Origin of the sequence: Ehrlichia chaffeensis str. Arkansas (genome assembly GCF_000013145.1) — a bacterium.
GTDB classification, from domain to species: Bacteria; Pseudomonadota; Alphaproteobacteria; order Rickettsiales; family Anaplasmataceae; genus Ehrlichia; species Ehrlichia chaffeensis.
This window is the reverse complement of record NC_007799.1, coordinates 634388-692058: the sequence shown is the minus strand read 5'-3', so window position 1 is coordinate 692058 and position 57671 is coordinate 634388. Positions and strand designations below refer to the sequence as shown.

48 protein-coding genes and 3 tRNA genes (2 of these 51 running past the window's edge) are annotated in these 57671 nt (G+C 30.1%); 27 read left to right on the top strand and 24 right to left on the bottom strand.

What is annotated here, in order from left to right; all coding sequences use genetic code 11:
- Nucleotides 1-72: the end of a hypothetical protein gene (locus ECH_RS04695; RefSeq protein ID WP_052281500.1), read on the top strand. It extends 120 nt beyond the left edge of the window; only the last 72 of its 192 coding nucleotides appear in the window; its start codon lies beyond the left edge, outside the window; it ends in the stop codon at nucleotides 70-72.
- Nucleotides 73-108: 36 nt separating this feature from the next.
- Nucleotides 109-774 (top strand): hypothetical protein, encoded by a 666-nt coding sequence (locus tag ECH_RS02860; RefSeq protein WP_011452757.1) that lies wholly within the window; start codon nucleotides 109-111, stop codon nucleotides 772-774.
- A 319-nt stretch (nucleotides 775-1093) separates the two neighbouring features.
- Here the strand turns inward: ECH_RS02860 and ECH_RS02855 are convergent, their stop codons facing one another.
- Nucleotides 1094-2275, bottom strand: a complete 1182-nt coding sequence (locus ECH_RS02855) for an argininosuccinate synthase (protein WP_011452756.1) — start codon at nucleotides 2273-2275, stop codon at nucleotides 1094-1096.
- 266 nt (nucleotides 2276-2541) lie between these two features.
- Between ECH_RS02855 and ECH_RS02850 the strand changes: the two genes are divergently transcribed.
- The 4 genes from ECH_RS02850 (at nucleotide 2542) to xth (ending at nucleotide 6574) form a co-directional block, all read left to right on the top strand.
- On the top strand, nucleotides 2542-3165 hold the full coding sequence (locus ECH_RS02850; protein ID WP_230577177.1) for an outer membrane beta-barrel protein: 624 nt from the start codon (nucleotides 2542-2544) through the stop codon (nucleotides 3163-3165).
- A gap of 373 nt (nucleotides 3166-3538) precedes the next feature.
- Nucleotides 3539-4231 carry a hypothetical protein gene (locus ECH_RS02845; protein WP_006011521.1) on the top strand — a complete coding sequence of 231 codons (693 nt, stop codon included), beginning with the start codon at nucleotides 3539-3541 and terminating at the stop codon, nucleotides 4229-4231.
- A gap of 204 nt (nucleotides 4232-4435) precedes the next feature.
- Nucleotides 4436-5701 (top strand): bifunctional glutamate N-acetyltransferase/amino-acid acetyltransferase ArgJ, encoded by a 1266-nt coding sequence (argJ, locus tag ECH_RS02840; protein WP_006011519.1) that lies wholly within the window; start codon nucleotides 4436-4438, stop codon nucleotides 5699-5701.
- A gap of 27 nt (nucleotides 5702-5728) precedes the next feature.
- Nucleotides 5729-6574, top strand: a complete 846-nt coding sequence (xth, locus tag ECH_RS02835) for an exodeoxyribonuclease III (RefSeq protein WP_011452753.1) — start codon at nucleotides 5729-5731, stop codon at nucleotides 6572-6574.
- A 206-nt stretch (nucleotides 6575-6780) separates the two neighbouring features.
- On the opposite strand, the gene ECH_RS02830 is transcribed toward xth, so the two are convergent.
- The gene (locus ECH_RS02830; protein WP_011452751.1) at nucleotides 6781-7551 is read right to left on the bottom strand and encodes a hypothetical protein; all 771 of its coding nucleotides are present in this window, start codon (nucleotides 7549-7551) and stop codon (nucleotides 6781-6783) included.
- Between the two features lie 332 nt (nucleotides 7552-7883).
- Between ECH_RS02830 and ECH_RS02825 the strand changes: the two genes are divergently transcribed.
- Nucleotides 7884-7955, top strand: a tRNA-Met gene (locus ECH_RS02825).
- Here the strand turns inward: ECH_RS02825 and ECH_RS04690 are convergent.
- Nucleotides 7949-8590, bottom strand: a complete 642-nt coding sequence (locus ECH_RS04690; protein ID WP_226988389.1) for a hypothetical protein — start codon at nucleotides 8588-8590, stop codon at nucleotides 7949-7951. The two genes, ECH_RS02825 and ECH_RS04690, sit on opposite strands and share 7 nt — an antisense overlap.
- Before the next feature lie 196 nt (nucleotides 8591-8786).
- A complete protein-coding gene (gene fabG / locus ECH_RS02820) occupies nucleotides 8787-9530 on the bottom strand; it encodes a 3-oxoacyl-[acyl-carrier-protein] reductase (RefSeq protein ID WP_006011569.1) in 744 nt (247 codons plus the stop codon).
- Between the two features lie 756 nt (nucleotides 9531-10286).
- Here fabG and putA point away from each other — a divergent pair.
- On the top strand, nucleotides 10287-13421 hold the full coding sequence (putA, locus tag ECH_RS02815) for a bifunctional proline dehydrogenase/L-glutamate gamma-semialdehyde dehydrogenase PutA (RefSeq protein WP_011452748.1): 3135 nt from the start codon (nucleotides 10287-10289) through the stop codon (nucleotides 13419-13421).
- A gap of 583 nt (nucleotides 13422-14004) precedes the next feature.
- Nucleotides 14005-15285, top strand: a complete 1281-nt coding sequence (locus tag ECH_RS02810; RefSeq protein ID WP_006011156.1) for an adenosylmethionine--8-amino-7-oxononanoate transaminase — start codon at nucleotides 14005-14007, stop codon at nucleotides 15283-15285.
- Nucleotides 15286-15464: 179 nt separating this feature from the next.
- Here the strand turns inward: ECH_RS02810 and terL are convergent, their stop codons facing one another.
- From terL to ECH_RS02775, 7 genes are all read right to left on the bottom strand, one after another.
- Nucleotides 15465-16874, bottom strand: coding sequence for a phage terminase large subunit (gene terL / locus ECH_RS02805; RefSeq protein WP_011452747.1), 1410 nt, complete (start codon nucleotides 16872-16874; stop codon nucleotides 15465-15467).
- 112 nt (nucleotides 16875-16986) lie between these two features.
- The gene (locus tag ECH_RS02800) at nucleotides 16987-17583 is read right to left on the bottom strand and encodes a hypothetical protein (RefSeq protein ID WP_006011159.1); all 597 of its coding nucleotides are present in this window, start codon (nucleotides 17581-17583) and stop codon (nucleotides 16987-16989) included.
- 141 nt (nucleotides 17584-17724) lie between these two features.
- Entirely contained in the window at nucleotides 17725-18333 is a 609-nt protein-coding gene (locus ECH_RS02795; protein ID WP_011452746.1) for a hypothetical protein, read from the bottom strand.
- 49 nt (nucleotides 18334-18382) lie between these two features.
- Nucleotides 18383-18772 carry a phage tail tube protein gene (locus ECH_RS02790; RefSeq protein ID WP_011452745.1) on the bottom strand — a complete coding sequence of 130 codons (390 nt, stop codon included), beginning with the start codon at nucleotides 18770-18772 and terminating at the stop codon, nucleotides 18383-18385.
- The gene (locus tag ECH_RS02785) at nucleotides 18750-19160 is read right to left on the bottom strand and encodes a hypothetical protein (protein WP_011452744.1); all 411 of its coding nucleotides are present in this window, start codon (nucleotides 19158-19160) and stop codon (nucleotides 18750-18752) included. The genes ECH_RS02790 and ECH_RS02785 overlap by 23 nt, the downstream gene beginning before the upstream one ends.
- The gene (locus ECH_RS02780) at nucleotides 19157-19711 is read right to left on the bottom strand and encodes a head-tail connector protein (protein WP_006011730.1); all 555 of its coding nucleotides are present in this window, start codon (nucleotides 19709-19711) and stop codon (nucleotides 19157-19159) included. The genes ECH_RS02785 and ECH_RS02780 overlap by 4 nt, the downstream gene beginning before the upstream one ends.
- A gap of 47 nt (nucleotides 19712-19758) precedes the next feature.
- Nucleotides 19759-20109 carry an ECH_0659 family protein gene (locus ECH_RS02775; RefSeq protein WP_006011733.1) on the bottom strand — a complete coding sequence of 117 codons (351 nt, stop codon included), beginning with the start codon at nucleotides 20107-20109 and terminating at the stop codon, nucleotides 19759-19761.
- 248 nt (nucleotides 20110-20357) lie between these two features.
- Between ECH_RS02775 and ECH_RS02770 the strand changes: the two genes are divergently transcribed.
- Nucleotides 20358-20450, top strand: a tRNA-Ser gene (locus tag ECH_RS02770).
- Between the two features lie 38 nt (nucleotides 20451-20488).
- Nucleotides 20489-20617, top strand: coding sequence for a type B 50S ribosomal protein L36 (gene ykgO, locus ECH_RS02765; RefSeq protein ID WP_006011728.1), 129 nt, complete (start codon nucleotides 20489-20491; stop codon nucleotides 20615-20617).
- A 317-nt stretch (nucleotides 20618-20934) separates the two neighbouring features.
- Here ykgO and ECH_RS02760 read toward each other — a convergent pair whose 3' ends face one another.
- Complete coding sequence (locus tag ECH_RS02760) at nucleotides 20935-21828, bottom strand: RNA polymerase factor sigma-32 (protein ID WP_011452741.1); 894 nt, start codon at nucleotides 21826-21828, stop codon at nucleotides 20935-20937.
- A 116-nt stretch (nucleotides 21829-21944) separates the two neighbouring features.
- Here ECH_RS02760 and hpf point away from each other — a divergent pair, with 116 nt between their 5' ends.
- From hpf to ECH_RS02730, 6 genes are all read left to right on the top strand, one after another.
- On the top strand, nucleotides 21945-22538 hold the full coding sequence (gene hpf / locus ECH_RS02755) for a ribosome hibernation-promoting factor, HPF/YfiA family (protein ID WP_011452740.1): 594 nt from the start codon (nucleotides 21945-21947) through the stop codon (nucleotides 22536-22538).
- Between the two features lie 200 nt (nucleotides 22539-22738).
- Entirely contained in the window at nucleotides 22739-35680 is a 12942-nt protein-coding gene (locus tag ECH_RS02750) for an ankyrin repeat domain-containing protein (protein ID WP_011452739.1), read from the top strand.
- 85 nt (nucleotides 35681-35765) lie between these two features.
- A complete protein-coding gene (gene atpG / locus ECH_RS02745; RefSeq protein WP_006010713.1) occupies nucleotides 35766-36611 on the top strand; it encodes an ATP synthase F1 subunit gamma in 846 nt (281 codons plus the stop codon).
- Nucleotides 36612-36624: 13 nt separating this feature from the next.
- On the top strand, nucleotides 36625-37197 hold the full coding sequence (gene folE, locus ECH_RS02740) for a GTP cyclohydrolase I (protein WP_011452738.1): 573 nt from the start codon (nucleotides 36625-36627) through the stop codon (nucleotides 37195-37197).
- Nucleotides 37197-38543: a TldD/PmbA family protein gene (locus ECH_RS02735; RefSeq protein ID WP_011452737.1), complete on the top strand. Its 1347-nt coding sequence runs from the start codon at nucleotides 37197-37199 to the stop codon at nucleotides 38541-38543. Before folE ends, ECH_RS02735 begins: the two co-directional genes overlap by 1 nt.
- Nucleotides 38544-38983: 440 nt before the next feature.
- Entirely contained in the window at nucleotides 38984-40000 is a 1017-nt protein-coding gene (locus ECH_RS02730; RefSeq protein ID WP_006011494.1) for an NAD(P)/FAD-dependent oxidoreductase, read from the top strand.
- An 85-nt stretch (nucleotides 40001-40085) separates the two neighbouring features.
- Here the strand turns inward: ECH_RS02730 and rsmA are convergent, their stop codons facing one another.
- Entirely contained in the window at nucleotides 40086-40877 is a 792-nt protein-coding gene (gene rsmA, locus ECH_RS02725) for a 16S rRNA (adenine(1518)-N(6)/adenine(1519)-N(6))-dimethyltransferase RsmA (RefSeq protein WP_193327828.1), read from the bottom strand.
- Between the two features lie 123 nt (nucleotides 40878-41000).
- Between rsmA and ECH_RS02720 the strand changes: the two genes are divergently transcribed.
- From ECH_RS02720 to tsaD, 4 genes are all read left to right on the top strand, one after another.
- Nucleotides 41001-41073: transfer RNA gene (locus ECH_RS02720), tRNA-Thr, on the top strand.
- A gap of 21 nt (nucleotides 41074-41094) precedes the next feature.
- Nucleotides 41095-41817: a triosephosphate isomerase gene (locus tag ECH_RS02715; protein WP_011452736.1), complete on the top strand. Its 723-nt coding sequence runs from the start codon at nucleotides 41095-41097 to the stop codon at nucleotides 41815-41817.
- Nucleotides 41817-42794: a TAXI family TRAP transporter solute-binding subunit gene (locus ECH_RS02710; protein ID WP_011452735.1), complete on the top strand. Its 978-nt coding sequence runs from the start codon at nucleotides 41817-41819 to the stop codon at nucleotides 42792-42794. The genes ECH_RS02715 and ECH_RS02710 overlap by 1 nt, the downstream gene beginning before the upstream one ends.
- A gap of 6 nt (nucleotides 42795-42800) precedes the next feature.
- Entirely contained in the window at nucleotides 42801-43850 is a 1050-nt protein-coding gene (tsaD, locus tag ECH_RS02705; RefSeq protein ID WP_011452734.1) for a tRNA (adenosine(37)-N6)-threonylcarbamoyltransferase complex transferase subunit TsaD, read from the top strand.
- Between the two features lie 107 nt (nucleotides 43851-43957).
- Here tsaD and ECH_RS02700 read toward each other — a convergent pair whose 3' ends face one another.
- On the bottom strand, nucleotides 43958-44545 hold the full coding sequence (locus tag ECH_RS02700; protein ID WP_011452733.1) for an RDD family protein: 588 nt from the start codon (nucleotides 44543-44545) through the stop codon (nucleotides 43958-43960).
- A 191-nt stretch (nucleotides 44546-44736) separates the two neighbouring features.
- On the opposite strand from ECH_RS02700, the gene ECH_RS02695 reads away from it, so the two are divergent.
- The 3 genes from ECH_RS02695 to ECH_RS02685 all read left to right on the top strand — a co-directional run bounded on the left by ECH_RS02695 (nucleotide 44737) and on the right by ECH_RS02685 (nucleotide 47236).
- The gene (locus ECH_RS02695; RefSeq protein ID WP_011452732.1) at nucleotides 44737-45087 is read left to right on the top strand and encodes a dihydroneopterin aldolase; all 351 of its coding nucleotides are present in this window, start codon (nucleotides 44737-44739) and stop codon (nucleotides 45085-45087) included.
- Nucleotides 45088-45164: 77 nt separating this feature from the next.
- On the top strand, nucleotides 45165-46106 hold the full coding sequence (mdh, locus tag ECH_RS02690; protein ID WP_011452731.1) for a malate dehydrogenase: 942 nt from the start codon (nucleotides 45165-45167) through the stop codon (nucleotides 46104-46106).
- 245 nt (nucleotides 46107-46351) lie between these two features.
- Entirely contained in the window at nucleotides 46352-47236 is an 885-nt protein-coding gene (locus ECH_RS02685; RefSeq protein ID WP_143485403.1) for a hypothetical protein, read from the top strand.
- A 253-nt stretch (nucleotides 47237-47489) separates the two neighbouring features.
- On the opposite strand, the gene ECH_RS02680 is transcribed toward ECH_RS02685, so the two are convergent.
- Complete coding sequence (locus ECH_RS02680) at nucleotides 47490-47729, bottom strand: hypothetical protein (protein WP_011452729.1); 240 nt, start codon at nucleotides 47727-47729, stop codon at nucleotides 47490-47492.
- 148 nt (nucleotides 47730-47877) lie between these two features.
- Here ECH_RS02680 and rpiB point away from each other — a divergent pair, with 148 nt between their 5' ends.
- Together rpiB and ubiG are read left to right on the top strand one after the other, a co-directional pair.
- A complete protein-coding gene (gene rpiB / locus ECH_RS02675) occupies nucleotides 47878-48324 on the top strand; it encodes a ribose 5-phosphate isomerase B (protein ID WP_011452728.1) in 447 nt (148 codons plus the stop codon).
- Nucleotides 48321-49046: a bifunctional 2-polyprenyl-6-hydroxyphenol methylase/3-demethylubiquinol 3-O-methyltransferase UbiG gene (ubiG, locus tag ECH_RS02670; protein WP_011452727.1), complete on the top strand. Its 726-nt coding sequence runs from the start codon at nucleotides 48321-48323 to the stop codon at nucleotides 49044-49046. Before rpiB ends, ubiG begins: the two co-directional genes overlap by 4 nt.
- Before the next feature lie 114 nt (nucleotides 49047-49160).
- Here ubiG and ECH_RS02665 read toward each other — a convergent pair whose 3' ends face one another.
- Genes ECH_RS02665 through ECH_RS02625 form a run of 9 tightly spaced genes read right to left on the bottom strand, consistent with a single transcriptional unit; the run spans nucleotide 49161 to nucleotide 57066 of the window.
- Nucleotides 49161-49565, bottom strand: coding sequence for a cytochrome c-type biogenesis protein (locus ECH_RS02665; protein ID WP_011452726.1), 405 nt, complete (start codon nucleotides 49563-49565; stop codon nucleotides 49161-49163).
- Nucleotides 49549-50622 carry a hypothetical protein gene (locus ECH_RS02660; protein ID WP_006011526.1) on the bottom strand — a complete coding sequence of 358 codons (1074 nt, stop codon included), beginning with the start codon at nucleotides 50620-50622 and terminating at the stop codon, nucleotides 49549-49551. Before ECH_RS02660 ends, ECH_RS02665 begins: the two co-directional genes overlap by 17 nt.
- 14 nt (nucleotides 50623-50636) lie before the next feature.
- On the bottom strand, nucleotides 50637-50987 hold the full coding sequence (locus tag ECH_RS02655; RefSeq protein WP_006011527.1) for a ferredoxin family 2Fe-2S iron-sulfur cluster binding protein: 351 nt from the start codon (nucleotides 50985-50987) through the stop codon (nucleotides 50637-50639).
- Nucleotides 50988-51003: 16 nt separating this feature from the next.
- Complete coding sequence (gene hscA / locus ECH_RS02650) at nucleotides 51004-52857, bottom strand: Fe-S protein assembly chaperone HscA (RefSeq protein WP_006011529.1); 1854 nt, start codon at nucleotides 52855-52857, stop codon at nucleotides 51004-51006.
- Nucleotides 52848-53327 carry a Fe-S protein assembly co-chaperone HscB gene (hscB, locus tag ECH_RS02645; RefSeq protein WP_226988388.1) on the bottom strand — a complete coding sequence of 160 codons (480 nt, stop codon included), beginning with the start codon at nucleotides 53325-53327 and terminating at the stop codon, nucleotides 52848-52850. Before hscB ends, hscA begins: the two co-directional genes overlap by 10 nt.
- Nucleotides 53284-53727, bottom strand: coding sequence for a HesB/IscA family protein (locus tag ECH_RS02640; RefSeq protein ID WP_011452725.1), 444 nt, complete (start codon nucleotides 53725-53727; stop codon nucleotides 53284-53286). The genes hscB and ECH_RS02640 overlap by 44 nt, the downstream gene beginning before the upstream one ends.
- Nucleotides 53728-53752: 25 nt before the next feature.
- Nucleotides 53753-54166, bottom strand: coding sequence for a Fe-S cluster assembly scaffold IscU (iscU, locus tag ECH_RS02635; protein WP_006011186.1), 414 nt, complete (start codon nucleotides 54164-54166; stop codon nucleotides 53753-53755).
- A 37-nt stretch (nucleotides 54167-54203) separates the two neighbouring features.
- Complete coding sequence (locus ECH_RS02630; RefSeq protein ID WP_006011182.1) at nucleotides 54204-55436, bottom strand: IscS subfamily cysteine desulfurase; 1233 nt, start codon at nucleotides 55434-55436, stop codon at nucleotides 54204-54206.
- A gap of 55 nt (nucleotides 55437-55491) precedes the next feature.
- Nucleotides 55492-57066: an aminotransferase class V-fold PLP-dependent enzyme gene (locus ECH_RS02625; protein WP_006011180.1), complete on the bottom strand. Its 1575-nt coding sequence runs from the start codon at nucleotides 57064-57066 to the stop codon at nucleotides 55492-55494.
- Between the two features lie 324 nt (nucleotides 57067-57390).
- Here ECH_RS02625 and ECH_RS02620 point away from each other — a divergent pair, with 324 nt between their 5' ends.
- Nucleotides 57391-57671: the beginning of an alpha/beta hydrolase gene (locus ECH_RS02620; protein ID WP_006011178.1), read on the top strand. The gene runs 442 nt beyond the window's last position; 281 of the gene's 723 nt are visible here — the first part of the coding sequence; its start codon is at nucleotides 57391-57393; its stop codon lies off the right edge, out of view.

The following is a 57671-nucleotide window of genomic DNA, read 5'->3' as shown; positions in this document are numbered from 1 at the left end:
ATCATGTTGTATGGATCTAATAATATACAATTTTTAGCAAGTTACCTTTTGCTAATAGTTGCAGCTATGTGATTTATCTCACAATTTATTAATATTACATGTAATATATTGAATATTATTAATGTAAGGCGAGAGCTGTCGGAACAATCAAAGAAGGACAATAGTGCATTAAGTGATGCTAGGAAACAAATAGCTGTAGCATGTGGTTTTATTGGTGAGTCTACGGGATTTTTAGGTATAGCTTCTATATTACTAATTTTAGGAAGTCACTTATTACCTTTTAGTTCTATAGCTCTTCCTCTTCGTCTTTTTAATATTGTAGCATCACTATTTTCTGTAACATATGGGTCTATACTTTTGATGAAAAGTATTGAAGGCAATGCTAGATCAAAACAGTGCAATAGTGTTAGAATAAGGTTGCATGCTGTGTGGTCATTATTGAATAGTGTAATCTTTGTTTCGTTGGGAATTTATAATCTTTTATATGAAACGTTATTACATGAGGTTTTAGACTTTTCTGCTAATCATGATCTTGCTATGCTTTTGAAAGCTGCTCTCTTTATTGGGTATGCAGTTATTTTAACCTCTATTTTCCTATCACAAGTTTTTGTACCAAGTCATGATCCTGTAGCGAATAAATCCAGTAATACACTAGAGTCAGAAACAGCAACATTACTTGGTCAAGAAGGATGTGAAGAATTGTGTGCAACATTATTAGAAGTAGATCCTATTAATGTGAATAGGGGAGAATTAGATAATAATAGGTGTTGTTAATTATAATTTTCCTATTTTCATTATTTAGCAAGCAGGTAAATGTTATTTAGCGGTACTTTTACTAATTGTGAAAGGTTGATTTGAGTTAGTGATATTAATTAAATTTAAATAACAGTTTTATTAGTATAGCAATTTTTCTATTGTAATTAATTTGCAGTAGTGAAATGTGTGACATTGCTAATAGTGCAAATTTCATTTCGTATTATAAGAATAAGTCCAAATCTTAGGGTAAATATATTAGTGATAATACTTTGATTTGGACTTAATGCTACTTAAGATGAATATTGTTATTTTAAAGGTACAATATTAAAGTAAAATGTTAGCTATTTCTTAATCTTAGAGAATTTATTTTAATAAATCCTTCTGCGTCTGTATGATTATAATTTCCTGATGAGTCAAAGCTTGCTAGGTTATGTGAATATAAGCTATTTTCTGATGTTCGTCCTACAACCATAACAGATCCTTTGTATAATTTTAAGCGTACTACTCCATTTACTTTGTCTTGTGATTTATCAATAAGTGCTTGTAACATCTTTCTTTCAGTAGTCCACCAATATCCATTATATATTAGTTTAGCATATCTTGGCATTATTTCATCCTTAAGGTGTGCTGCTTCTCTGTCTAAAGTTATACTTTCTATAGCACGGTGTGCGTGTAAAAGAATTGTTCCTCCAGGAGTTTCGTATACTCCTCTTGATTTTATGCCTATATAGCGATTTTCTACTATGTCAATAATTCCTATACCATGTCTACCACCTATTATATTCAATTGTTGTAATAGATTTGCAGGTGAAAGGGGTACATTATTTATTGCATGTGGATCTCCGTTTTTAAAGGAAATTTCTATATATTCTGGAGTATCACTAGCTAATTCTGGAATTACTGATTTGGAGAGCATTGTATAATCAGGTTCAATATATGGATCTTCTAAAGATTTGCCTTCGTATGAGGTATGTAATAGGTTTGCATCTATAGAATATGGTGGTTCACTTGCTTTATCTAAAGGAACATCAATACCATGCTTTTTTGCATATTCTATTAAACTATTTCTTGAAGTCAATTCCCACTGACGCCAAGGTGCTATTACCTTTATATTTGGATCGCATGAATAATATCCAAATTCAAATCTAATCTGGTCATTTCCTTTTCCAGTTGCTCCATGTGCTACAGCATCTGCTCCTGTAAGGTGAGCTATTTCAATTTGTCGTTTAGCTATTAATGGCCTTGCTATAGATGTTCCCAATAAGTAATATCCTTCATATACAGTATTTGCTCTAAACATGGGGAATACGAAATCTTTTACAAATTCTTCTTTTAAGTCTTCTATAAAAATTTCTTTTACATTTGATGCAGCTGCCTTTTGTCTTATTGCAGACATATCATCATTTTGACCTAAATCTGCAGTAAATACTACTACTTCACAATTATAATTTTCTTGGAGCCATTTTAATATAACTGAGGTATCTAATCCCCCTGAATAAGCTAATACTATTTTTTTCATAGATAATGGAAATATTAATTAAAGACTAGATTTTATTGTATTTTGATTGGGGTGACAACTTAATTACTGATTGATTAGTAATAGTGCAATAATATAAGATTTGATCTCTTATTAAATGTTGATTAAATTACAATGCAAATAATATTTTATATTATACATAATTTATTGGTAAGAATGTAGTTATATTAATGAAAGCTATCTTGTATCTACAGATTATACTCTTAGTATTAATTTGTTTAACACACAGTAAAGTATTTGCAAAAAGTATGGTAAGTGATTCTGTTAGCAAGTTTTATGTTGGTGGATCTTATGGGTATGATAAAAAAATACTGGAATTTAAAACTGGAGATGGATATTTAGATTTTGATTTTAATGTAAATAATGTGACTGGTTATAATGCAGGGTTGACATTAGGTTATATATGTCCTAGTGCCTCTTTAAATAATTTTAGAACTGATCTAGAGTTTATGTATATAACTAAGAAAAAAATAGATAATAATAAAGAAGTAGTTGATGAAGATAGGGAAAAGGTCTTACAAAAAAAGATGTTGTATTGGAATAATAATAAATACAAAGTTTTCTTTAATTTGTACTATGATGTTGGTAATTTTTTTAGTATAAGAGACTTTACATTTTTTTTTGGAGCAGGTGTTGATCTCCATAATTTCATTGGTAAACTTTTGAAAAATACTGAAACTTTAGATCTTAAAAGTAATTTAATGATGCAAAGCATTGTTGGAATAAAGTATCAGTTATTAAATAATATTATTATGTATGGTGGATATAGATATTTTATTGGTTATATGAAACCTAAAGATAATATTAACTTTAAACGTTGCTATATTTTAGGATCTTACGGTCTTATGTTTGGTTTAGAGTTTGTTTTTTAGTATTATTCATTTGTACTAAGTATTGTTTATAATATATTGAACTTCTTTATTATTATATTTTATCAATTCACTAGAATATTTTTATTTATTATTATGGAATTTTTAGCGTTGTATATTTTTATGTTTAAAATGGGAACACATAAATAATACGTAAGTATATATTAAATCTAATTCTTAAGAAAGTTATTTATCTTATTGATAATATGTCTAATATATAGGTAGCATGCAGTTACAAGTGATGTATATAGTAAGGGAATAATGGTATAGTTGTTTATATGTTTATCGATAATGTTTAAATTATCATAATGATTTTTATGTTGACTTGATAATAGAGAATTATATATCAAATATATAGTTAATATTTTTACTCTTTATGAAAAATTATATATGTGTTATTGTATATTTTGCAGTTGTTACATTTAATTTTGATGCTTTAGCAAATCATTTTTATCTCAAAGGAGGCTATAATCTTGTTGGAAATTATTCTGATAGCTTTAAGTCAGAATATATGGGTTATAAACGATTTAACATAGATATTAATACTGCAGCTGGATATCAATTAAGTAATAATTTTTTCTATGAAGTTAAAGTAAGATATGCAAATATAAAACCTGCTATACAAAAGTTAGAGTATTTTGAAAAAATAGATTTAATTGATATATTACAGAGAATTATTGATAAGAAGGTTTATATATCGAAAATAGAAGATATATTTAAAATCAATAGTGTTACTACTCTTATTAATTGTGGATATGATTATGTTATTAATAATAAGTTGATAGTATACTTAAGTTATGGAGTTGGTATTGCTGGTTTATTGAATTATCAGGGATTTAGAAGTAATGTTGCGACTCATTATGGTATGAGCATCCAAAGCGAAGTTGGGTTATGTTATCTTTATAGTAAAAAAATGAATTTATGTATCGGATATGACTATCTGAAAAATTATTGGAAATATGACACAAATAAGATCTATGATGAAGATGGTAATACTGTGGTATATCATTTTCAGGATTTTCAGTTGAATTCTCATACTGTATTTGTTGATTTTAAGGTCATACTGTAATTTAGATCTTACTGTGCTTGAAATACATGTTATTGAGATTAGTTTTTGATACAAAAAACGCAATGATAATGTTGAAGTTGATTTTAGAAGTTGCTTATTTAAAGTTTAATATTACAAGCAAGTTTTAGTAATTTTTTTCAATAACTTTCTTGCATTATATGCATATACTTTATATAACTTAAGAAGCATTAATTGGTAGTAGTAATGGTCAAAAATTTTTCAAATAATCCAATTAGATTTCTTATTTCTCCTCTTGCTCCAACTAATTTTCCTGTTATGCCTGAAGTTGATGGAGTTGAGTTGTATTCTTTTGCTTGTGGTATTAAAAACATTGTAGATGAACTTGATCTCCTAATAGTTAAGATGCCAGATAACACTAGTGTAGGTGGGGTATTTACAACATCTTATACAGCGAGTAGCAATGTTGAACATTGTAGGAAGATACTTCCTCATGGTAAGGCAAGGGTTTTAATTGTAAATTCTGGTAACTCCAATGTTGCTGTAGGTGTTGGAGGGTATAAAGCCGTTGAAGAAATTACAAGGTTGTGTGCAGAAAGGTTTGATTGTTCTACTGAAGAAGTTTATTTTTGTTCTACAGGAATTATAGGTATTCCTTTGCCGGTTGAAAAAATTAAATCTGTAATACTAGATCCTATGTTGGGTAGTATTAAAAGCTCTTGGGAAGATGCTGCTGATAGTATTACTACAACTGATACCTTTGTAAAGATGGTCACAAAGGAGGTATCAATTTGTGGTGAAAAAGTTACCATAAATGGGATATGTAAAGGTTCAGGTATGGTTGCTCCAAATATGGCAACAATGTTAGCGTATGTTTTTACCAATGCTAACATTAAGTCAGATGTATTACAGAAATTGTTGAAAGAGTATGTTAATGTATCTTTTAATAATATTACTGTTGATGGTGATACATCTACTAGTGATTCAGTTTTAATATTTGCGACAAATCTTGCTAAACATAAGCAAGTATGTTCCGTTGATGATCAAGCTCTTGATGACTTTAAAGTTGCTTTAAAAGATATGCTAGTGGAAATGGCACATTTAATTGTAAAAGATGGAGAAGGGGTCACGAAATTTATTGCAATTAATATTAAAAATGCTACGTCAGTAGATGCTGCTAGAAAATTAGGTTTTTCAGTAGCAAATTCTTTGCTTGTCAAAACTGCTATAGCAGGTGGAGATGCTAATTGGGGTAGAATAATGATGGCTATAGGTAAAGCTGGGGAACCCTTTAATAAAAATGAAGTATCATTAAAAATAGGAACCCATGTAATATTAGTAAATGGTGAAATTAGTTCTACTTATGATAAAGCTTCTGTTAATCAATACGTAAAAAGTGAGCAAAATATTTATATCGAAGTTGATATTAATGCTGGTAATTTCGATGCAACTGTGTGGACCTGTGATTTAACTCATAGATTTGTTGATATTAATGGTAAGTATTTAACTTAATTTGATAAGTAGTTTTTAGAGATCACAATGACTTTAAAAATAGCTACATGGAATGTCAACTCTATTAGGAAAAGGTTGGATCATTTATGTAATTGGCTAATTAATAGTGCTATTGATATAGCGTTGTTGCAAGAAATAAAGTGTACAGATGAACAGTTTCCTTTTTTTGATGTGGAATCATTAGGATATAAGTGCTATGTACATGGGCAGAAGGCTAGGAATGGAGTAGCCATTATAACAAGGTATCCTATAGTTGGGGAATTGGTTACAAGTATTTTTTCATCTGATTACAAATCTAAGTTATGTTACGAATTAAGTTCAGAGAATTTTATTTATAATTGTGATGAGTCTCGTTATTTGGAGTGTGTAGTTCTACATCATAATATTAAAATTCGTATTGCTAGTATATATGTTCCTAATGGACAAAGTATTGATTCTGATGCTTTTCAATATAAACTTGGGTTTTTTGATCAATTAAGAGAACATGCATTATCTTTACTTAAAAAAGAAGAAATTTTAATATTAGGTGGCGATTATAATGTAGCACCTTATCCTATAGATGTCTATGATCCTGAAGTTATGGATGGTAAATTATGTTTTCATAAGTCTGAAAGAGAAAAGTTTCGATCTATTTTGAATTTAGGGTTTACAGATTCTTTTCGTGTATTGAATGACTATGAAAAGAAATTTAGTTGGTGGAATTATAAAGCAGGTGCATGGCAGCAAAATAGGGGTTTAAGAATAGATAACTTGTTATTATCACCACAAGCTACAGATAAGCTATTGTCTTGTGTTATTCATGATAAACTTAGAGGATTGGATACACCTTCTGACCATGCTCCAGTTGTATGTGAACTTGATTTAAGTTCTTAATGATTAATTAAAGATTATAAATATTTTAGCATTATAATATAAGTATACTGCTTATCAATATTGAGCATTTATATTTTACAACATTAATATATATTTTGTTTATCAGTAATTAATAATACATACAGTAATTTTGCTAGAAAGGTAAGGATATGCATATGCATTGTGATTGCAAACATAAATATTTACTGTGTAGATCTGATATGAGTTTACCTACTGTAGTGTGAGATTCCTTCTTCATGTTTCAGAAGATGTTCCCTTTCTTCATCTGTGTTAAATCTTGTAGGTTCTACCTGTGCATTTAGTAATATTGAGGGATCATTTTCTCGCATATTTCTCATAAAGATTAGAGAAGTAATAATTGATATGTATACTGTAAATAATATAATTTTAAAAATATCATTGGCATTGTGTTTTATAAAATAACCAGTAAATGTAAAACTTACATTTGCTATTGATATGATTAATGCTGCAGACCAGTTTATTATTGACCATGTTGTATATTTTGTGGACTTATTTGTATTTTTTAACTGTTTGTGGTTTTTAATGTCTGTATTTAAAAAAATGGAGGCATATTCTATAACGAAAAGTGAAGATAGTATATTAAATATAGAGGCAGCTATGATCATGGGTTTATTCATTGGCAAAATTAAAATAGCAATGGTTGATATGATGTTAAGTGCCAGTAAACTTGTTGCTTCTCCTATGACTCCTAAATAAGAGAATAGAGATTTTTTTTGCAGCTCTATTTTTCCTTGATGGTATTTTAACATAATATTTAAATTGTATATTATATTAATACCATAGAGTAATAATGAAGATATGGATAATATTGCAGTGTATGGAAATATAAGATTTTTGATATGTTGTGGAATACTTGATATTAACTTTATTATAAAAAAGACATTCCATAATGATAAAATTATTGCTATTGCTATAAGATGGATTTTTGTATAACGTGAAGCCTTGATTTTTATCATGTTATATCTTTCTATTATGTGAGTTAGGATTTGTGTCTTGATTTAAAGTAGTAAAAATTTGAGTATACAATATATTTTTTACTATGTAAATATATTTACTTGGATGTAGAAGAATTTTGCATGCTATCATTAAAGCTTTTTATTTATATGAGTTGTAATAGAAATAAGGTATTTTTACTGTAAATATGTATAACCAGGTAGTGTTGAGTTATTTTAATATTTATAAATTTTGATATTTTTTATATTTTAGTTATAAAGCATTATTTTACTAATTAATTACTATATAAATTATGTTGAAATTATGTAGATCGTGTGTTATATGATTACCTAGGGGCTAAGTAGCTCAGTGGTAGAGTAGGAGAATCATAATCTCTCGGTCGCGGGTTCGAATCCCTCCTTAGCCACTCAATTCATTAGCATTAGAGAGTCCTTGGTATTCTATTGTGGTATCTGACATTTTAGAGCTAATGGATGATTCTATACTGAGTATTACTGTCAATATGATTATGCTAGCTGCAATACATGATATTCTAATTATTGGGCCAAGAGGGAAGTTAGTAGGTCCATTATTGCTGTGATTTTCTGTATTGAAGAGTGCAAAGGATTGTGTTTGTTCTAAAACATTAATGATTTTTCCGATGAATGCTATAAAACTTATAACTAGTGATGTTATAGAAAGATAAAATAAAATTTCTGCATCTTTTTTGTATGCTGCACATTTATCATCTTTCATTCTACGATAATTAAAATATACTAGCAGTGGTGATGCTATTAATAACTTGATTAATATACAAGCAAAGTCTACAGCTCCTTTGGTATGAATCGTTGTTTTTTTACTTGATACTATCTCTAAATTACCTGCTGCTACTTGAGATACTGCAATAACTTGTATTATTATTGCGATTATAGTACTAATTACTTCAGCTGCGTATGCTGCTTTTTTATAATATAATAAGGAATCGTTATCATTTGTGTAATGTGTGCATGTTAATTCATAGGATGATAATAAACATAGCATAATACGTGCTGATAAAACCATTAGCACATTAATTAACAGTAGGTCTTTATTGCTAAGCTTTGAAGGAAATCTGATTAATTGTATAAAAATTGCGAATAAGAACACCCCAAAGTATATAGTATTAGCACAAAGTGCTATATAATATTTGGTTTTATATGTTGCTTTTTTAAAAAGAAACATGTGTCTTTATAAATTAGTGTATTAGCATTGTACCACATTAATACATTAACATTCCACCATTTATGTGTAAAGTTTGGCCTGTAATATATTTACTTTCATCGCTGGCTAAAAATAAAACTGCAGCAGCTACTTCTTCTGGTGTACCTATCCTCTTCATTGGGATATGTGTTATAATGTTGTTACGTTGTTCTTCTGATAATGCATCTGTCATTGGTGTTTCAATAAACCCTGGAGCTATACAATTTACAGTTATATTGCGGTTTGCAAACTCTTTTGCTATGGATTTACTCATAGCTATCATACCAGCTTTGGATGCTGAGTAACTTGCTTGTCCAGGATTGCCGGTAAATGCTATAATTGAAGATATGTTAATTATCCTTCCTTGATTGTTTTTTAACATTGCACGACATGCATTGCGGTTTAGTTTAAAGGTTGTGGTTAAGTTTGTGTTGATAACTTTGTGCCAGTCTTCATCAGAGGTACGTAATGTGAGTTTATCTAAGGTAATGCCGGCATTGCATATTATGCCATCAATACCAGACATAGCCTTGCATGCATTGTCAATTAAGCTATTAATCTGTTCATCGTTTGTTAAATCACAAGGTAAAGTATATATGTTACCTGCACTTGAGTATTGTTCTGCAATTTCCTGCAATACAGGTGCTTTAGTACCTGAAATACACAGGATAGCTCCTGCATTTGATAAAGTTTTAGTTATAGCTTTTCCAATACCACCAGATGCTCCAGTAATCAGAAATCTTTTTTGTGACAAATTGAACATGTAAACCCTAACGTTAACTCAAATATGGGCATGCTACTTTATTTATAATGGAAAGTAAAGGGTTGTATTCTTAAACTGAAATTAAATATGATAAAGGATAAATTATAGGTAGTTATCTAAATAAACATTAAAATTTTTACATTATAGACGGATATTATAGTATGTTATATTTTAGTAAAACTATAAAGTAAAGGACTAAATAAGTTTGAATAATCTATATAATATCCAATAAGTGCTAGACATTAATTTTAGTGTTCTTAAAATGAAATAAAGTGTATTATAGAGTATATTTATACATGAATTTTTAGAATTAAAAGTATAGCAGGTATATTTTTAGTTGTATTACTTTGTAAGTTATGTGTATTTAAATTGAATAAATGTTATTATACATATAACCATTACTTAAATAAGGTTAGTGTAATATTATTATTATGAAAGATATGCAAAAGTTTGTGTTTTTTTATAGTAGTAATGTGTTTAAAGTATGGTATATAGTGTTTATATTGATGTCTTATTGTGTGTGTTACTTGTTTATATATTCTGTTAGAATAGTTGGTTTAGAAATTCATGTGACTCTTTGAAAAATAATAAAGTAGTGAATTTTTATAGAATATTATTAATATTTATGATAAACAAAATATTTGATTTTTATTAGTGTGTTTAATTATTAACTTCATAATGAATTTGATTAAATGTTCTAATGTTAACTAATATGCTGATGTTGCAAATATTAGGTATTAATGGGAGATATGAGAAATGATAAGTGCATTACAAACGCCGAATGAAATACGTAGACGTATGCAAATGTTGTATCGTATAGAAGAAAATAGTTGTACAAGATATTTGACAGAAAAAACAGAAATATCACAAGATTCTAAAATTAGGATTTACAGTGTTGCAAAACAAATAATCGAAAGAATAAGAGTAGATAGAAATTTAGGTATAATAGATGCTTTTATGCAAGAGTATGGTTTGTCAAATGAAGAAGGCATAGCTCTTATGTGTTTAGCAGAATCTTTGTTAAGAATACCAGATGATTGTACAATAAATGATTTAATAAAAGATAAAATAGGGAACAGTATGTGGAGTAATCACATAGGAAGTTCTTCATCGATGTTTGTAAATGCAGCAACTTGGGGTTTGTTTATAGGTGGAAAGGTATTAAAGGATAGTAATGATAGTACTAGATGGTTTGGTACCATAAATAATTTATTGAAAACAATGGGTGAGCCTATCATTAGAAAGGCAGTGCAACAAGCAATGTGTATTTTAGGAAAGCATTTTATAAAAGGAAGAGATATCACAGAAGCACTTAACAATAGAAGAGAAGGGGAACTGTATTCATTTGACATATTAGGGGAAGCTGCAAAAACAAGAAAAGATGCAGAAAGGTATTTTACTGAATATATGGCAGCAGTGGATAGCATAGGAAAGTCTAAAGTTAATAATGAGATAGGAAATTTGATAGATTATGATGAGATATCAGTAAAAATATCTGCATTGCATAGTAGATATGAGTTTTCACAGATAGATAAAGTATTAGATGAGATAGTAGACAAATTACTTCAAATATGTAAATTGGCAAAAGAACATAATATTCGTGTGTGTGTTGATGCAGAAGAAGCAAGTAGGCTAGAAATATCGTTAATGATACTTGAGAAGTTACGGTTTGACAGCAGTTTGAATGGATGGGAAGGTTTAGGATTGGCTGTACAGGCATATCAGAAGAGAGCATTTTCAGTATTGGATTTTGTGGAAGATATATCAGTAAGATCCCATCATAAAATGATGGTAAGGCTTGTAAAAGGTGCATATTGGGATTATGAAATAAAGAATGCTCAAGAATTGGGGTTAAGCAGCTATCCAGTGTTTACAAGAAAAGTATATACTGATGTTTCATATTTAGCGTGTGCAAACAAAATTTTAAGTAAGCCAAATACTTTTTCTCCATGTTTTGCTACACATAATGCTTACACATTAGCTGCGATATTAGAGATGGCAAATAAGGATCATCCAGGATTTGAATTTCAAAGATTGCATGGCATGGGGGCTAATTTGTATGAGTATGTAACACAAGAATTAGCAGCAAATGTTAAATGTAGGGTTTATGCTCCTGTTGGAAGTTATCAAGATTTACTTCCGTACTTAATTAGGAGGTTATTGGAAAATGGGGCAAATAGTTCGTTTATTAATCAGTTAAATGATAGTAATGTATCATTGGAACAGTTGATAGAGGATCCATTAGAAAAAGCAAGAGAATTAGAATATTTACCTCATCCTAGTATACCATTGCCGAAGGATATATTTGGTCCTGAGAGGCTTAATTCTATGGGTATTGATATTACTGATTCTGTTACTTTAACAAATTTTAATGAAGAAATGAAAAATTATCAAACTTGTAAATTCAAAGCAGCTCCAATTATAGGTGGAAAAGAATTAGATGGTAATTTTATAGAGGTATTTTCTCCAACAAATTCTGAGGATATTATTGGGGAAGTATTATTTACGGATACTGCACAAGCATTATCAGCTTTAGATATGGCTTATAATGCATTTAAAGATTGGTCTAATATTCCAGTTTCCACTCGTGCTGCTATATTAGAAAAAGCAGCTAATTTAATAGAAGAGAATAAGGCAAAATTAATAATGTTACTCATTAGAGAGGGAGGTAAGGTTATTTCTGATGCTATTGCAGAGATAAGGGAAGCTGTTGACTTTTTACGTTATTATGCAGTTCTTGGAAGACAAGAGTTAGAACAATCAAGAAAGTTGCCTGGTCCTGTAGGGGAAGATAATTACCTTTACTTTAGGAGCAGAGGTGTATTTGTGTGTATATCTCCTTGGAATTTCCCATTAGCGATATTTGTTGGTCCTATTGCTGCAGCATTGGTTACTGGAAATACTGTACTTGCAAAACCTGCTGAACAAACTTCTATTATTGCTTATGAAACAGTGAAACTATTGCATGATGCTGGAGTACCAAAAGAAGTTCTACACTTGTTATTAGGTAGTGGTAAAGAATTAGGGGAAGCATTGTTAAGGAATGAAAAAATAGGTGGTGTAGCATTTACTGGTTCAACAGAGACAGCTAGAATAATTAATCAATCTATTGCAGAAAAAGAAGGTGGTATTATTCCATTCATAGCTGAAACTGGTGGTTTAAATACTATGATAACTGATACTTCTGCGTTGATAGAACAAGTTACGAATGATGTAATAACATCAGCGTTTAAGAGTGCTGGACAAAGATGTTCTGCATTAAGAGTGTTGTTTGTACAAGAGGAAGTAGCAGATAAACAAATTGAAATGATTTGTGGGGCTATGGAAGATTTAGTTGTAGGTGATCCTATGTTGTTAAAAACAGATATAGGTCCAGTGATAGATAAAGCGTCACAAGAAATGTTGATAGCTCATGAAGATAGGATGTCACGAGAAGCAAAATTGTTATATAAAGTTAAGTTAGGGGAAGATTGCGAAAAAGGTTATTTTTTTGCTCCATGTGTATATGAAATACAAAGTATATCTCAGTTAAAGAGGGAAGTATTTGGTCCAATATTACATATAATCCGCTATAAAAAAGGAGACTTGCACAGAATTTTAGATGAAATTAATAGTACAGGATATGGTTTAACATTTGCTGTACAGAGTAGAGTACAAAGTAATATTGATGTTATTATTGATAGTGTCAATGTTGGAAATGTTTATGTAAATAGGAATCAAGTCGGAGCAGTAGTAGGAGTACAACCTTTTGGAGGGCAAGGGTTATCAGGTACTGGCCCTAAAGCAGGTGGACCATACTATTTACATAGATTCCTAACAGAAAAGGTAGTGAGTATTAATACTACAGCTTTAGGTGGAAATACTACATTAATGTGTTTAACTGATCAGTAAAAATTTTGTAAGTGAGACATTCACAAATGTTCTATTTATGTTTTCATAAATACTTGTATAGGTCATAATCAAGGTTGAAGTAATAATAGGCCTACGCTTTTATGAAAGCTAGTCTCACTCTGAGTAGGTTATAATGTTTGTGTAGATTGTTGGCAGAAAATGTAATAAATATTGATACTACATTTGGATACTAATACTTGTATGGATCGTAATCAAAGTTAAAGTGATATAGGTCTACGTTTTTATGAAAGCTAGTTGACTCTAAGCAGGTTATAATGTTTGTGTAGATTATTTGGCAGAAAATGTAATAAATGTTAATACTACATTTGGATACTAATACTTTCAGTATAAGTGTGAAGATTTATATAGTACGTATATGTTACCCTATTTATGTTTTTATAATATTATATAGAGTAAATCTAGAGTTTTATGGTCAATGATATTGACTGTATTCCTGTAAGTTTATCTTTATTGTAATGAATAATTAGTGTATGTTTAATAATGGTGTTGACATATGTATGATTGTAGGTTGTATTTTTTTATAATATAATTTTTGTAGTGTAATCCTTTGTTATAAATAGTTATGTATGCGGATTTTTGTACATGGTTTGATGAAGGGTATCAAAATATATGGATGCCTTATGCGCAAATGAAAAACTCGCCTTTACCATTAAGGGTAAAATCTGCTAGTGGATGTTATATAACGTTAGAGGATAATACAAAATTACTTGATGGTATATCTAGCTGGTGGAGTGTATGTCATGGATATTCTCACCCGCATATTGTTCAAAAAGTTCAGAATCAAGTTGCTAAGTTATCGCATGTTATGTTTTCTGGATTAGCACATGAACAAAGTTATGTTTTGGCATCTCGACTTGTTAAAATTTCGCCAAAGCAGAAAATGAGTAGAGTTTTCTTTTCAGATTCTGGATCCACTGCTGTTGAAGTAGCTATGAAAATGGCAGTTCAATATTACCAAAATTTGGGGGATACAAATAAGTGTAGTTTTATATCTTTTGTTAATGGATATCATGGAGATACAATGGGGTGTATGTCAATATCTGATCCTGAGAAAATTCATGGTACCAAGTTCAAAAAATATCACCCTTTACAATTCATTTTACGCTTACCGCAGACAGAAGAAGAATTTAAGGATTTTACAGATATAGTATATTCTATAAAGGACCGTGTTGCTGCTATAATTTTAGAGCCAATCTTGCAAGCAGCAGGTGGAATGTTAATTCATTCTGCAAGTACTGTAAAAAAGATTTGTGAGATTGCACGAGATAATAATATGTTATTTATAGCAGATGAAGTGGCAACAGGTTTTGGTAGACTTGGAACTATGTTTGGATGTAATCAAGCAGATATTGTGCCAGATATTATGGTAATAGGAAAAGCATTAACAGGTGGATTTTGTACATTGGCTGCAACTTTAACTACAGAAGAGGTTTATAATGCATTTTTATCAGATAATATAGATGATGCTTTTATGCATGGTCCAACTTTTATGGCAAATGCTTTAGCTTGTGCTGCAGCAAATGCTTCACTAGATCTTTTTGAAAATCAAGATTTAATACAAAATGTGAGTTTAATTGAAAATCAATTAATATCAGAATTAGAGATATTTAGACAGTTAAGTTATGTTACTGATATTAGGGTAAAAGGTGCAACTGGGATAATAGAGTTAGAGAGTGGATTAATTAATAAGAATGATATTATAAGTAAAGGGGTTGAATTGAATATATGGATACGTCCTATTAATAATGTGATATATATTATGCCACCTTTTGTGATCAATCGTAATGAACTTACTAAATTAATAACATCAATATATATTATCCTTAAAAACAACTATAGTTAATAGGTATAGTATAATGTCAGCATGGTGTGTATTTTTAATGCTATATTCTCTCCTTAGTGTGCTTACTATATAAGCATTTATCATGTTATTATTTTAGTCATATTTTTTTTCTGTATATATAGAGATGTTGATAATTATAACGATTAATCATAAGAGGTTATATTGTGAAAATTGTGAACTTATATTTCTCTGATGATGACATTGTTTGTAATGTTATTGTTAATCCAATGTAAGTATTGTGTCATACTATCGATTTGATCATCATTTTGTGTATTTGGAAATGATAGCAATTCTTGTTCAAAATCACTAAGCCATGGAGAATCATATGGTAAAAATATTTTTCGAGATTCAAATATGGGAATAATCTTATAAAACCTGGTCGTTTTATTAGTTGTTGGAATAATACCTATAATAGGTATTGTACTAATATTACTTAATTCTTGAATAATTTGTAATCCACTTGCTTTTTTTTCTATAAGTATTGCATTAGGTTTCCAGTGATTTGCTAAATTTATTATTTCTTGTTTTAATGATTGATATTCTAGTTTTGCTTTGTATATTTCTAACAAGAAGAAGCAGTTGTTTGTATAAGACCATGTTGTGCATACACTGTAATCACTTTTGTTATTAGAAGAAGATGCGGTATCCCAACTTTGAGTTATATTGCTATCTTCATTATCATAAGAAGTATATCTTTGAATCCATTTATATTTTATTATGCCACTTGATAAAAGAATAGGATTTTGTTGATATTGGGCTGCAAATGTGTATGACCCGAGTTCTGATTTTAATTCTTCTATATATTTCCTTCCATATTTTTTATATAGAGGATCTCCTTCTTTTCTTATATGTAAAATATTTCTTGTTTTTTTCCCATATTTAAATTTCCATGGTGAAGTAACAGAGTAAAAAATATTATTTTTTTCTGCTACCATTGGGAGTGATAGTATATGCCATTTGTTATGAGTTTTTTTTGATAATAAATACCCAGTTAAATCATCTGTATGTAATCTGTGCATTACTATTATAACACTGCTGTTTTTGCGATCATTTAGTCTAGTCATAAATGATTGTTCAAACCAATGGCATACACGTTGTCTATAAGTTTTACTTAGTGCTTGCATAGGATTCATTGGATCATCAATAATTAAAATATCTCCACCTTCTCCTGTAATACTTCCTCCTATTGATGTTGCAAACCTATAACCTCTTTGTATTGTTTGAAATTTTTGTTTAGTATTTTGGTCTTTTGATAATATTACATGTGGGAATAGTTTTTGATACCATTCAGATTGTAGTATATATCGGTTGTCTAAAGATAATTTTTCACTGAGTATTTGAGAATAACTTGCAACTATAATTCTGGTTTGAGGTTTTAATCCAAGGACCCATGATGGCCATGCTATGCTAACACATATGGATTTGATAAATCTTGGAGGCATGTTGATGATTAAACGATTGATTTTTCCATTGAGGGTAGCTTCCAGTCTGTCTGTTATGATTTTGAGATGCCAATTATTTATTATTTGATTATTTGGTGATACTGTTTTAAAGCATAATTTGAGGAAATCTAGGAAATTATAAGACATTTTATAAAGATGATTATTTTAACATATAAAATTCTCCAATATTATAATGACTATAATATTGTGTATTATTATTAAGTGTAAGTATACTATACTTATAAAGTATATTCTTAAGTTAAAGTTGTAACTGAAGTTTATTGGTTACGCATTGTTCTGTGTGTTTTTGTATTTTATAAGCAGTTTTAAATTTTTTGTAATTATTATTGTGTGTTATATATTGTGAACTATTTGTTATGGAGTTTTGTATAACGAGATTAGCATTTAATATGCACGAAGGCATTGGCACGATAAGGTGAAATAAAAAGTTAAGTAATTTTAAAAACATGCTTTTTGATTTGTGTGTATGGCTAGTTTTTTTTCTAGCTTTATTATCTCTGCCAAACTTTTTTGCGCCTCTAATGTTTGAAGTTATGGTTTGTCCAGCTCGTTGTGTTGGGTCCATTTCATGAGCTATGGTTGACATTAATAGAGTCTTTATTTCTTTCTTAATTTCTTTTTTTATACAGATTACTGAATTATTTTTTTTAGATTCTTGATATAAATTTTTTTTTATATTAAATACATTAATATTTTGAGATATTTTTTTTGTCTTATTTAGATATTTTTTTATTTTAATTAATTTTTTGTGTGCATATAATAATTCATTAATATTATCAGATATATCAATATGATGGTATATTGCTTTAATTTTTAATTTATGTGGGAAAAGCATATTCTATATTGGTGATATATGAGGTATTATAATATTAATATGTCTATATAAACCTTTTATTAATTCAGATGTTATATTTATATTTTTATATATTTTTTAAATATTTTAATTATATTAGTAATTATATGACATTAATACGTTTTATCTGTTTCTACCTTGTTGATTCTCTTTCTGGATTAGATTAGGTAGATGTAATTTTTGTTCTGTATCCATATCTTTTTGATTTTCAATTTTCTGATTTTCATCTTTACTATTTGTAGTAGCGACTTCTAATATAAGTTTTACTTGATTTAAAATCATTTTAAGTAGTACTATTGCTAAACTTGAGGAATCTTTTGTTGATCTTCCAAATTTTTTTGCATCTTTTCTGTTTGATGCAGCAGTTTCTCCTGCACGTCGTACTGGATCCATTTCATGTGCAATAACTGACATAAGGATATTGAGTTTTAACTTGATGAGATTTTTAATATTTTCAATCTCTTCATTATTCTCATTATTGTCTGATATATTTATTCTATAACTAATATTATTCTCTAGTTCTGCATTTTCTTCCTGTATTTCTTCTTGTTTACCTTCCTTTTTTAAGTATTCTTTCGAAGATACTTGTTTTATTGTGGAAAAGCTATTCAATAAAGATTTATCCTGTGTTATTTTTAATAGAGCAGATATTTCTTTTTCTATTCTACAAAGTTTTTGATAGTTATTACATCTATCTATTATCTTATATATTAATTTTTGTTGTTGTAACACTATTATTGTTTTAGTAATTATTAATGTTTTTAAATATATATTAATTATATTAATAATTATTAAAAATTACTTTTTTATAGCTTATTAAAACCATATTGAAATTGTCAAAATTACTTGACTCATAGTATCTTTCATACAATTCAATAATGCATTTTGCTGATATTACTTCTTTTTTATTGATGATTATTTTAAGATCTATAATATCGTTGTTAAAAGAATATTGTTGTAAAAGTTGATTTGCAGAGGAATAATCTATTATACCTTGAACCTTGAATATTACGTATCTATTTCCTGAGTTTTCCAAAGCAGTTTTCCATCCTGATAACGAAATATTTTTAATGTATTCGTTTTTGTTATGTAAGCTAATTCGTAAGCTTTTTATATTGTTTAAAGATGAAAAAGAGTTGTTGGAGTCCTTAATCTGTAATTCTATTGACATAAATTTTTTTTGCTAAAATAGTAAAATTTAATAGTGCATATGCAATTTCATTGTGCTGATTTGTACTGTAGCTGTATTCTGGAGTAACTTCATATTCAAAATAAGATACATTAGATTTGTGATTCACTAATGAATTGGTGATTAAATTTAATATTTCATATAGTGTATTGGGTTGGTAGCAGTAGATTTTACATGATAATTGTATTTTTAACATGTTACTGTTAAATGTATTTAATGTTTTTAAGTTACTTATATATACATATATATATGGTAATGATACTTTATTAGGTATGATGTCGTATATATCAGTTACAGTATTAGTTAAATTGTTATTTGATTGAAGTAATTTTATAACTGAATTGAATATTTCCTTAGTTATATCTGTCATAAAACTAACTTCAGTTCACGGAAGGGGGAATATATATTTTTTATAAAAGTTAAATTATTAATATTTTCTGATTCTCTATTTTTATATGATATAGCGACGTGATGTAATATGCCATATCTAATTTGTGCTGGTATTAACGCATTGTCTGTATATCCTGCTTCATATAGAATTTCTATTCTATCTCCATGGATATGCTTATTAAATGAAATGTATGATAGTACTGTGTTAACGTGATAGTATTTTTGATCTATCAATTCTTCACTTCCATTTGTGTGTATTATTTTTACATGATTCACTTTTATTATTGGATTAAATAACAATTGTATTTTTCCAGGTATATATCTACTACAGGAAATTTCCCATGTTTGTTTCATTAATGATTTTTCTATATACCATTGTGCATATTCAGATGCCATAGTAATTAAGTTATTAATTAATGTATCATCTTGATTATTGTTAATGCGTAGGAAGGATTTTACTTCTGATAAGGTGATAGGTGAGGATACAGGTACAATTTTACGTGTAATACACAGCATAGAACTTTCTAGCATATAACTCCATGTTATATTGATAACGTTTTTTTATGTTAAGGTTTTTGTTAAAAAACTAAGTTTTCTAATACACTAAAAGAAATTTTGTTAAATATTTTAGTGATGATGTCTTTCTCATATTTATTTAAGCTTTGTAAGCTGTTAGAATTTAATAACTGTTCAACAAGGTATTTATTGAGTTCTTGAAAGTTATGAGAATATATTTTTTTAATTAATGATATTAATTCCTCTTCTAGAGAGTGTTGAAAATGAGTTAAAAAATTGGATGTAATATCTTCCATTTTATTTTCAAATTTTATTTGATATTTTGTAATAATATCATCAATTGTATAGTCAAATTCATCTAGTTTTTTTTGTTGCATAAAAGTTTGTTTGCTGTGGTGAGAAGTTTTTGTCATAGTAATATTAATATTGTATTTGATGTATTATATATACCTGATCTGGTATTGAGGAAGCAGTTTATTTATGTTTTCATTGGAAGGTTTTGTATTACTATTTAAAAAAGTATTAGAAGGTTTGAAAAAATATGTTGGTTGAACGTTGATAGTAAATAGAATTTTATTGAAATTTGCTTAGCAAGTTTTATAATACGTGTTACATTCTGCATTTTTATAAATAAATTTTGTAAAAATATGAAGTGTTAAGGGGAGAGATGGCCGAGAGGCTGAAGGCGACGGTTTGCTAAACCGTTATACGGCTTTAACCCGTATCGAGGGTTCGAATCCCTCTCTCTCCGCCACAAGAGTACGTAATTTTATTGTCGAGTAAGGAAGAGAGATGAAAGTTATTGGGTCGCTTAAGTCTGCAAAAGTAAGGGATAAGGATTGTAGAGTTGTACGCAGAAAAGGCCGTATTTATGTGATAAATAAGAAAAATCCAAGATTTAAAGCAAGGCAGGGATATTAATTAAAGTAGTTTCAAGGTGCTATTATAAAGTGTTTTTTGTGATTTTATTTTGAAACTCACATTAAATTATTTCACCTTAGATTTTTTCTTTATATAGTAATTTGGACTATATTGTTGAAGTGAAGATTTGTTAGTTTATCCTAGTTTTGGTGGTATGGTAGGTCGATTATTGCATTAGGGTATTTGTATAGATGCTTGTATTTACAGTTTGAGTTCTGTCTTATTTCTCTTAACATCTTCTTTTATTTTTCTAAGATTAATGTATATTAGTTTCTTTTTATGTTAAGCGTATAGTTAGATCGATATGCTATTCTTATTTAACTATTGATATTACAATGACCTAGTTTTTCTCTTTCAGATATAATAAAATTCTTTACTTTAGTAAAAGCATGCATTTCTATTTGTCTAACTCTCTCTTTTGATATATTATACTCTTGACTTAATTTGTCTAAAGTATCTGGTTCTTCGATGAGTCGCCGCCTGATGAATATGTCGCGGTATCTTTCATTTAGTGTTGATAAAGCTTGTGAAATTAAAGCCTTTTTTATATTTAACTCTTCATTTAGTAAATATGTATCCTCTTGGTTTGGGGTATCACACTTTATAATCTCTTGTAATTCGACTCCATTTTGATTATCATTAGAGAATACTAGTTCATTCAGGGATCTATCTCTGTAGAGAAAATACCTGTTCATCTGTTCTACTTCTTGTTCAGAAGTTGAACATTTATTTGCAATTAGCTTTATATCTTCTTTTGTAATATTGTGGTTATATTTAAAAAGTTTTTTCTTAATTTTCCTTAAGCTAAAGAATAACTTCCTTTGTGCTTGTGTTGTACCAATTTTAATGCACGACCAAGATTTAAGAATATAGTCCTTAATAAAAGCTTTGATCCACCAAATAGCATAAGTGGATAACCTAAAGCCAAGAGTGGGATTGAACTTTTTTACAGCCTGCATCAGCCCTATATTTCCTTCCATTATTAGCTCTATAAGAGGCAATTCATAATTTTTAAAGCTTAATGCAACTTTGACTACTAGCCTTAGATGACTAGTAACTAACCTATGTGCGTCAGCAACGATCCCATTTTCATACCAATTTCTTGCTAACCTGTCTTCTTCTTCAGGAGACAAAATCGGAAATGCATGCACTTCATTGATATAGGACATTAAATTGTCTTGAGTTAGGGAAAATATAGAATTTGTTAACATATTGACATATGAAACTTGATTACAACGCTGTATTATATCAAAGTGATATGATGATGTATAGTAAATTTTTAGGGTTTTAGTGTATTAATTGTTAATATAATTTTTAAAACATAGCTATGAACATACTTATTACTGCTAGAGGCTTTGACATTACTGATAACATTAAAGATTACATTGAGGAAGCCATAAAAAAACACACAACAAAATTTTTTATAGATGATTCAACAGTTAATATAAAAATGATCTTATCTAAAGATGGAAACCTGTTTAATTCTACCATTGGTATTAGTGATGTCAAGAGTGAATTTATTAGGATTTCTAAAACATCAGATACAGCATATAATGCAATAGATGATGCTGTTAGTCATTTGTGTGGTAAATTACAAAAACATAAAGGTGAAAGAATTAATAAATATCGTCATAATAAAAATTCTGTAAAAGCACAGATGAGATGTTTTGGATATGTATTAGATAGTAATGAAATAGAAAAATATGATGTTAATAACATAAGTGATTCAGGATTGATAATAGAGGAAGATGTTTTTGTAAAGACTATGACTATTGGGGATGCAATTATGGAAATGGAGTTATTATCTTTACCGGCTTTTTTATTTATTAATGCCAAGAGTAATAGAATTAATATGATATATGCTAAAAGTGATGGTAATATAATGTGGGTAGATCCACTGAATATATCTCCGATTAAATAAATTTGTTTTATTATTTTAATATATGATGTATTATACTTTATAAAGAAATTAATATATTTATTAATACAGTAACGATAAATTTAATATTTTGTTATTCATATTGTGATAGTAGTATTATGATTAATCATAAATAAGTTAATATATATATTTAAATTGAATATTATTATAATAAATTTTGTAAATATTTTAGGTTAAAGGATATGGGAAAACAGGATTTATACGATGCTATTAAATCTGGAGATATAGTACGGGTAAAAAATTTCTTTGAGTCATCAAGTAAGGAAGAGATATCTAGTGCAATATTTTGTAATATAGAGGGAAGTGGTATATTGCAATATATACTTAAGTTGCATGAAGGTGAAAAAAGGCCTGTTAATCCTGAAATCTTTAGGGAAGTTTTAAAGTATTGTATTAGTGATAGCATAAATTCTCAAGATGGAAATGGTGAGTTTCCACTACTTATGGCTGCAAAGGCTGGAGAGCAGTTTTTAAGTGCATTTAAAGATGTTAATGTAACTCGTCATACAAAGATTTCACAGAGGGTGAACTGGAAGGTTACTGATGGTCAAGGTCGTGGTGTCTTACATTATGCTATATCTTCTAATGATTCTGAGTGTTGCAAACTAGTATTAGGTTTGCAAGATGCACTTTATCATGCTCGTTCTAAAGAAAGTAATGGTGATAATATATTACATTGCCTTTTTAAAAACTATACTGCTGAACCTGGACAAAAAGAAGTCTTTACTGTTGTGCTTGATAGATTAAAGGTATTGTATGCAAGTATTCAAGATCCGGATTCAGGTACACCATTAGGTCTACGTCATGTGTTATCTGAAGAAAATAAGTTAGGGGAGACACCAGTTCATTTACTTGTAGCGTCTCGATTTTTATCTGATCTAAAAGGTGATATTGATTTAGAAGAAATATTTGAGAATTGTGACCTATTAGCACGTACTAAAAATGGCGATACTATTATTAATGTAGCAGCGAGGTGCGGGAACAATGAAATATTGAATCACGTATTAACAAGATTTGCTGGTATTTTTCCAACATCACCCGATGTAAGAGCTTTGATTAAACGACAAGATATAGCGCAAAGTAAAAGACAAGTAGAAGGGTTAATAGAACAACAAAAGAAGCTGCAAAGTCTGGAAGGAAGGGAGGAAACTGTTAGAGATCAACTATATGGTGAATTGAGAGCAGCATGTTTAAAAGAGTCAGAATTATTGTCATATTTAAAGCTCAAAGTGGACAATATGCAAGAACTGAGATCTCAAATCGAGAGAGAAGAAGATGGAGAAAAACAACGACAGTTACAACAAGAACTACGAATTCTGGAGCAAGAGTTTCTTAGTGATGATGTGGCAGCGGAAAATCGAAAGTTACTGGATATTGAAAGGATAAAAAAGCTTATAGAAGATTTAATGGAGATGACATCTTATATAAAATCTCTAAGAGAAGAGTGTAATCTAGTAGTAAATGAGGTGCGATCATCATCATCACTTGAGACTGGTGTGTTCATGATAAACAATTTGTCTGAAGAATTGGAAAGACTAGAGACACAGCGGGCAAGATCGCAGAGTGCATTGTTAGATTATGCTAGATCTTACAAGTTTGTGGATAACTTACTACAGTCACAGTTAGCAAAAGAAGTAGAGGTAGCTCAGAAAAATCTAAAAAAAGGTCAGGAGGAATATAATAGTTATATTGAAAGAACGTTAAAAGCATTACGAGAAGTACCGCAAAGACAAGTGCCTGTAGACAAGTTACGAAATACGCTAACACTTCAAAAACAATTAGCTGAACAAGAAATAAGCTTAAAGCAATGTCGAAATGGTTTGGACGTTGAATCAGCATTAAGGAATCAACTCTCATTACGAAAAGATGTATTAGAGAAAATAGAGAAGCTACACAATCAAGAGCATACAAGTCAAGAGAGGGAACTATTAGAGAAGCAAAAAGAATGTATTGCTGCATTAATACGAGTAACAAGGTCAGTATTGTTCCTAAGTGAGAGGTTAATAAGGGTAGAACAAGCGCAAGCGAGATTAAATAACATAGAAGAACAAAAGTTATTATCAGGTTCTAAACGAAATTTATCAGGGAAAGAGTTGAGATTTTTAATAGTACATCAGAAGGCTTTATTACATATGAAGATGTGTCTGGAAGATGCTATTAGAGGAGAGATACAAGTAGGACAAGAATTAGTAAATGAAAATAGTAAAAGAGGGGTATTGCAGGGAATATTGAAAGAATTGCCAGTATCAGGAATGTTATGTCAAGAGTTGCAATTAGAAGAACAAATAAGAAATATAATATTACAATCATTAGACTTAAGATCATCATCATTAACAATGTTAGATGGAGCATTATCAGATGAATTAGTAGGTCAGGTGAAGAGATTAAGTGAGGAATTAGTAATACAACAAGAAGAGTTATGTAAATTAATGTCCCAAAAGTTGGCCTTACAAAATGAGATGGATAAGATCATGGAGTCTGGTGAACAGGCAGCATCATCGCCAGCAGTAGGGGAATTTCAAAAAAGGCAACAAGGGATAGAAAGAGAATATTTCAAAAAAGAAAAAATTGTAAAAGCATTACAAGCAGAAATAGAAAACAATATCTCGAGAGGGGAATTACGAGAGCTAAAATATGCTCTGCTTGAGAATTTAAATGATAATAATTTTGCAATGTTGAATAATTACAGAGAAGAGTTTTGTGGTTATTCAATAAATGATCCAGAGTTAGTTTCGAGAGTAAGTAAAGCCTATAAGAGGTTCTCTAGCTTAGAGGAATGTGATGCATATTATGTAAAATTAAGGGAACTTGGTATTAATATTGGTATAGAAAAACATGCTATTGAATCTAGAAATATTGAATTACTTAAACGAATATTGCCTTTGTCAACTAATAAAGATGTTTTTGCTAAAGAAATAGCCAAAGTAAGAGATTGTGACTTCTTACATAGAGTAGTAGATGCTCTTGGAGTTTCTAGTATTGTAAGTATGTTAAGACATTCTGCAGAAAGTGTAGGATTAAGTGATATCTCCCCTGAGATTTGTAATGAAATATTGCAGTCGGAAATTGATGGTCGTGACTTAATGAGATTTGCTCATCTATTATCTGTCAATAGTCGTGTGTTTGATAATGTACTTAAAGAATCATTGCCTGAGCAGCTTCAAACCTTGTTTAATATGGTATCTCGTGCACGAACTTTTGTTAAAGGAAACTATAGTGCTTACAATTCTAGTGTAGATACACTTAATAACAAGTTGGTAAATTTTGTATTTGATTTAGTTAATAATAATGAATTAAACAAGCTTAAGTCATTATTAAAATACTGTCCTAGTATTATATATTATTCAAAAGATGGTAAGAGTTTGTTGGAGGCTGCATCAGATTTAAATAAGGTTCCATTAGTTAAACATATAATTTCAGTACATAAGGAATTAATTAAAAGTAATGCTAAATTAGATCATGATCCATTAGGATGTATAGCGGATCTGATGGTACTTTTTAGTGACATTGCAAAAATTAATCACGAAGATGTTATAGATATTTTGGAAAGTAATCAAGAAATTATTCAGGAACTTGATTCACAGTATGGAATATCAAAACTAATATTAGAGAATGCTCGAAACTATAATAATCTTGTAGTGATGCAATATTATGCTCGGATTAATCCCGAATTAGTGTCAACCATGTGCTGTGATGATCTAACGCATATATATGGAGCTTCGGCGGCTGTTGACACAACTTCCGAATCAAGAAGCGGAGAAGGAGAAGGTAGTAGAGATGCTGTATCGTCTTTAGCAGAGGGTAATATAGGCCAATTTGGTGCTTTATCACGATATATACCAACAGTAGTAAGTCATGATGCTGAAAAATTTAAGAAAGAGATTGTTGAGTTATTTAGTGAGGATGTGAAAAGATATGCTGAAAGAAGTCATGACAAGACAGGGCATAGTATATTTACTTTAGTAGCGGCGCTTGGAAATGTTGAGCAGTGGATCCAGTTAGAAAAAGGATATAAAGCTATAAATCAGGATAGGAAAATAAAAAGTCTTTTTGCAGATGTTAAAAATCCATTGAATGGGAATAGGTTGTCTACTTTATTTAGTCCATTTCAAGCTGCTGTTATAAAACGCAATGTGTCAATGATTAAGCATTTTATAAAGGAGATTGATGCTAAAGAATTAATGGCAGCATATGGTGATGATAAGAATAATATTTTTCATACTATGATATCGGAGGATCAATATGCCTTAGCTGAAGTTATTATAAATGATGAAAGGTTTTCACAAGATGTATTGATGAAGGCATTTCTTCAACCTAATAAGAAAGGAATTACACCTTTTGGTATGGCAGCTCAAAGAGGGTATAAGAAACTTTGTGTAAGCTTTATTCATGAGATTGAATGCAATGAAAAGTCGTCAAGAGATTTGATGATTAATGAGGTTTTCATTAAAGATGTTATTGATAGTCAAGATGTTGATTTAATAAAAGAATTGTTCAATATTAGGTACTATACTGGGAAGTCTTTATCTAAACAGCAAGTAAATTTAATAAAACATAAAATAGCAGGACATAGTCTATTAGCATATGCTTGTAAAGTTGGAAATAAAGAGTGTGTAACAGAGTTACTACGTTATTATACAGAACAAGACCTACTTGGTCTATTACGGGAGATTATTGATCCTAAATTAAATCTTGATAGAGACATGATATACTTGTTTCTGTCAGATCTAGGTTTTAAATCTACTGATCCTAAAATGTCAGATAAGATTTTACCATATGTTGTACGTAATGCTAATGCCTTGTCAGCTTTCAACCTATTAAAGAGTGTGCCTGGTATTTCGTATAATCAAAAATTTAGTGTTAGAGATGTTATTGTACAAAATAATCCTCAGGCTTTACAGTATTTGATTCGGGAAGAGAAGAGGGATTTTGATTCATCTTGTGATGGAGGAGTCAGTGATTTAGGATTAGCTCTTTGTTCTCCTAATCTATTAGAAACATGTTGTAATTATTTAAAGAGTAATCCTGCATTTGCATTGGATGATAGTGTCCTACCTCATTCTGCAGTATTATCTAATAGACTTGATTTGTTAAAAGAACTTATAAAGAGGGATCCTTCTTTATTAATAAAGCAATATGATACGAAACTACCATTATATAAGGTACTTGCTAGATATTTAAGTAATAATTACAAGTGTACTTTTAAATCTTTTGAGACACTATATGATTTTGCACAAAGAGAAGATGTTAATCCTAGAATACGGAGTTATTTAAAAGAGGCTCTATTAGAGTATTATAATGACATTGTATGTAAATCAAGTAATCCAGTAGTTAGTCAAAATTTATTACGTGTGATTGTAGCACATGCCAAGGATGTTTTGGACAAATATCCAGCATTGTATGATTATGTAGTGAATCAATTTAATGTAGAGGATATTATCCGTTCTTCTAGTAGTAAAAAAAATAACATATTTCATTCAGTTAACGAAGAGAATCTTGAATTTTTATGTGCATTAGCTAAAAGAGCTTATAAACATGCAATAGATACAAAGAATAAATCTCTGAAAAACATGATAACAGATATGGTGAATCAAGTTAGAAGTTCAGATGGGTTATCTTTTTTTCAATATATTGCATTTACTGGCAACTATGAAATGTATGAACTTATTAAGTTGCTTTGTGGAGATGTAAATTCAAAAACATCACAAGGGACTAACTTAGCGCATATTTGTGCTTATAGTGCAATGAAAGATACTAGTGGTAATTTTGAATTTGAGAATTTAATAAAATGCAATAAAAAATTGGCAGCAGCTTCCGATAAAGCAGGACAAGGACTATTGGAATATGCTGCTAATGGTCGGATACAAAGTTTAGATGTACGTGAACAAGCTTTTAATATAATATTATCGCAGAGGTTGGATAAGACTCTTGAGAAGTTATCACAAAAGAAATATGATAAGCGAGTTTTAAATGCTGCTTTTTTAAGTGGTAGTAAAAGATTATCTAGCATATTCTTAAAAAGAATTGGTGGCAGCAAAAGATCTGATATCATTGCGCAGCAAAAAAGTTTATTGCGTGTAGTGGAAGGTGTTTCTGATCCTGAAGAGAAGGCACGCTTGTTATCTCATGAATTTGAAGTTGCAAGTAATCAAGAAATGTTACGTGATGATCGTGGCGATGCGTTAGGAACTTCTACATTGTCAACAGCTGAGTTACAGGTATCTGGTAGTGGTGCAACACAAAGTCAAGCAGCTGGTGGTGCAGGTGCTTCCAGGTCTAGTAGTAGTGCAGCACCAGATCAGGTAGCAGTAGCGTCTACATCCTCTAGGAGTGGTACAACACAAAGTCGAGCAGCTGGTGGTGCAGGTGCTTCCAGGTCTAGTAGTACAGCACCAGATCAGGCAGCAGTAGCGTCTACATCGTCTAGTAGTGGTGCAACACAAAGTCAAGCAGCTGGTGGTGCAGGTGCTTCCAGATCTAGTAGTAGTGCAGCACCAGATCAGGCAGCAGTAGCGTCTACATCCTCTAGGAGTGGTACAACACAAAGTCGAGCAGCTGGTGGTGTAGGTACTTCCAGGTCTAGTAGTAGTACAGCACCAGATCAGGCAGCAGTAGCGTCTACATCGTCTAGTAGTGGTGCAACACAAAGTCAAGCAGCTGGTGGTGTAGGTACTTCCAGGTCTAGTAGTAGTGCAGCACTAAGTACGCTAAGTATAAAACTTCCATTTTCGGGCACAGCTGAGTATGTTGCTGCTACTAGTTCATTACCAGGTCAACCATCAGTGGTGGTTTCATCTGATGATGATATAGCTCCAAGTTCATTATCTAGGGCATCTAGTGGTCAGGATTTACTAGGTTTGGATGATGAAGGTGGATATATAGATAGTAGTAATGAACGTTTTATACCTTCTTTGGGTATATCACAAAGTCCAGCAGAAGATACGTCTACAATCCATCGAAGTATGTTATCTAATCAAGAGTTATTAGATGATCATTTGTTCCCAGAAAATGAAATTATTGTTAGTAGAAGTAAAAAAGAAATACTGGATAATCAGGAAAAGATAGAATCTTTAATACAACAAAAGGCTAATCTTTCTGAATATATTGACATTATTAGTAGAAGTCGTAGTTCTTCTGTATTGCAGCTTAGAACTTTATCGAATGAGAAATCTATTATTGAACGTGCTGTGTCGTCTGGTAATTTTGATTTAATAGAAGCTGTAGTAACTTCTAATAGTATGTTAAATCCAAATATTGTTGATAACCGTGGTAATACTCTATTACATAAATTTGCAGAGTTCTTTGCAGAAAATACAGAAGCATTGTCAGAGTCAAGAATCCGGTATTATTTTTGTGAATTAATAAGAAATGATAGTTTTTCTGTTAATCATAGAAATAGGGATGGTGAGACAGCGCTTGATTTATTGAAAAGATTGCAGGAAAGGTTAATATTTCCATATAGTGATCAAGAGAATAATCTTGGTACATTTATAGAGCTTTTAACAAAGCAATCTGAAATATCAGAGAAAGCTGCTCAACGGTTTAGTAAAGCACAGGGTACATTTCTTGAATGTGACTCTATTGACGATGTTCACAATCTACTGCAGCAGAATTTTTGTTTACGATATAGATTTAGTGAATTATTTGATAATGTTTGTAACGATATTTTAAGTGATAATGGTGATAAACACCAGGGTGTTATTGATCTAAGTTATAGAAGATTAAGAAAAATATTAAATGATGGTATTGTTAGAAATACTTTAGCTAATACAGATGGTGATGGAAATAATGCTTTGCAAAAATTATGTCAAGATATTGCTTCTGGAAAAATTGGTGATGATCATACTAGAGTATTAGAACTTTTTGATACAGTTATATCTACCTTAAAAGAGACAGATCCAAAGTTGTTACAGGAATTATTATTTGATAATAGAAATTTAAGATTTGAAAATTGTGTTGAAACTGTAGCACGTATTCCTGGTGCTTATCCTATATTCAAAAAGTTAGAAGACCTATTAGGCAAAAACAAGATAGCAGATTCATGTGATTTTAATGCTATGTTGATAAATTGTGCTGAGGCTTCTAATGTTGATTTACATAAATACCTCCGCACAAAGTATGCAGCTATTGGTATAAGTAATATAAATATGGATGGTGATACATCTCTGCATAAGGCTGTTATTACTGGTTCAAAGGACATGGTAGCAGAAGTATTATCGACCGGAACTAATATTAATAAAAGAGATAAGGATGGTAATACACCTTTACATAAATTGTTAATCTTTATGCGGTTCTCTCCTAATATGGTGACAGCAAATCATATTGAACTTGTAAAATTTTTAGTATCTAGAAATGCTTCACTTAGTGTTAAAAATAGATTAGGACTTTCTCCATCTGATCTTGCGAATAATATTACTACTTCTCAAGTACTTAATGAAGTATTACCAGATCAAAAAGTTGATATTTTGCAATCTCTCATAGATGGTAGGAATGAATATTATGACATTAAATCTAGATGCATATCTGACTTCAAACGTTATGTCGTGTTAAAAGCAGGTATGAATTATGATGACGTAGGGTTTGATATAGCTGGTGGTGTATTGTTTGCTAACATGGGACGTGCAAAGTTAAAAATTACTGACATATTCTCTAGTTCTTTGTGTAAAAGTTGTGGGTTAACAATGGTTCCTTTTAATTTTGCTAATAAAGACAAAGGATATGTACACAGTGTTGGTAAAAAGAGAAATTATGTTGTTACTGAGGGATTTGTAAAACTAAAATTATCTTGGACACCTAATATTCCAGCAGGTGCACCAAAGCAGGAGGTTAGTGTTGTTGTAAATTCTGATGGTAGTATATCTCTTAGTGCTAAAGATGCACAAAAGTATGGCATGCATGGTGAAAAAATAAATTTTGATGCATGTTACGTTTATGTTGGTGGGCTAGAGTTAGCAGCTGCTTTAAAGAATGGTAGATGGAAAGATAAGGAATCTCGTGCTCAAGATACTAAAACAGTAGCTTCATTAGATAGAGATCGTGATCATGATCGTGACCATGATCGTGACCATGATCATGGTGGTGATATTTCTCGTAGGAGATCTGCAGCGTCATTAGATCAAGGTCAGGATACTATCAAACCTACAAGTCAAGTTCAACAGAGTACTACACCTAAATCTTCTGTAACTCCTGGATCTGGTACTAGATCACATGTGTCAGCATCTAGTTTGGTTGATGTGCATCTTGGAAATGAGCAAGTAGATGTAATATCACCAATGCCACCACAGTCTCGTGTAGGTATGGATGATCAGATGTTTGCTCATGGTGATGTGAAAGGTAGTAAATTACCATCTGCATCTCAATCTCAAAAGTTGCATTTACCGATACAACAACCTGCAGTTGAGGGATTATCATCACCGCAGTCTCGTGTAGGCATGGATGATCAAATGTTTGCTCATGGTGATGTGAAAGGTAGTAAATTACCATCTGCATCTCAATCTCAAAAGTTGCATTTACCGATACAACAACCTGCAGTTGAGGGATTATCATCACCGCAGTCTCGTGTAGGCATGGATGATCAAATGTTTGCTCATGGTGATGTGAAAAGTAGTAAATTACCATCTGCATCTCAATCTCAAAAGTTGCATTTACCGATACAACAACCTGCAGTTGAGGGATTATCATCACCGCAGTCTCGTGTAGGCATGGATGATCAAATGTTTGCTCATGGTGATGTGAAAGGTAGTAAATTACTGTCTAAAGGTAAACAGAAGGAAACATTTCCAGTGAGAGGACGAGCTAAGAGTCAATTATATACTATACCAGAGGATATAATATCAGAGGATATAATATCAGAGGATATGACACCAGACTATGAAAGGCGTGTTGAGTTGTTTATACCAAATGTGTCTGAAGATATAGCAAATTTTGAGTTATTTGTATTAACTTTACCACAAAATATTATACCAGAAGATAGAAAAGTGAAATTGCTGGATGATAGACATAACCTTTATCAGATAAGGCAATCAATGGGAGTGTATTTATTTCCTGAAGATAAAACTTTGAATGAGTATAATATAAAAAAATTGTGTTCTACATATAGTACATTGTTTCAAAGTTATAGAGCAATATTAAATGGATTAGCTGCTGAGGAAACATTAGCACCAGAACTAGTGCATGATCTTTATCGTGAAATATTGGACAAATATAACAAAGATCTAGATAGTATGGTTGAAGATGTGCAATCTTTTATGTTAGTGGATGTATCAAAACAGGCTGAAATGTTAATAACTAATGTATCTAGGGATGAGTTATCAAAATATCACAAAATACGTGAAAAATTATCATCTGCTGGTCTGAATTTGACTCAATTGGCATCGCAGACAGAAGGAAGTAAACCTTATTCTATACCAGGTGCATCTGCAGTAAGTGAACAGCAAGTTACTAGTGAACAAACTACATCAGGAGATCTATCATCTACATTAGCGTCGCAGACAGAAGGAAGTAAACCTTATCCTATACCAGGTGCATCTGCAGTAAGTGAACAGCAAGTTACTAGTGAACAAACTACATCAGGAGATCTATCATCTACATTAGCGTCGCAGACAGAAGGAAGTAAACCTTATCCTATACCAGGTGCATCTGCAGTAAGTGAACAGCAAGTTACTAGTGAACAAACTACATCAGAAGATCTATTATCTACATTTCAAGGTATATTGCACGATGTAAAAAAATTGTGTGATGGAAGTAAGGGACTTGATGTAAAACAATTATTAATTAATGTTAAAGCATTATGTGATCAATATAATCAACTGTCTAAACGAAATAAAGAACGTTTTGATATACTAAATAATCGAGAAGGTATAACGTTACCATCTACAGAATTGATAAAGAACATTTTTGATATAGTCAAAGAATGTCACGCCAATTTGACAAATGTATTTGAAGTGGGTGAAATTTTAGAATCTAAGAAAGAATCTCTGAGCGATAAGTCACAAGATTTAGCAGTGTTAAAAAATTGTATAAAGCTTTTGCATGACGTAGCAAATCAGCAGCTTACTCAAGAAAATATATTATGTGCAAGTATACGAGAGACATCAGAAAAATTGTTAGTAAGTTTTGCTTCTTTGGATAATCCATGGAATGTGGATGGGAAGCCTACTCAACCAGGAGGAGAAGTGGTACCAGAAAGTACAGTATTTGAGTATACATGTAATAAAACACAACAGGATGTTAAAGCATTAGTTGGACAGTTAATATGTTTAGATGATGGGGATTCAATTGGACTGTCTAGATTACAGCAATCATTGAATAATCAAGTTATATCGTTAGGTGGATTGTCTAATATTGTATTTGGAAAATATGATGAATTGATTAAAAGAGCATCTGATTGTTCAGATACAGGATTAACACGTGAGATTTGTGTGTCAATATTACAAGAGTGTAAAAGTCTTAAAAATTGTATGTTGAGTATCTTTTGTAGTGTAGGTCTTAGTAGTTTATCAGTGACAGAAAAACCAAATGTTGTAAAAGTGTTAGAAAGTGTACAAGAAGTGTTATTAGATTTTGGTTTAAAGGAAGAGGAAGAATATGAAAGATTCTGTAATGAGAATAGGACTTTGTTGGGCTCTGAAATTTCATTGCCGGATCAGGATACTGTAGATAGTAGTTTAATGGTACAAGAACGTGGTGGTGATATAGTATCTCAGGGTCAGCATGATCAAGGTGTTAAATCAGATGCAGATAAAAAGTTAGTATCAGGAGTAGAGGAGGATAGAAGCACGTCTCGTGTATTACCAAGCGGTTTAAGTAATCAACAGCAACATAAAGTGGTGGGTGCAAGTTCAGCATCTAGTCCAGGTACTTCAGATCAAGCTATGACTGTTGATCAAAGTGTTGTATCAGGTGCAGATGAAAAGTTAGTAGCAGGATCAGAGGAGGATAGAAGCACGTCTCGTGTATTACCAAGCGGTTTAAGTAATCAACAGCAACATAAAGTGGTGGGTGCAAGTTCAGCATCTAGTCCAGGTACTTCAGATCAAGCTATGACTGTTGATCAAAGTGTTGTATCAGGTGCAGATGAAAAGTTAGTAGCAGGATCAGAACAAGGTAAAAGTACATCTAAAATTCCTCGCGGTTCAGCAGCATTCCAACTAAGTTCAGATTTAAGAGGAGGTGTGGAATCTAAAAAAGGATCAGGAAAAGGTGGAAAAGCATCGCCTACGTTGTTACCGGAAGAAGTTCATGTTACTGAGGATATATTGAAACAAGCCTTACAGGGTTTAAGAAATATTGGACTTCAACTTAGAATTGAGAATGACAGTAAGATTTATAAAGACGTGAAACCATCTGTAAAAGGTGAAATTTTAATGCCAGGGTTGATACCAAGAGTTATAAAGCATTCTAAAAGTGAAGGAGACCTTCCTACTGCTGGAGGTGATGAGATAAGTAAAAAATCTTTATCTGCTGATGATGTATCATCTACAGGGCAATTTAGAGGAGATAGTCTTTACAAGTTGTCTAGAACAGGATGGGATATAAGTCAATGTGATGATGACACTCTAGAAGATTTATCCTTGGATGATGGGGTTGTTTGTAACACTGAAGGTGGTGTTGCCGCATCATCAGAACAAGCGTGTCAAAAAACAGGTGATATAACGTCGTCATCATATGCATTGAAAAGTACGAAATTAGTGTTAAAAGCTTTTGGATTTTCTAAAACTTCGGAGGATACTAGTCAAGAGTCTGAAGAAGGTCTAAAAGATTTATCTTTCGATAGTATAAGAGAAGAAGGAAGCAGTGGAGTTACTGAAGCAGACGACGCTTTGGATCCTATAATTGTAAAGAGGGCAGGGGAACGATATAAGAGAAATTTTTCTGAGAAATTACGATTTTTTGAAGGTTTAGTATCACAGGAGAAAGGATCTGAGGCATCTGATAAGCAATCTTCTTCACGGCGCAAAAGAAAGGGATCTGGTGATGTATTGATGGATACTAGTGTTACTGAGATTGCTTCAGGATTACAAGGAGTAATTAATAGTAGTAGTGACTCTTCATTAGATGATGTAGCACCTTTACCTTCTCCTAAGTCTGGTGATGTAAGAAAAAAACACGGTCGCTTTATGTAATAGGAATAGTTTTTTATCTGTATAAAATTCTTGTGTAACTAGTAAAAGATAATATACTTTAGTTAGGTATTTTTAATTAAGATTTATGGCCAATCTTAAAGCTTTATTATTGAGAATAAAAAGTGTTAAGTCTATACAAAAGACTACTAAGGTTATGCAGATGATATCTGCTGCTAAGCTGCATCGCGTTCAGCAAAAATTGGAGAATGCTAAAAAACACTTATTAGAGCTTAGTAGTATTGTAGATTATGTTCCTTCGGATGGGGTGCATAATTGTGCTTCTATAGCTAAAAAAGAAAGAGTTTTATTGGTTGTAATGTCTTCTGATAGAGGGTTATGTGGTAATTTTAATAATTTGATAGTTAAGTTTACTAAATCTTATGTTGAAAAGTTAGAAAGTAGTAATAAGGAAGTAAAATTAATATTTTTTGGCAAAAAGGCATATGATATGATGTATAGTCAATATTCAGATAAGATATTGAATGTATTTTCTAATACTAAGTCTATTACAGATTTTTTGTATTTTAAGCTTTTTGTATATAATAGTGGTATTGATTTTGATCAGTTTGATAATGTCATGATACTATTTAATAAATTTTACACGACTATATTACAAAAACCTGATGCTCAACAATTAATTCCTTGTAATCTTGGAATTCCTATGTTGTTGAAAGAAGTATATCAATATGAACCAACGTATGTTGATGTTTTATCTACTATAAGTTTGGGTTATGTACTAAATTTAATGTATATTGCGTTTTTGGAGAATTCTGCTAGTGAACATTGTTCTCGTATGGTTGCTATGGAATCTGCGAATCGTAATACTAAAGATATGTTAAATAGGTTGGCATTAGAATATAATCGTTCTAGGCAGGCTTCTATAACTACTGACTTAATAGAGATAATTAGTGGTTTTGAATCGTTGAATTAATAAGTGAGAATTTATGAGAAATGGCAAACCTTCTGATAGTGAAGCCGAAGAAGCTGTTAATTTACTAATAAGATGGATAGGTGATGATCCAAATAGAGAAGGTCTTGTTAATACTGCTAAACGTGTATTGGATGTCTATAAAAGATTTTTTTCAGGATATCAAGTAGATATATATTCTATGCAAGATTTAGTTTTACTTAATGAGAATTATAATGATATGGTGATTTTTAAAAATACTGAATTTACATCGTATTGTGAGCATCATATTGTTCCAATGAGAGGTAAAATTAGTATTGGGTATGTTCCTGATAAGTTAGTATTTGGAGTAGGTAAAATTGTAAAATTAATTAACTGTTTTACAAAAAGATTGCAACTTCAAGAGAAATTAACTGTAGAAATAGCAAACGCCTTAGATCATTGTTTAGCTCCGAAAGGGATAATTGTTGCTGTTGAAGCAGTACATGATTGTATTGTATGCTGTGAAGAGGAAGACAAGCATAATTTGGAATTACAAACGACTTGTGCAATTGGAGTTTTTCAAGATAACATGGAATTAAGAAGAGAATTTTTTTCTAGTATTGGTTGATGGAGGATAAATTGGAGATTTTAAATGTAGCTGAAGATGCTGTAAAAAAGATAAAAAGTATGGGTTACATTGGTGATGTAGTAATTTATCAGAATAATAGGTTATCTTTATCGCAACGTCTCCATAAGATTGATGAAGTTATTCAATCTAAAAACTGTAAAATGGGAATAAGAGTTATTGTGAATAATAATCAATTTGCATGTGTTTCTTCTAATGAACTTTCTAATGTATCAGAATCTATAGATCAAGCTGTTGCTATGGCAAAATTATCTACAGGAGATCCATATATTTCTTTATATAATGATTTTATTAATAAAGAACATTTGTTAACTAGTAATGACCTAATGATATTAGATAAGACTAATATTACAGTTGATCAATGTAAAAAAATTGTTGAAGATATGGAAAATGCTGCGTTATCTTATGATAATCAAGTTGTCAATTCAGAAGGATCTTCATTTTCTCATGGTATAACAGATGTTGTTTTAGCAACTACAAATGGTTTTATAGGTTCTTATAGTAAATCTAATTTTGTAAGTAGTATTTCTGTTATTGCTGGTACAGATGATAAAATGGAAGTAGGATATGATTTTTCTTCCGTATGCAACTTAAGTCGTATGAAAGATCCTGTAAAAATAGGTAAGGAAGCTGCATTAAGAGCAGTTAAGAGATTAAACCCTGGAAAATTACAGACCTGTAAAGTACCAATCGTGATTGAGAATAGGGTAGCTGGTACATTGTTAAAAAACTTTGCCAGTGCTATAAGGGGGGATAATATAGCTAATGAAGCTTCATTTTTAAATAATTATATTAATAAAAAGATTTTTTCAGATGACATTTTTATAGTAGATGATCCATTAATGTTATCTGGCCTATCTTCAAGGCCTTTTGATGGAGAAGGAGTTGTTGGTAATAAAAAGTTAGTAGTAGAAAATGGTATATTAAAAAGTTGGATTTTAGATATACGTTCAGCTAATAAGTTGAAACTGAAAACTACTGGAAATGCTGTAAGGCATTCTAATGCATCAGTAAGTCCTGGTGTTAGCAATTTTTATATACAGAATGGAATTTTGTCTGTTCAAGAGTTAATCTCAGATATAAAAAGTGGGCTTTATATTACTGATCTTTTTGGTTTTGGAGTAAATTTAATTACTGGTGATTATAGTCAAGGTGCATCAGGATTTTTTATAGAGAATGGTAAAATATCTTATCCAGTAAATGAAATCACCATTGCTAGTAAGTTACAATATATGTTTTCTGAAATGTCCATTGCAAATGATTTGGTATTTTTTAGTTCAGTCAATTCTCCTACAATAAGAATAGATGGCATTACAATTGCTGGATAATAAAATAAATAGTGTTGTTCTATATGTTTTAGGTAAATTGTTATGATTTACTATGTATTTGTTATTGTGGTGCTTAATGTTATATTTATTAGAATATACTTTAAATATTAGTGGTAACTATTTGTAAAGTTAGTTTTATGTAGCTTAATATTGGACTGGGTATTGTAATGTGTGTACATAATTAATTATATAGTATCTTAATAATTATTTTCTTGGTTAACATTGAAATATAAATGTTATATTTTCCATAACTTATGATTATAAGTATTATTAGTAGCATATAAATTGATATATATTTTTTGTGAAAATCTTCTTAATTTGGTTATTGTAAAGCTTTTTGATATTTAGTATATGCAGTAATTTTATAGAAAATTTCTAGATAAATTTTCTTCTTTAGTTTAAGGTATTAGCGTAAAACTTGGCTAATATATGAGAAAAATATGACAGATTATGTAACTGATATTGCGGTAATAGGAGCTGGTCCTGTTGGGATATTTACTGTATTTCAGGCTGGTATGTTGAAAATGCGATGTTGTGTTATTGATGCATTAAGTGAAATTGGTGGGCAATGTCTTGCATTGTATCCAGAGAAACCGATATATGATATTCCTGGATATCCAGTAATTAATGGTAAGGAATTAATAGATAGTTTAAAAAAGCAGTCTGAGCCTTTTAATCCTCAATATTTGTTAGGACAAGTTGCTGAAAAAATAGAAGATTACTCAGATTATTTTTTGATAAGAACTACAACAGGAATTGTAGTACAAAGTAAAGTTATTATCATTGCTGCTGGAGCTGGAGCATTTGGTCCAAATCGTCTTCCTATAGATAATATTCTTGATTATGAGAATAAATCAGTATTTTACCAAGTGAGAAAGGTTTCAGATTTTTGTGATAAAAATATTATGATAGCAGGAGGAGGTGACTCAGCTGCTGATTGGGCAGTTGAGCTTTCTAAGGTTGCTAAACAGTTATATGTAGTACATAGAAGGAAAAATTTTCGTTGTGCTCCTAATACTGCATTGCAGATGGATAATTTATCACAGAGTGGAAAAATAAAGATTATTGTTCCATATCAAGTTAAAAAATTATGTGGTGAAAATGGTAAACTGCATTCTGTAATTGTTAAGAATATTACGAATCATGAAGAAATGGCGCTACAAGTTGATTATTTATTTCCATTTTTTGGTACATCTGCAAATCTTGGTCCTATATTGAATTGGGGAATGGAAGTAAAAAACTATCAAATTCTTGTTAATGCTGAGACTTGTCTAACAAATCGCAATAGAATATATGCAGTTGGTGATATAGCTACATATCCAGGAAAACTTAAGTTAATACTTACAGGATTTTCAGAGGCTGCAATGGCATGTCATCATATATATCATGTAATATACCCTAATTCTCCGTTAAATTTTCAATATTCTACTTCAAAAGGTATACCAGAAAATTGTTAGATGAATTGTAAAAGCTAGGTTTATTATTTAAAATAACAATATATTTTTGGTAATTTATATCGAAAGCCTCACATACATAGGATATTTAGTTTATACAATTTGTAATTTGACAGAATTGTTCTATTGATAAGTTTTCAGGACGTAAATTATTATCAATGTTAAGAGATTCTAGCATTTCATCTGCATTATTGGTAAGTTTTTTTAATGTAGAGCGTATCATTTTACGACGTTCACTAAATGTTGTTTTTAATACTTGAGATAACTTTCTATAATTTACATGAAATCTGGGTTCTGGTAATGCAATAATGTTAATTACAGATGACATTACTTTGGGTTGAGGTGAAAATATTTCTGGTCCAAAATCCTCCATTTTATACACATTAGATAGTAATTGAATGAGTATAGATAGTGTACCATAATTTTTATTATTTGGTTGTGCTACTATACGATCTGCTACTTCTTTTTGGAACATTAATGTAAAACTAGTAAAAAAATTAATATAATCCATCCATTTTATTAATAGAGTAGTTGCTATATGATAGGGTAGGTTTGCTATTACTTTTACTGGAGGTTCAATAATATCACGTAAATCTATGTTTAGTGCATCTGATAATATAAATTCGTATTTTCCTTGAAATTCTTCAACTATTTTTTCATGTATTGTTGATAACCTACGGTCTTTTTCTATAGAAATTAGTTTTTTAGGGTTTTTATTTAATATAGAATAAGTCATTGTACCAAGTCCTGGACCAATTTCTATTATTGAGTAATCACTGATATTGCCAGCATAGTTAACTATTTGATCTGTAATATGGGTTGACGAAATAAAACATTGGCTTAATTCTTTTTTAGGATTTATCTTACTAATATGATTCATGATTATAAGAATATATGATGGTAATTTATGTTTATTATACATGTAAAGTGATATTAAATATATAAAATATGATTCTGGGTATTGACTTTTATAATATTATATATAGAATTACAAAAAGTTCCAGCCGGCTTAGCTCAACTGGGAGAGCATCTGATTTGTAATCAGAGGGTTATGAGTTCAAGTCTTATAGCCGGCACATTTAATTTTAGTAATTTTTATGTCATTGCTCATCGTTGCTAATTGGAAGATGTATGGTGACTTTCTTACTTTTTCCTCTTTTACAAAAGAATTAAGTGCTAATTTAGTTAATGTAAAGGCTGATGTAGAAGTGGTATTGTGTCCACCTTTTATTGCATGTTCTAAGATAGTTGATTGTGCTCCCAATATTAAACTTGGTGCACAGAACTGTTTTTATGAATCTGAAGGGAAATATACTGGGGAAGTTAGTGCTAAAATGTTGTATAGTTGTGGTTGCAGTTATGTAATAGTAGGTCACTATGAGAGAAGAAGCATATTTTATGAATCTGATTATTGTGTACAGTTGAAGGCAAAATCTGCAATAGATGCAGGGTTAATTCCAATTATTTGTATTGGGGAAACTTTGTTAGATAGAGAAAATGGTATGTTAAAAAATGCTTTATTAGATCAGTGTTATAATTCTTTCCCTAAACATGGTGAGTTTGTTATAGCTTATGAGCCTGTATGGGCAATAGGAAGTAATACTATTCCTTCTATTGATATGATAACTGAATCTTTAGATATTATAAGGTCGTATGATAGTAAATCTAATATTATATATGGTGGTGCAGTGAATCAGAGTAACATAAAGGATGTTATTGCTATAAATCAATTGTCTGGTGTATTGGTTGGTAGTGCCAGTTTAAAGGTAAGTAGTTTTTGCGATATAATATATGGTGCTGTAAATGTGAGGCAAAATTAATGAAAAAAGTGTTAATTGTGTATGTATTTATTATTAGTGTACTTTTTAATAATGCAATTGCCTCGTCAGATGATAGTTTAAATAGAGAATATATTTTAATTGGTACTGGTTCTATGACAGGGGTATATTACCCTATAGGAGGTAGTATTTGTAGATTTATAGCAAGTGATTATGGTAAGGATAATAAGATTATTTGTTCTATTTCTTCTACTACTGGAAGTGTATATAACCTGAATTCTATACGTTATTCGAATATGGATATAAGTATTGTTCAGTCAGATTTAGAGTACTATGCGTATAATGGTTTAGGGTTTTATGAAAAAATGCTTCCGATGGATAATTTGAGAATGTTAGCATCTCTGCATAAAGAGTATCTTACTATTGTTGTTAAAAAAAGCTCCAATATATCAGTTATTGATGATATAAAAGGCAAAAGAGTTAATATTGGTAGTCCTGGTACTGGGGTAAGGGTAGCAATGTTAAAATTATTAGGAGAAAAAGGTTGGACTAAGAAGGATTTTTCTGTCATGGCAGAATTAAAATCATCAGAGCAAGCTCAAGCTTTATGTGATAATAAAATTGATGTAATGGTAGATGTGATTGGACATCCTAATGCTTCAATTCAGGAAGCATCTGCAACTTGTGATATAAAATTTATTCCTTTAGATGATAGATTAATAGATGATTTACATGCTAAGTATCCCTATTACCAAAAAGATATTATCAGTGGTGGGTTATATAATGATTCACCAGATATACAGACTGTGTCAGTGAAGGCATCGCTGGTTACTACTACAGAGTTAAGTAATGATTTAGCATATAAGATAGTAAAGTCTATAGCAACTCATTTACGAGAACTTCGTAGCATTACTGGGGCTTTAAAAACTCTTACTGTGCAAGATATGGCAAAGTCAAGTATTACTCCTATGCATGATGGTGCTGAACGTTATTATAAAGAAATTGGAGCTATAAAATAAGAAAGTGTGGATAAATTAAAAATAGTATTAGGTATAGAAACAAGTTGTGATGAAACTGCTGTTGCTATTGTAAATAGTAATAAGGAGGTTTTATCACATAAAATTCTTTCACAGCAGGAACATGCAGCATATGGTGGAGTTGTTCCGGAAATTGCTTCTCGTGCTCATATTAATTATTTATATGAGTTAGTTGGTAGTTGTATAGAGGAGTCGCAACTTTGTTTTAATGATATTGATGCTATTGCTGTTACTGCAGGTCCTGGTCTTATTGGTGGTTTAATAGTTGGCATAATGATGGCTAAAGCAATTTCCAGTGTTACTGGTAAGCCTATTATTGAAATTAATCATTTAGAGGCTCATGCTTTAATTATTCGTATGTTTTATGAAATAGATTTTCCATTCTTATTGTTAATAATGTCTGGAGGGCATTGTCAGTTCTTGGTAGCTTACGATGTAAGGTGTTATTATAAGTTAGGTTCTTCTTTGGATGATTCTTTAGGTGAAGTATTTGATAAAGTAGCAAGAATGTTAAATCTTGGGTATCCTGGGGGGCCAATTATTGAAGAGAAGTCTTTGTTAGGTGATAGTGGAAGTTTTACTTTACCACGAGCATTAACTAACCGTCCTGGATGTGATTTTTCGTTTTCTGGACTTAAAACTGCTGTGAGAAATATTATTGCAGGTCAGAAGTGTATAAATCATGAGTTGGTATGTAATATTTCAGCATCTTTCCAAGATTGTGTTGGTGATATATTGGTAAACAGGATTAACAACGCGATTGTAATGTCAAAAGATATAGATCACAGGATTAATAAGTTAGTAGTAACTGGTGGTGTTGCAGCTAATAAATTATTACGTAATCGTATGTCAGTATGTGCAAATGATAATGGTTTTGAAATATTGTATCCTCCAAGTAAGTTATGTACTGATAATGGAGTTATGATAGGATGGGCTGGTATTGAAAATTTAGCAAAGGGTTATGTTTCAAATTTAAATTTTTTTCCAAGAGCAAGGTGGCCTTTAGAAAATTTGAGGTTTGATATACTAAGAAAGTAGATGAAAGCTTGACTGGCATAAAATATTTATCAAGAACATTTTTATAATTATAGATTAGTTTTTAGTAGTACTAGTAAAGAATTATCTAGAAAATGTGTTTTTTATAATCATAAGTTATGATTATTATGGTAATTTTTTAAACTCTTATTGGTTACTACAACAGTATTTGCTATTTTATCATGCCATGTTTGTTTACGTTTATTAAAATTACACCATACTATTCCTAAACATAGTGGAATAGAAGAAAGAATGGATCCAAAAATACGCTTTGTTGATTGAGATAGTGTTATTTTTTGAAAAGTTGTTGCATCAACAACTCTTAATCCTGTAAGAAATTTTCCCAGTGTTGCAGAGAATTTAGTCCAACTATATGCAGCGTATATGTAAAGTGCAATCATCTGAATAATTTGTCCACAAATAGCCTTAAATACATGTTTATTTTTAATTTGTTCTTCTTGTGCGGTTAATGGTACACTCATTTTGTATTTTTCTATAATTTTTATTACAGTGTTATCTGTTTCATGCATGAAAAAGTAAGAGTATACGTTGTGTATAATTTGTAAGATAAATATTAAAATAGTCAAATCTATTAATATACTACTAAATCTTCTTATTCCTCCTGAATAGCAAATTTTGTTGGTATCTTGATCTTGTTTCTTTTTTTTAAAGAAAGGCAAGTAGTTATATAAAAACATTTTTACATTACTCTCAGTTATCTCAACATTGATATTTATACTATATAAAACTAAATGTGACAGTATTTTATAAAAAATTATACATCTGGTATCAGAAGAATTTATAATAAAGTAAGAGTTATTTAGATGTTTTATTGAACTTTTGTTATTGATGATGTACTTTTTTATTATTTATTACAAAATGTATTAAGATGAAAATACAAATTCATGGATTTACAGTCTATTCTTATATAGGAGTTCGTTGTTGGGAGAAAGTTATAAAACAAAAAATAATAATAGATTGTGACTTAACTCTTTGTTGTAATGATCTAATATATGATATTGATGAAACTGTAGATTATAGTATATTTACTGATAATTTAATTAATTTTGTTAACTCGCGTCGTTTTTTATTATTGGAAACGATGGCATCAGATTTATTAGCTTATATCATGACAAATGAAAAAATTTATCACTGTTATTTAAAGTTATATAAGCCTCTTACTTGTGGTACAAATGGTAATATTAGTGTTGTATTAGAAACTACGAAAAGTAATAGTTAGTTAGATTAAGTATTGTATATATTCTATAATCAGGTAAACTTCATAAGTAGTGGTCTTGAAATAAAGTAGAGGAAATAATGATAAAACGTAAAAAGATTGCTCTTATTGGTGCAGGTAGTATAGGTGGCATGATAGCATATTTAGTTAGGTCACGAAATTTAGGAGATGTCGTTTTATTAGATGTCAATGGTGGTATAGCCAAAGGTAAAGCATTAGATATTGCTGAATCTTCACCAGTAGCAAAACATAATGGAGAGATATTAGGTACTAACAATTATGCTGATATCGAAGGTGCTGATGCAATCATTGTTACTGCTGGAATATCTAGAAAGCCCGGAATGAGCCGTGATGATCTGATTAATACTAATGTGCATGTTATAAAAGAAGTAGCAGAAAATATTGCTAAATATGCTCCTAATGCATTTGTTGTAGTAGTCACTAATCCACTTGATATAATGGTTTTAGCTATGCATAAATATTCTCATTTGCCAAGTAATATGGTTGTTGGTATGGCTGGGGTACTTGATGCAGCAAGGTTCTCTTATTTTATTGCAAAAGAATTGAATGTATCAGTAGATAGTGTGAGTTCTATAGTATTGGGTGGCCACGGAGATTTTATGCTTCCTTTAGTTAAGTACTCATCAGTTGGTGGGATATCTATTGCTGATCTGGTGAAAATGAATTTAATTACACAAGATAGGGTTAATGAGATTATAGAAAAAACTAGAAAAGGTGGAGAAGAAATAGTAAATTTATTAAAGGTAGGTTCAGCTTATTATGCACCTGCTGAGTCTGCTTTATTGATGGTTGACTCTTATTTGAATGATAGAAGATTAATGTTATCTTGCTCTGTTTATTTAAAGGGAGAGTATGGAGTTCATGATCTATTTGTAGGTGTTCCTGTAATTATTGGTAAAAATGGAGTGGAAAAAGTAATAGAACTTCAACTAACTGAGGAGGAAAAGAATGTATTTAATGACTCTGTTATGTCAATTAGAAAGTTAGTAAGTAATATTTAATGCTTGTTTATAAGCTTTTATTATAATCTGAATTTCATGTTTTAATTATTATATAAGCATATCGTAGTGTGATCTTGAATGATAATGCATATTTTTTATATGTTTTATTATTCAAGATTTGTATATTTGTGTTTGTTGTTGTTTTATTCCTTTAATTTTTTTATTGTTAAAAGGGTTATTATAATATTTACTATATAAATGAATTAATATAATATTTAAATAAACTTATTATATTTATAATATTGATGCCATTGTTACATACTGTACGTGAAAAAGAAGGTAGTCAGCAAATTGTTAAACTTTATAGGAAAAATAGTCTTATTTTTCTAAGAAAAGTTGTTATGGGTATTAGGAAGATTGCTACGAAGAGTTGGTATAACATTCCAAAAGAGCAACAAGTTAGTATGGATATTTTTCGTAAACCTATATTATCAATGACAGCTACAGGTGTAATGCAATATAGCCAAGGATATGATATAGTTTATAAAGAAATTAGTTTTAAGAATAAACTAAATGTTGAGGTATTTTATCGAAATTGTTTATTGGATATAAAATGGTTTTCTTTAGCAGAACGACGATATCATACAAGGTTTATCAGGGAAAAAAATAGACCTGTACTCTGTTCTTATGATGGTCAAATATATAGTACAAATAGTAAAGTTGCATATGTAATTACGTTAGAGGGAAATTTAATAACTCATGATCATATAGTATGTGATCGTACTCAAGGTCAAACATATTTTCATTCAACATTAGCTGCGGGTATGCCTGTAATATGTGCTGGTTTACTAAGTGTCAGTAATGGTATTATTCATTATATTAGTAATGAAAGTGGACATTATAAGCCTGGAATAGGCAATTTATATAATGCTGTGAAATTATTAGATAAAGTGATTTCTCTAGATTGCATAATATGTGTTATTGGATTTGCAGTTAATGAAGAAACTAAAAAGTTACGTACAGTTTATCAGGCTAGGGTTAAGGGAAGTTTTTTAGTAGATATGGAGAGTGTTGGTAAAGATGGTTTGACTATTCCTGAAAGATATTTTTCGATTATAAGGAAAGACAATGATAATTATAAAAAACGCCTGATTCAAGCAGCAAACAGCCATAATGTGCAAGCACGCTAATATTACGTTATTTGAGATCGATACGGATTTTCTAAATATAAAATACTGTATGGGCATAGAGTATTTAAAATAAGTATATATACTGAATATGTTTTGATGTAATAGAGCTAAAAATTCATTTATGAATATTATTACCTTTTTGTATATCTACATAAAACTATAAAATGATAAGGAAAGAGATTGTACTTATTATTAATTTTTCTTAAAGTTGTGAGGAAAGTTAATTATTGTTGTTGATAAGGATAGCATAATACTAACCGCATGTGATGTAATCATGATATATTCCTAGAAATATATTTTCATATACTTCAATTTTTTTTATAAACTTTGTTACGTGATATATCATATGAGTAAATTGATCTTCTGTTATTAGTCCGGATTCAAAAGCTTCTATGATATTTTTTTTAAATGCATGTGTGTAAGATTTTGTATTATTTAAATAAGATAAAGTGCATTTTATGATGTTCTCTGATTCTTCTTTCCCGTTGTTCATATATCCACACTTACTATAAAACCTATAGTAGGTTTTTTACACCATTATCTTGAAATTGTAAAGAGAAATTGTAACGTTTGGGTTGTGACTATGTTTATGATATTGACTTTTCATAGTATTTCATATAGATATTAGATCATGTTAAATTATGTTGACTATGCAGAAAATTTTCATTTCTTCTGATCATGCTGGAATAGAGTTAAGATTAGTTATTAAGTTATATTTAAGCAATTTAGGTTATGTAGTAGAGGATTATGGTTGCATGGAATCTAGTATTGCTGTAGATTACCCGGATTATGTACAAAATGTTGTAGATTGTGTCATTAACACTTTAGGGTTCGGTATTTTAATATGTGGTACAGGTATTGGCATGAGTATTGTGGCAAATCGTCACAGAAAAATTAGGGCAGCTTTGTGTTATAATGTAGAAGTAGCTAAGTTAGCACGTGAGCATAATAATGCTAATGTACTTTGTCTTGGTGCTAGATATATTAATCATGGAGAAGCTCAGTCTATAGTTTATCAGTTCATTACTACAAAATTTTCTGAAGGGAGGCATGTACAAAGAATAGCAAAAATAGATAATTGTTTATGAGTCAAACGGTTGATCAAAATGAGTTATTAAAGTTTTCAAAAATAGCTGATAAATGGTGGGATGAACATGGCCCATTAAAAGCCTTGCATGATATACATCCTTTGAGAATGAGATATATTGTTGATTATATAAGTAAGATTATTCCTAAAGCAAATTTTAAGTCGTTGTCAGTTCTTGATCTTGGATGTGGAGGTGGTTTATTATCAGAATCTATGTCTCGTTTGGGTATGAAAGTTTTTGGTATAGATGCTAGTGAAGAAAGTATCAATATTGCGAGAGTGCATGCTTCAGAACGTGGTTTATGTAATTTAAAGTATTCCTGTATGGATATAGAATCTTTAGTTAATACCGAAGAAAAGTATGATATTATAACTATTATGGAAATAATTGAGCATGTTGATAATTTACCAGTTTTTGTCAATGCTGTAAGCAATGCATTAAGTGATAATGGGATAATATTCTTATCTACGTTAAATAGAACTAAGAAATCTTTTTTGTATGCAATAGTATGTGCTGAATATATTTTAAAATTGGTTCCGCGTAAGACACATCAATGGGGTAGATTTGTTAAGCCTTCAGAAATCGTAAATTTGTTTTCACTTAATGGTATATGTGTCAAAAACATTATGGGAATGAATTTTAATATGATAAGGAGAAGTTGGGTATTATCCGATGATATTTCTGTAAATTATATTTTAGCTGCACAAAAGGTAAGTAGTTAGGATTATTTTAATTTTACATTTAGTGCGGTATGGCTAGTTAGCCAGCAGATAGGTTTTAATATTATTAGTTTTAATATGATAAATTAATAATTAACTATAACTATTTGAATTATCCTATATTTTATAATAAATAAATTTTATTATTATAATTATTCCTATTCCAAAAATAAGAATAGGTAATATCCATAATGGATAAGTATATGGATTGTAAGGAGGTAGGATAGTTATTTGATTTCCATAATAATTTCGTAATTCAGTAATTATTTGGTTGTCATTGTAGCCATTTTTGATTTTATTGCGTATCATTAAGCGCATGTCATAAGCTAATTGTGATTGTGATTCATAAATAGATTCACCAGAACAAATTAAGCACCTTACTATTTTAAATAGATCAATTGCACGTAATTCCATTTCATTATTGACTAATTTCTCATCTATTGAAAAAGAGTAGGCAGAAAAAACGGAAAAAAACGAGAATGCTAATATAGTAATAAATACTGAATTACTTTTTATTTGCATGGTTATCCATAGTGTTTGTAATAGCTTTTATTTTACTAATAAATTCCTCATAAGGAACTTTGCAAATAAAAATATTAAAAGGATTAACTGTCTCACTTACCGATAATATAATATTACCATTATCTTTTTTTTCGGAAATTGCGTATATATAATCTTGTAGAGCAGAAAATATTTTATCTTTATGTTGTGATTTAGGATATAATATTTTTACTAATTGCTTAATGATATCCTGATAATTACTTATTTCTATAATTAATTTTTCATCATTAATTTGCGTATCTAGAGATAATGGCAGTAATAGCTTACCATAAATTGAAATTAATGAATTCCTGGATGTTAATGCTATATTATCTATTATAGCACTAATCTCTTTGAATTCGGTATTTGACATACTTAACGTTACTATAGCATCTTTTATTTTTACATTGATGTTAGTATCTGTATTACTAGCAGCACTTGCATTGATTTTGTATTGTAGTACTGTTATCAGGTTATCGAAAGATTTGTGTTCATCAGTTTCTACAGAAAATATGCTTTTATTTATAATGTGATTATTATTGCAACTTATACCATTGTCTTCATATACCATGGATGTGAAATATGCTTTCTTATCGTTTTTATTATCTAATAAAAAAAGTAATAAATTTTTAGAAGGTTTAATTAATAACTTGAAGTTATCATGTAGATTACAAACTGAAGTATTTTTCTGGTCGTTGTTTGTGATCTTCATTGAATTTTCAAATGTTAGTGTAGCATTATCTAAACCTATAAATTCTAATGTATTGCTTAATAAATGGTATTTTAATGACAATGATGGAATGGATATATTTAATGAAGATGAATTTATTTTTAAGTTTAATACCTTTATTTTTGGAATAAAGGGGAAGTTCGTAATTTGTATATCATTACTATGCTCTGCATGGATATATGCTAAAGATTTTGATAAAGTTGCTTTGACATGAGTGGCAATAACGAGCCAAACACCTATGTATAAAGACGAAATTGATGCAATAACAATTGATGATATTACAATTAGTTTTTTATTAAAATACTTCATTATTTTATAACTGGTTAACTATTTTTTACAAAAGATATATTACGGGTTTCAGTAGGTAAAATTACACATAATCCATCAAGTTCTTTTGTGAGAATGATCTGACATCCAAGACGTGAAGTGTCTGTTAATCCAAATGCTAAATCAAGCATATCATTTTCTTCATCAGAGATTTCATTATGTTGTTCAACTATATCATACCAACTTGGATCAATTATTACATGACAAGTTGAACATGCTAAAGAACCTTCACATGCACCTTCTAAATCTACATTATTTCTATGTGCTAAACTTAATAAGGTTTCTCCATCATAAGCTTCATAAGTTTTTCGGCTTCCATCAGGTGAAATGAATGTTATTAATGGCACAACATACCTCCATGTATTAATTATTAATATTACAGTTATCAATGGATTTTTTTAGATAAAAATCCATTCTTTTTTTTATAAAATTATGTGCTTGTGTTTCTACGTTGTTTATGACATCTTTAATTCTATCAGTCTTACCATTCAGTAATATTTCTTCAGCTTCTGCGATTGCATTATTAATTGTATTGAACTCTAATTCTGATATTAAATTTTTATCTTCAATTAATGCATTTTTAATAAGTGTAATGATTCTTTGTCCTTCTACTTTTTGTTCAGCTATTGAGCGTATATGCATATCATGTTCAAAATTAGTTATAGAATCGATAATGTTATTTTCTATTTCTTTTTGATCTAATTCACATGTGTGATTTATGCTGATAGATTGTGTTATTCCTGTAGATTTTTCTTGTGCTGAAACAGTTAGTAACCCATCCATATCTACTTTAAATTCTACTATAATTTTTGCAGTACCTGCAGGTAATGGTGGTATTCCTTTTAGATCAAATTTTGCTAATGATTTATTGTGTTCTACCATTTCTCGTTCTCCTTGACAAACATGTATTTGTATGGAGTTTTGTCCATCAACGTAAGTAGTAAATTCTTGTGTAGCAGATGCAGGTATAGGTGTATTTCTGGGAATGATTTTTTCTACAATACCACCAATTGTTTCTATACCTAGTGAAAGTGGTAAGGCGTCTATTAAAACATTTTTGTTTGTTATTTGTGGGTTGGATAAATAATGAGCCTGTAGTGCAGCTCCAACTGCTACTATTTTGTCGGGATCTACATCGCAAAATACTTTATTGTGGAATATATTGTTTAGCATCTTTTTGATTATAGGCATTTTAGTAGATCCACCTACTAATATTACTTTTTCAATATTGCTAAAATTCAGTTCTATACTATTGATTGTTGAAATTACAATACTTAAAGTTTGATTTAATAAATCTGATATTATACTTTCTAATTCATCTCTACTGAGTTCACAAGAAAAATTTTTGTCATGGATTTTAAAAGTAAAACTTCCAGTATAATGTTCACTTAGGTATTCTTTTGCATATTTTGCATCTGCAATTAAATCATTTAGCAATTCTTTATTTAATGGTGTATCATTAACATTTTCTGTTTGTTGATATTTGTTATATATCAATTTTGCAAGTAGATAATCTATATCATCGCCTCCTAAGTTTGTGTTACCACCAGTTGCTAATACTTGAAACACTCCATGGTGTAATTTCAGTATTGAAACGTCAAATGTTCCACCTCCTAAATCGTATATCATATAGATATTGTTCTCACATTCTGGTTTTTCAGTACCATATGCTAATGCTGCTGCAGTAGGTTCATTTAAAAGACGTAATACTTCAAGATTAGCAAGATGTGCTGCATCTTTTGTTGCTTTTCTAGCTGTTTCGTCAAAATATGCAGGTACTGTTATAACTACTTTTTTTACTTCTAGATTAGTACTATCTTTTACAATTTTACATAATTTTTTGAGAATTTCTGCTGATACTTCAACTGGTGTAACATATGTACCATCTTGCTTATCTATGTATATGTTATTATCACCTTTATCAATTATATGAAATGGTAAATCTAAAGATAATTTTTTTATATCTTTGATTGATTTTCCCATTAATCTTTTTACTGAACAGATAGCTTTATTGGAATATTTTTTTCCTACTTGTATTTGATTGTTAATGTAGCTTACTGTTGAGGAAATAAGGAATTTGCCATCTTCATCGGAAAATATGATGATTTTGCCTTCACTATCAATCATAGAAATTAAAGAATTAGTAGTTCCTAAATCTATTCCAAATGCTAATACTTTTTCACTAGTTTCTGGTTCTGTTATGTTTACTAATTGCATGAAGTAATACTCCTATCCTCTTGAATTTTTTTAAGATATTTTAATCTTACTACCTGTTTTGCGGCTTCGTTAAAATCTTCTACAGAAAAAGCATTTTCCATAGCTTTAGTGGATAATAAAATTTGATTTTGAAGATCAATGCTGTTTGATTCTTGTATGTTAAATATTTCTTCTAGTATATTAATATCATTTTTATTAGTAGTAATTCCCTTGATTTCTAATAAGTATTCTGCTCTTTTTATAGAAGATTTTAAAGTTTGATATGCTTTGTTTATTTCTGTTATAGTATCTAATGCCAATTTTTTCTCTAATTTTAAAGAGAATAAATCTGGATGGTAATTGCTTTGTAATGCTATGTAATTCTGTTCTAATGTTTGCATGTTTATAGAGAATTGTGGTTTTAACTTGAATAATGAAAAATAGTCTTTATACATAGAAACTCTCCCCACATCCACATCTTCCTTTCTCATTAGGATTATTAAATGTAAAACCTGAAGATATTTTGTTTTCTACATGGTCCATTTCTGTTCCATTGATAAACATCATTGCTTTGGGGTCAATTAATATAGTAAAATTCTCATTTTGATATTCTACTTTAATTTCTACATCTAATAGCTTGATATCATGTGCATATTCAATATTATACTTGAGACCAAAACATCCTTTTTGTTTCACCATAATCCTGATACCAATAACAGCACCTTCTTTTTGTTTAATAAGCTCTCTTATTTTTTTTATAGCACTTTCTGTAATAATAATGGGAGATTTGTTTGTTATTTTGCTATTTATGTGATACTTGATCTGTGAACTGCATGAATTATCTTCACTGTCTTCACTATTATAAAATGTAGGAGTTTCACTATTCATCATATGTAAACCTTACTTTAATAGATATCTATTCATTTGAAGATGAAAGCTTGTCTTTTTTGGTTGCTTGCTTCATGTTATAATCCTTTATGGCAGCTTTTACAGCATCTTCTGCAAGTAAAGAACAATGTATCTTTACTGGAGGCAGGCTTAATTCTTTTGCTAAAACAGTATTTTTTAATTGATGTGCTTCATCTATTGTCTTACCTTTTATTAGCTCTGTTGCTAAAGAACTTGCTGCAATTGCGGCTCCACATCCGAAAGTTTTAAACTTTGCATCAATGATTTTACCATTATCATCTACTTTTATTTGTAACTTCATTACATCTCCACAGCTTGGAGCTCCTACTAGTCCAGTTCCTACATTATAATCTTCTTTAGGTAGAGTACCGACGTTTTTAGGATTTTTGTAATGCTCTAGAAGAGATTCACTATAACTCATAAAATTACCTCATAATTACGACAATATAATAACATAATCAATGTGCATCCCATTTGATATTATTAAGGTCTACACCTTCTTGGACCATTTCCCATAATGGACTCATCTCACGTAATTTTTTTATGCTGCTAACAATAAGCTCTGCGGCATATAAAATTTCTTCTCTTGTAGTAAACCTACCTATACCAAATCTGATGGATGAATGCTCTAAGTCTTTTTCAATATTTAAAGCACGTAAAACATAGGATGGTTCTAAAGAAGCAGAAGTACAAGCAGAACCTGAACTGACTGCGAGATTATTGATTGCCATAATTATAGATTCTCCTTCAACATATGGAAAACTTAAATTTAGATTTCCTGCTATACGTTGTTCGTAATCCCCGTTTAATACGACATATGGTAAGTGTTTTTTTATTTCATTATATAAAATGTCTCGCAATTCTCTTATCCTGATGTTTTCTTCCTCCATTACTTCTTGAGCTATACGTGCTGCTTCTCCTAACCCTACAGCTAATGGAGTAGGTACTGTTCCTGATCTCATACCACGCTCTTGACCACCTCCGTTAATCATAGGAGTAAGGCGTACTCGTGGTTGGCGTTTGCGTATATATAGTGCTCCTATTCCCATTGGAGCATATATCTTGTGTCCTGATATACTTAAAAGATCGATGTTCATTTTTTTGACATCTATTGATATTTTTCCAAAAGCTTGAGCTGCATCAGTATGAAAAAATATTCCATGTTCATGACAAATTTTTCCTATTTTTTCAATTGGTTGAATAACGCCAATTTCATTGTTCACCATCATTACTGATACTAGTATTGTTTTATCAGTGATAGATGATTTTAATAACTCTAAATCTAAGATACCGTTTTTTTGTACGTCTAAGTAAGTAACATGAAACCCTTCTGTCTCTAAGTAACGGCATGAATCTAAAACGCATTTATGTTCTGTACGTACTGTAATTATATGATTTCCTTTGTTTTTATAAAAGTTTGCTACTCCTTTAATTGCTAAGTTATTTGATTCTGTTGCACCTGAAGTGAATATTACTTCTTTAGCTTCGGCATTTATTAAAGATGCGACTCTTTCCCTGGCTAACTCAACTGCTGATTCAGCTTTCCAGCCAAAGGAGTGACTGCGTGAGTGAGGATTAGAAAATTGTTTAAAGTAGGGCATCATAGCTTCTAATACCCTATCATCTGTTTTTGTTGTAGATTGATAGTCGAGAAACACAGGTAAATTGATTTGTCGTTTTTCTTGTTCCATCTTATGACCTACTACTCATAATATAATAATCTTCTAATTTTTTCATCACTTCTACCTAATTTAATTTGAGTAATTGATTATTTTTATATATCTTGTACCAACAATTAACTATTTTGTTTACTTGATCATCTGTTACATCAGGACTAAGACTAATCCTGATAGAGTTTTTAGCTACGTTATCATCTATTCCCATCGCAGCTAATACATGGGAATGTTCTAATGCTCCAGAAGAACAGGCAGATCCACTACCAACTGCAATGTTATCAATATCAAAACTTATTGTTTGTATTTCACTGTTTACATTTGGCATCGAAATGCATGTAGTGTTTGGTAACCTTCGTGTGTTCTTGCCAAAAATTTGAGCTTCAGGTACCAAGTTTAATATTTGATTTTCTAGTTTATCACGTAATCTCTCAACACTAGACATTTTTTTTATAGAATCTTTTAGATTGCTTAGAGATATAGATAATAAATAGATTGATACAACATTTTCAGTACCTGCACGTAGTCCTTTTTCTTGGTGTCCACCTAATATCATAGGCTTTATTTTTATTTTTTTACTATTAAAAAACAATATACCAGTTCCAGCAATACTACCAAGTTTATGTGATGAAATTGTTAGTAAATCTACCCCTAAATCTTCAATATCTACGTGAATTTTTCCGCATGCTTGTATAGCATCTGTATGTACTATTGCACCAAATTTATGTGATATTTCTACTATTTCTTTTATAGGTTGAATTACTCCAGTTTCATTATTTGCAGTCATTATTGATACGAGAACTTTTTCATCTTTACATTTGTATAAAATATCGCTTAATGTATCTAAGCATACCGTTCCATTAGAATCTACTGGTATTAATTCTGCATTTATTGCACAGTTCATGATAGATAGATGTTCTATGGAAGAAATTAAGTATTTATAATCAGCAGTACTATTTATTACTAAATTGTTTGCTTCTGTACCAGATGAAGTAAAAATTACGTCATGATTTTTAGCATTTAATTGATTGATGGCTATTTCTCTTGTTTTTTCTATAATACTTTTTGTATTTTGCCCTAGTTTATGTGTTGATGACGGATTGTATATGTTTAGAGAAGATAGATTATCTAATTGACTTTTAACTGTGGGTAATATAGTTGATGTTGAATTATAATCTGCATATATATATTCATTAGCATTATTGTTTACAGTCGTGCCAGATTTAAAATTATTGTTAAGTATATCTTCTAATGAAATGCTATTTAAATATTTTTTAATATGATTGCCTATATTATCCCATAAATTGTGAGTAATACATCTAGCATTATTTGATAAGCATCCTATGAGATGATTTTTACATCTTGTAATTTTTATATTTTCTCCTATGGATTCAAGAATTAGATTAAGTGTAATTGAATTTGGACTCTTATTTAAAGAATAACCACCACCAGGGCCTTTTGTAGAGTTTATTAATCCTTGCTTTTTTAGTTTTACAATAATTTGCTCTAAGTATCCTTCAGAGAGGGATTGGCTATTTGCAATATGTGACATCCTTTTTGGCTGAGTGCTACCTTTTAATGTGTAATACTCCTGAGCTAATTTTACCATAAACATGACAGCATAACGTAGCCTTGTCGTAATTAACATATTAAATTTTCCAAATCTTTATAATCATTCGATTTTGTTGAAATATTTTTATGAAAGATTTTTATTACAATCAACAATCTGTTAATGTATCATTAATATACCTTATGTCAAGTAGGTTTTTGCTAATCTAAATACTAAGATTAATATATTAGTCTTATTATTAAAATAAGTTTTTGTATATGATAATATAAATTAAAATATGTATCTGAATTTTCTTATTTCTTATAATTATTATAAAAATACTTTTGTAAAGTTGAGTTTTTTTTCTTATTGTTATACACTTGGATAGTAGTTTGCTCATTTTTTATTTAAGGAAGTTAATTCATGAGAGAGATATTTTTTAATGGTGCAGTTGGTAAAATTGAAGGGAAATATCATCATAACAAAACGTTAGGTGCTCCACTTGCTTTAATTTTTCATCCTCATCCCCAATATGGTGGAAACATGGATAATAAGATTGTATATAATTTATACAATATATTTGCTAATAATGGATTTTCTGTTTTAAGGATTAATTTTCGTGGAGTAGGTAAATCATCTGGTAATTTTGAAAAAGGCATAGGTGAGTTAAGTGATGGTGCAGCAGCAGCAGATTGGTTACAAAA

Excerpts from the sequence above, each read along its gene's own strand:
- ECH_RS02855 (WP_011452756.1), bottom strand. The coding sequence starts at position 2,275 with ATGAAAAAAATAGTATTAGCTTATTCAGGGGGATTAGATACCTCAGTT.
- ECH_RS02850 (WP_230577177.1), top strand. The coding sequence starts at position 2,542 with ATGGTAAGTGATTCTGTTAGCAAGTTTTATGTTGGTGGATCTTATGGG.
- ECH_RS02845 (WP_006011521.1), top strand. The coding sequence starts at position 3,539 with ATGAAAAATTATATATGTGTTATTGTATATTTTGCAGTTGTTACATTT.
- argJ (WP_006011519.1), top strand. The coding sequence starts at position 4,436 with ATGGTCAAAAATTTTTCAAATAATCCAATTAGATTTCTTATTTCTCCT.
- xth (WP_011452753.1), top strand. The coding sequence starts at position 5,729 with ATGACTTTAAAAATAGCTACATGGAATGTCAACTCTATTAGGAAAAGG.
- ECH_RS02830 (WP_011452751.1), bottom strand. The coding sequence starts at position 7,551 with ATGATAAAAATCAAGGCTTCACGTTATACAAAAATCCATCTTATAGCA.
- ECH_RS04690 (WP_226988389.1), bottom strand. The coding sequence starts at position 8,590 with ATGGTTTTATCAGCACGTATTATGCTATGTTTATTATCATCCTATGAA.
- fabG (WP_006011569.1), bottom strand. The coding sequence starts at position 9,530 with ATGTTCAATTTGTCACAAAAAAGATTTCTGATTACTGGAGCATCTGGT.
- putA (WP_011452748.1), top strand. The coding sequence starts at position 10,287 with ATGATAAGTGCATTACAAACGCCGAATGAAATACGTAGACGTATGCAA.
- ECH_RS02810 (WP_006011156.1), top strand. The coding sequence starts at position 14,005 with ATGTATGCGGATTTTTGTACATGGTTTGATGAAGGGTATCAAAATATA.
- terL (WP_011452747.1), bottom strand. The coding sequence starts at position 16,874 with ATGTCTTATAATTTCCTAGATTTCCTCAAATTATGCTTTAAAACAGTA.
- ECH_RS02800 (WP_006011159.1), bottom strand. The coding sequence starts at position 17,583 with ATGCTTTTCCCACATAAATTAAAAATTAAAGCAATATACCATCATATT.
- ECH_RS02790 (WP_011452745.1), bottom strand. The coding sequence starts at position 18,772 with ATGTCAATAGAATTACAGATTAAGGACTCCAACAACTCTTTTTCATCT.
- ECH_RS02785 (WP_011452744.1), bottom strand. The coding sequence starts at position 19,160 with ATGACAGATATAACTAAGGAAATATTCAATTCAGTTATAAAATTACTT.
- ECH_RS02780 (WP_006011730.1), bottom strand. The coding sequence starts at position 19,711 with ATGCTAGAAAGTTCTATGCTGTGTATTACACGTAAAATTGTACCTGTA.
- ECH_RS02775 (WP_006011733.1), bottom strand. The coding sequence starts at position 20,109 with ATGACAAAAACTTCTCACCACAGCAAACAAACTTTTATGCAACAAAAA.
- ykgO (WP_006011728.1), top strand. The coding sequence starts at position 20,489 with ATGAAAGTTATTGGGTCGCTTAAGTCTGCAAAAGTAAGGGATAAGGAT.
- ECH_RS02760 (WP_011452741.1), bottom strand. The coding sequence starts at position 21,828 with ATGTTAACAAATTCTATATTTTCCCTAACTCAAGACAATTTAATGTCC.
- hpf (WP_011452740.1), top strand. The coding sequence starts at position 21,945 with ATGAACATACTTATTACTGCTAGAGGCTTTGACATTACTGATAACATT.
- ECH_RS02750 (WP_011452739.1), top strand. The coding sequence starts at position 22,739 with ATGGGAAAACAGGATTTATACGATGCTATTAAATCTGGAGATATAGTA.
- atpG (WP_006010713.1), top strand. The coding sequence starts at position 35,766 with ATGGCCAATCTTAAAGCTTTATTATTGAGAATAAAAAGTGTTAAGTCT.
- folE (WP_011452738.1), top strand. The coding sequence starts at position 36,625 with ATGAGAAATGGCAAACCTTCTGATAGTGAAGCCGAAGAAGCTGTTAAT.
- ECH_RS02735 (WP_011452737.1), top strand. The coding sequence starts at position 37,197 with ATGGAGGATAAATTGGAGATTTTAAATGTAGCTGAAGATGCTGTAAAA.
- ECH_RS02730 (WP_006011494.1), top strand. The coding sequence starts at position 38,984 with ATGACAGATTATGTAACTGATATTGCGGTAATAGGAGCTGGTCCTGTT.
- rsmA (WP_193327828.1), bottom strand. The coding sequence starts at position 40,877 with ATGAATCATATTAGTAAGATAAATCCTAAAAAAGAATTAAGCCAATGT.
- ECH_RS02715 (WP_011452736.1), top strand. The coding sequence starts at position 41,095 with ATGTCATTGCTCATCGTTGCTAATTGGAAGATGTATGGTGACTTTCTT.
- ECH_RS02710 (WP_011452735.1), top strand. The coding sequence starts at position 41,817 with ATGAAAAAAGTGTTAATTGTGTATGTATTTATTATTAGTGTACTTTTT.
- ECH_RS02700 (WP_011452733.1), bottom strand. The coding sequence starts at position 44,545 with ATGTTTTTATATAACTACTTGCCTTTCTTTAAAAAAAAGAAACAAGAT.
- ECH_RS02695 (WP_011452732.1), top strand. The coding sequence starts at position 44,737 with ATGAAAATACAAATTCATGGATTTACAGTCTATTCTTATATAGGAGTT.
- mdh (WP_011452731.1), top strand. The coding sequence starts at position 45,165 with ATGATAAAACGTAAAAAGATTGCTCTTATTGGTGCAGGTAGTATAGGT.
- ECH_RS02685 (WP_143485403.1), top strand. The coding sequence starts at position 46,352 with ATGCCATTGTTACATACTGTACGTGAAAAAGAAGGTAGTCAGCAAATT.
- ECH_RS02680 (WP_011452729.1), bottom strand. The coding sequence starts at position 47,729 with ATGAACAACGGGAAAGAAGAATCAGAGAACATCATAAAATGCACTTTA.
- rpiB (WP_011452728.1), top strand. The coding sequence starts at position 47,878 with ATGTTGACTATGCAGAAAATTTTCATTTCTTCTGATCATGCTGGAATA.
- ubiG (WP_011452727.1), top strand. The coding sequence starts at position 48,321 with ATGAGTCAAACGGTTGATCAAAATGAGTTATTAAAGTTTTCAAAAATA.
- ECH_RS02665 (WP_011452726.1), bottom strand. The coding sequence starts at position 49,565 with ATGCAAATAAAAAGTAATTCAGTATTTATTACTATATTAGCATTCTCG.
- ECH_RS02660 (WP_006011526.1), bottom strand. The coding sequence starts at position 50,622 with ATGAAGTATTTTAATAAAAAACTAATTGTAATATCATCAATTGTTATT.
- hscA (WP_006011529.1), bottom strand. The coding sequence starts at position 52,857 with ATGCAATTAGTAAACATAACAGAACCAGAAACTAGTGAAAAAGTATTA.
- hscB (WP_226988388.1), bottom strand. The coding sequence starts at position 53,327 with ATGAGAAAGGAAGATGTGGATGTGGGGAGAGTTTCTATGTATAAAGAC.
- ECH_RS02640 (WP_011452725.1), bottom strand. The coding sequence starts at position 53,727 with ATGATGAATAGTGAAACTCCTACATTTTATAATAGTGAAGACAGTGAA.
- iscU (WP_006011186.1), bottom strand. The coding sequence starts at position 54,166 with ATGAGTTATAGTGAATCTCTTCTAGAGCATTACAAAAATCCTAAAAAC.
- ECH_RS02630 (WP_006011182.1), bottom strand. The coding sequence starts at position 55,436 with ATGGAACAAGAAAAACGACAAATCAATTTACCTGTGTTTCTCGACTAT.
- ECH_RS02625 (WP_006011180.1), bottom strand. The coding sequence starts at position 57,066 with ATGTTAATTACGACAAGGCTACGTTATGCTGTCATGTTTATGGTAAAA.